Source organism: Thalassobaculum litoreum DSM 18839 (assembly GCF_900102465.1).
Lineage (GTDB): Bacteria > Pseudomonadota > Alphaproteobacteria > Thalassobaculales > Thalassobaculaceae > Thalassobaculum > Thalassobaculum litoreum.
The window spans coordinates 1-56,178 of the sequence record NZ_FNBW01000008.1; the positions used below are offsets into that span (position 1 = coordinate 1).

General features: G+C 68.4%; 51 protein-coding genes and 1 pseudogene (1 of these 52 only partly in view). 25 read left to right on the forward strand and 27 right to left on the reverse strand.

Annotation, left to right across the window (positions count from 1 at the left end; translation table 11 throughout):
• Window positions 1-286, reverse strand: a pseudogene (locus tag BLS34_RS13570) (transposase); the annotation flags it as partial.
• 167 nt (window positions 287-453) lie between these two features.
• Here BLS34_RS13570 and BLS34_RS26205 point away from each other — a divergent pair.
• Entirely contained in the window at window positions 454-813 is a 360-nt protein-coding gene (locus BLS34_RS26205) for a terminase large subunit domain-containing protein (protein ID WP_245701984.1), read from the forward strand.
• Here the strand turns inward: BLS34_RS26205 and BLS34_RS13580 are convergent.
• The 14 genes from BLS34_RS13580 to BLS34_RS13645 all read right to left on the reverse strand — a co-directional run bounded on the left by BLS34_RS13580 (window position 783) and on the right by BLS34_RS13645 (window position 15,241).
• Window positions 783-2,489 carry a hydantoinase B/oxoprolinase family protein gene (locus BLS34_RS13580; RefSeq protein ID WP_093151070.1) on the reverse strand — a complete coding sequence of 569 codons (1,707 nt, stop codon included), beginning with the start codon at window positions 2,487-2,489 and terminating at the stop codon, window positions 783-785. The two genes, BLS34_RS26205 and BLS34_RS13580, sit on opposite strands and share 31 nt — an antisense overlap.
• Entirely contained in the window at window positions 2,486-4,537 is a 2,052-nt protein-coding gene (locus BLS34_RS13585) for a hydantoinase/oxoprolinase family protein (protein WP_093151071.1), read from the reverse strand. The genes BLS34_RS13580 and BLS34_RS13585 overlap by 4 nt, the downstream gene beginning before the upstream one ends.
• A 10-nt stretch (window positions 4,538-4,547) precedes the next feature.
• The gene (locus BLS34_RS13590) at window positions 4,548-5,234 is read right to left on the reverse strand and encodes a DUF4286 family protein (protein ID WP_093151072.1); all 687 of its coding nucleotides are present in this window, start codon (window positions 5,232-5,234) and stop codon (window positions 4,548-4,550) included.
• Between the two features lie 170 nt (window positions 5,235-5,404).
• Window positions 5,405-6,214, reverse strand: coding sequence for a hypothetical protein (locus BLS34_RS13595; RefSeq protein WP_093151074.1), 810 nt, complete (start codon window positions 6,212-6,214; stop codon window positions 5,405-5,407).
• A gap of 76 nt (window positions 6,215-6,290) precedes the next feature.
• The gene (locus BLS34_RS13600; RefSeq protein ID WP_093151076.1) at window positions 6,291-6,692 is read right to left on the reverse strand and encodes a PAS domain-containing protein; all 402 of its coding nucleotides are present in this window, start codon (window positions 6,690-6,692) and stop codon (window positions 6,291-6,293) included.
• 235 nt (window positions 6,693-6,927) lie between these two features.
• Window positions 6,928-7,395, reverse strand: a complete 468-nt coding sequence (gene queF, locus BLS34_RS13605) for a preQ(1) synthase (protein WP_093151077.1) — start codon at window positions 7,393-7,395, stop codon at window positions 6,928-6,930.
• A complete protein-coding gene (gene queG / locus BLS34_RS13610) occupies window positions 7,392-8,519 on the reverse strand; it encodes a tRNA epoxyqueuosine(34) reductase QueG (RefSeq protein ID WP_093151079.1) in 1,128 nt (375 codons plus the stop codon). Before queG ends, queF begins: the two co-directional genes overlap by 4 nt.
• Window positions 8,520-8,671: 152 nt before the next feature.
• Window positions 8,672-9,796, reverse strand: a complete 1,125-nt coding sequence (tgt, locus tag BLS34_RS13615; protein ID WP_028793487.1) for a tRNA guanosine(34) transglycosylase Tgt — start codon at window positions 9,794-9,796, stop codon at window positions 8,672-8,674.
• A complete protein-coding gene (queA, locus tag BLS34_RS13620; RefSeq protein ID WP_093151081.1) occupies window positions 9,793-10,830 on the reverse strand; it encodes a tRNA preQ1(34) S-adenosylmethionine ribosyltransferase-isomerase QueA in 1,038 nt (345 codons plus the stop codon). Before queA ends, tgt begins: the two co-directional genes overlap by 4 nt.
• Before the next feature lie 13 nt (window positions 10,831-10,843).
• Window positions 10,844-11,413, reverse strand: coding sequence for a queuosine precursor transporter (locus BLS34_RS13625; RefSeq protein ID WP_028793489.1), 570 nt, complete (start codon window positions 11,411-11,413; stop codon window positions 10,844-10,846).
• A gap of 245 nt (window positions 11,414-11,658) precedes the next feature.
• Entirely contained in the window at window positions 11,659-12,069 is a 411-nt protein-coding gene (locus tag BLS34_RS13630) for a hypothetical protein (protein ID WP_028793490.1), read from the reverse strand.
• A gap of 93 nt (window positions 12,070-12,162) precedes the next feature.
• Window positions 12,163-13,011 carry a sugar phosphate isomerase/epimerase family protein gene (locus tag BLS34_RS13635; protein WP_093151084.1) on the reverse strand — a complete coding sequence of 283 codons (849 nt, stop codon included), beginning with the start codon at window positions 13,009-13,011 and terminating at the stop codon, window positions 12,163-12,165.
• A gap of 5 nt (window positions 13,012-13,016) precedes the next feature.
• Window positions 13,017-13,610: a 2-hydroxychromene-2-carboxylate isomerase gene (locus BLS34_RS13640; protein ID WP_028793492.1), complete on the reverse strand. Its 594-nt coding sequence runs from the start codon at window positions 13,608-13,610 to the stop codon at window positions 13,017-13,019.
• Complete coding sequence (locus tag BLS34_RS13645; protein ID WP_093151087.1) at window positions 13,607-15,241, reverse strand: acyl-CoA synthetase; 1,635 nt, start codon at window positions 15,239-15,241, stop codon at window positions 13,607-13,609. Before BLS34_RS13645 ends, BLS34_RS13640 begins: the two co-directional genes overlap by 4 nt.
• A 197-nt stretch (window positions 15,242-15,438) precedes the next feature.
• Between BLS34_RS13645 and BLS34_RS13650 the strand changes: the two genes are divergently transcribed.
• Window positions 15,439-16,191: a HesA/MoeB/ThiF family protein gene (locus tag BLS34_RS13650; protein WP_093151089.1), complete on the forward strand. Its 753-nt coding sequence runs from the start codon at window positions 15,439-15,441 to the stop codon at window positions 16,189-16,191.
• 196 nt (window positions 16,192-16,387) lie between these two features.
• Here BLS34_RS13650 and BLS34_RS13655 read toward each other — a convergent pair whose 3' ends face one another.
• The 3 genes from BLS34_RS13655 to BLS34_RS13665 all read right to left on the reverse strand — a co-directional run bounded on the left by BLS34_RS13655 (window position 16,388) and on the right by BLS34_RS13665 (window position 18,142).
• Window positions 16,388-16,933, reverse strand: coding sequence for an NUDIX hydrolase (locus tag BLS34_RS13655; protein ID WP_093151091.1), 546 nt, complete (start codon window positions 16,931-16,933; stop codon window positions 16,388-16,390).
• Window positions 16,934-17,049: 116 nt separating this feature from the next.
• Entirely contained in the window at window positions 17,050-17,310 is a 261-nt protein-coding gene (locus tag BLS34_RS13660) for a hypothetical protein (protein WP_093151092.1), read from the reverse strand.
• A gap of 70 nt (window positions 17,311-17,380) precedes the next feature.
• Window positions 17,381-18,142 (reverse strand): HugZ family pyridoxamine 5'-phosphate oxidase, encoded by a 762-nt coding sequence (locus BLS34_RS13665; protein ID WP_175474227.1) that lies wholly within the window; start codon window positions 18,140-18,142, stop codon window positions 17,381-17,383.
• A 152-nt stretch (window positions 18,143-18,294) separates the two neighbouring features.
• On the opposite strand from BLS34_RS13665, the gene BLS34_RS13670 reads away from it, so the two are divergent.
• Window positions 18,295-18,990: a response regulator transcription factor gene (locus tag BLS34_RS13670; RefSeq protein WP_028793497.1), complete on the forward strand. Its 696-nt coding sequence runs from the start codon at window positions 18,295-18,297 to the stop codon at window positions 18,988-18,990.
• Between the two features lie 47 nt (window positions 18,991-19,037).
• The gene (locus BLS34_RS13675) at window positions 19,038-20,780 is read left to right on the forward strand and encodes a sensor histidine kinase (RefSeq protein ID WP_093151097.1); all 1,743 of its coding nucleotides are present in this window, start codon (window positions 19,038-19,040) and stop codon (window positions 20,778-20,780) included.
• 65 nt (window positions 20,781-20,845) lie between these two features.
• Here the strand turns inward: BLS34_RS13675 and BLS34_RS25935 are convergent, their stop codons facing one another.
• From BLS34_RS25935 to BLS34_RS13695, 5 genes are all read right to left on the reverse strand, one after another.
• On the reverse strand, window positions 20,846-21,013 hold the full coding sequence (locus BLS34_RS25935) for a hypothetical protein (RefSeq protein ID WP_156907223.1): 168 nt from the start codon (window positions 21,011-21,013) through the stop codon (window positions 20,846-20,848).
• 11 nt (window positions 21,014-21,024) lie between these two features.
• Window positions 21,025-22,167 (reverse strand): 2OG-Fe(II) oxygenase, encoded by a 1,143-nt coding sequence (locus BLS34_RS13680; protein WP_093151099.1) that lies wholly within the window; start codon window positions 22,165-22,167, stop codon window positions 21,025-21,027.
• Between the two features lie 5 nt (window positions 22,168-22,172).
• The gene (locus BLS34_RS13685) at window positions 22,173-23,009 is read right to left on the reverse strand and encodes an anti-sigma factor family protein (RefSeq protein ID WP_093151100.1); all 837 of its coding nucleotides are present in this window, start codon (window positions 23,007-23,009) and stop codon (window positions 22,173-22,175) included.
• Window positions 22,999-23,526: an RNA polymerase sigma factor gene (locus BLS34_RS13690; RefSeq protein ID WP_093151102.1), complete on the reverse strand. Its 528-nt coding sequence runs from the start codon at window positions 23,524-23,526 to the stop codon at window positions 22,999-23,001. The genes BLS34_RS13685 and BLS34_RS13690 overlap by 11 nt, the downstream gene beginning before the upstream one ends.
• 82 nt (window positions 23,527-23,608) lie before the next feature.
• Complete coding sequence (locus BLS34_RS13695; RefSeq protein WP_215906109.1) at window positions 23,609-24,361, reverse strand: alpha/beta fold hydrolase; 753 nt, start codon at window positions 24,359-24,361, stop codon at window positions 23,609-23,611.
• Window positions 24,362-24,666: 305 nt separating this feature from the next.
• On the opposite strand from BLS34_RS13695, the gene BLS34_RS13700 reads away from it, so the two are divergent.
• The 7 genes from BLS34_RS13700 (at window position 24,667) to BLS34_RS13730 (ending at window position 33,079) form a co-directional block, all read left to right on the forward strand.
• Window positions 24,667-26,595: an AMP-binding protein gene (locus BLS34_RS13700; protein WP_093151107.1), complete on the forward strand. Its 1,929-nt coding sequence runs from the start codon at window positions 24,667-24,669 to the stop codon at window positions 26,593-26,595.
• 11 nt (window positions 26,596-26,606) lie between these two features.
• Window positions 26,607-27,440, forward strand: a complete 834-nt coding sequence (locus tag BLS34_RS13705) for an ABC transporter ATP-binding protein (RefSeq protein ID WP_051244139.1) — start codon at window positions 26,607-26,609, stop codon at window positions 27,438-27,440.
• Between the two features lie 14 nt (window positions 27,441-27,454).
• Complete coding sequence (locus BLS34_RS13710; protein ID WP_028793505.1) at window positions 27,455-28,354, forward strand: branched-chain amino acid ABC transporter permease; 900 nt, start codon at window positions 27,455-27,457, stop codon at window positions 28,352-28,354.
• Between the two features lie 2 nt (window positions 28,355-28,356).
• Window positions 28,357-29,433 (forward strand): branched-chain amino acid ABC transporter permease, encoded by a 1,077-nt coding sequence (locus tag BLS34_RS13715; protein ID WP_028793506.1) that lies wholly within the window; start codon window positions 28,357-28,359, stop codon window positions 29,431-29,433.
• Between the two features lie 123 nt (window positions 29,434-29,556).
• A complete protein-coding gene (locus tag BLS34_RS13720; protein ID WP_028793507.1) occupies window positions 29,557-30,870 on the forward strand; it encodes an ABC transporter substrate-binding protein in 1,314 nt (437 codons plus the stop codon).
• Between the two features lie 96 nt (window positions 30,871-30,966).
• Complete coding sequence (locus BLS34_RS13725) at window positions 30,967-31,800, forward strand: ABC transporter ATP-binding protein (RefSeq protein ID WP_028793508.1); 834 nt, start codon at window positions 30,967-30,969, stop codon at window positions 31,798-31,800.
• 43 nt (window positions 31,801-31,843) lie between these two features.
• A complete protein-coding gene (locus BLS34_RS13730; protein WP_093151109.1) occupies window positions 31,844-33,079 on the forward strand; it encodes a phenylacetate--CoA ligase family protein in 1,236 nt (411 codons plus the stop codon).
• A gap of 9 nt (window positions 33,080-33,088) precedes the next feature.
• On the opposite strand, the gene ubiG is transcribed toward BLS34_RS13730, so the two are convergent.
• Complete coding sequence (ubiG, locus tag BLS34_RS13735) at window positions 33,089-33,892, reverse strand: bifunctional 2-polyprenyl-6-hydroxyphenol methylase/3-demethylubiquinol 3-O-methyltransferase UbiG (protein WP_093151112.1); 804 nt, start codon at window positions 33,890-33,892, stop codon at window positions 33,089-33,091.
• A gap of 164 nt (window positions 33,893-34,056) precedes the next feature.
• Between ubiG and BLS34_RS13740 the strand changes: the two genes are divergently transcribed.
• The 8 genes from BLS34_RS13740 (at window position 34,057) to BLS34_RS26715 (ending at window position 45,045) form a co-directional block, all read left to right on the forward strand.
• Window positions 34,057-35,286 carry an aspartate kinase gene (locus tag BLS34_RS13740; RefSeq protein ID WP_028793510.1) on the forward strand — a complete coding sequence of 410 codons (1,230 nt, stop codon included), beginning with the start codon at window positions 34,057-34,059 and terminating at the stop codon, window positions 35,284-35,286.
• Window positions 35,287-35,345: 59 nt separating this feature from the next.
• Window positions 35,346-37,556 (forward strand): phosphoenolpyruvate--protein phosphotransferase, encoded by a 2,211-nt coding sequence (gene ptsP, locus BLS34_RS13745; RefSeq protein WP_093151113.1) that lies wholly within the window; start codon window positions 35,346-35,348, stop codon window positions 37,554-37,556.
• Window positions 37,557-37,931: 375 nt separating this feature from the next.
• Entirely contained in the window at window positions 37,932-39,266 is a 1,335-nt protein-coding gene (locus BLS34_RS13750) for a helix-turn-helix domain-containing protein (RefSeq protein ID WP_175474228.1), read from the forward strand.
• Window positions 39,267-39,420: 154 nt separating this feature from the next.
• A complete protein-coding gene (ispG, locus tag BLS34_RS13755; protein ID WP_093151117.1) occupies window positions 39,421-40,551 on the forward strand; it encodes a flavodoxin-dependent (E)-4-hydroxy-3-methylbut-2-enyl-diphosphate synthase in 1,131 nt (376 codons plus the stop codon).
• 138 nt (window positions 40,552-40,689) lie between these two features.
• A complete protein-coding gene (gene hemA, locus BLS34_RS13760; RefSeq protein ID WP_093151119.1) occupies window positions 40,690-41,946 on the forward strand; it encodes a glutamyl-tRNA reductase in 1,257 nt (418 codons plus the stop codon).
• Window positions 41,943-43,013: a peptide chain release factor 1 gene (gene prfA / locus BLS34_RS13765; RefSeq protein WP_028793515.1), complete on the forward strand. Its 1,071-nt coding sequence runs from the start codon at window positions 41,943-41,945 to the stop codon at window positions 43,011-43,013. Before hemA ends, prfA begins: the two co-directional genes overlap by 4 nt.
• Window positions 43,014-43,023: 10 nt before the next feature.
• Window positions 43,024-43,887 carry a peptide chain release factor N(5)-glutamine methyltransferase gene (gene prmC / locus BLS34_RS13770; protein WP_093151121.1) on the forward strand — a complete coding sequence of 288 codons (864 nt, stop codon included), beginning with the start codon at window positions 43,024-43,026 and terminating at the stop codon, window positions 43,885-43,887.
• A 213-nt stretch (window positions 43,888-44,100) separates the two neighbouring features.
• On the forward strand, window positions 44,101-45,045 hold the full coding sequence (locus BLS34_RS26715; protein ID WP_215906110.1) for a DUF4167 domain-containing protein: 945 nt from the start codon (window positions 44,101-44,103) through the stop codon (window positions 45,043-45,045).
• 301 nt (window positions 45,046-45,346) lie between these two features.
• Here the strand turns inward: BLS34_RS26715 and BLS34_RS13780 are convergent, their stop codons facing one another.
• Window positions 45,347-46,105: an MOSC domain-containing protein gene (locus BLS34_RS13780; RefSeq protein WP_028793517.1), complete on the reverse strand. Its 759-nt coding sequence runs from the start codon at window positions 46,103-46,105 to the stop codon at window positions 45,347-45,349.
• Window positions 46,106-46,352: 247 nt separating this feature from the next.
• On the opposite strand from BLS34_RS13780, the gene clpB reads away from it, so the two are divergent.
• Entirely contained in the window at window positions 46,353-48,968 is a 2,616-nt protein-coding gene (gene clpB, locus BLS34_RS13785; protein WP_028793518.1) for an ATP-dependent chaperone ClpB, read from the forward strand.
• A gap of 216 nt (window positions 48,969-49,184) precedes the next feature.
• Here the strand turns inward: clpB and BLS34_RS13790 are convergent, their stop codons facing one another.
• The gene (locus tag BLS34_RS13790; protein WP_093151123.1) at window positions 49,185-49,586 is read right to left on the reverse strand and encodes a GIY-YIG nuclease family protein; all 402 of its coding nucleotides are present in this window, start codon (window positions 49,584-49,586) and stop codon (window positions 49,185-49,187) included.
• A 328-nt stretch (window positions 49,587-49,914) separates the two neighbouring features.
• On the opposite strand from BLS34_RS13790, the gene trpB reads away from it, so the two are divergent.
• The 4 genes from trpB to BLS34_RS13810 are packed head-to-tail and all read left to right on the forward strand — an operon-like array spanning window position 49,915 to window position 54,315.
• Window positions 49,915-51,141, forward strand: a complete 1,227-nt coding sequence (gene trpB / locus BLS34_RS13795; protein ID WP_093151125.1) for a tryptophan synthase subunit beta — start codon at window positions 49,915-49,917, stop codon at window positions 51,139-51,141.
• Window positions 51,141-51,977: a tryptophan synthase subunit alpha gene (trpA, locus tag BLS34_RS13800; RefSeq protein ID WP_028793520.1), complete on the forward strand. Its 837-nt coding sequence runs from the start codon at window positions 51,141-51,143 to the stop codon at window positions 51,975-51,977. Before trpB ends, trpA begins: the two co-directional genes overlap by 1 nt.
• Before the next feature lie 27 nt (window positions 51,978-52,004).
• Entirely contained in the window at window positions 52,005-52,955 is a 951-nt protein-coding gene (gene accD / locus BLS34_RS13805) for an acetyl-CoA carboxylase, carboxyltransferase subunit beta (protein ID WP_028793521.1), read from the forward strand.
• Window positions 52,924-54,315 carry a bifunctional folylpolyglutamate synthase/dihydrofolate synthase gene (locus BLS34_RS13810; RefSeq protein WP_093151127.1) on the forward strand — a complete coding sequence of 464 codons (1,392 nt, stop codon included), beginning with the start codon at window positions 52,924-52,926 and terminating at the stop codon, window positions 54,313-54,315. The genes accD and BLS34_RS13810 overlap by 32 nt, the downstream gene beginning before the upstream one ends.
• 29 nt (window positions 54,316-54,344) lie before the next feature.
• On the opposite strand, the gene BLS34_RS13815 is transcribed toward BLS34_RS13810, so the two are convergent.
• Window positions 54,345-55,244, reverse strand: coding sequence for a TauD/TfdA dioxygenase family protein (locus BLS34_RS13815; protein WP_093151130.1), 900 nt, complete (start codon window positions 55,242-55,244; stop codon window positions 54,345-54,347).
• 104 nt (window positions 55,245-55,348) lie between these two features.
• Here BLS34_RS13815 and BLS34_RS13820 point away from each other — a divergent pair, with 104 nt between their 5' ends.
• On the forward strand, window positions 55,349-56,178 hold the 5' portion of the coding sequence (locus BLS34_RS13820; RefSeq protein WP_093151134.1) for a LysR family transcriptional regulator. 97 nt of this gene lie beyond the right edge of the window; the window shows 830 of its 927 coding nt (coding positions 1-830); its start codon is at window positions 55,349-55,351; the stop codon falls past the right edge of the window.

The following is a 56,178-nucleotide window of genomic DNA, read 5'->3' on the forward strand; positions in this document are numbered from 1 at the left end:
GTTCTCCTCGACCCGGGCGTCAGAAGTTTTTTCCGAGCATCTCGCGTAACGTCGAGACATCCATTACCGATTCCGCCAGCAGCTTCTTCAGCCGCGCGTTCTCGTCCTCGAGCTGCTTCAGGCGCTTGGCCTCCGACACCTCAAGGCCACCGTACTTCGAGCGCCACTTGTAGAAGGTCGCATCGCTGATCCCGTGCTTGCGACACAGATCCGACGCCGACAGGCCTGCCTGATGCTCCTTCAGAATGCCGATAATCTGCTCTTCGCTGAACCGACTGCGCTTCATCGTCCATCTCCTCGTCAGAGGAACAGACTAACCTCACAATGCGGAGCTTTCAGGGGAGCAGGTCACAAGACCCGCACCAGTGCCGAGTGGGTCCGCGCCCTGGCCGAGAGCCAGCGCGCCGGCCGCATCGCCCTGGTCGGCGAAACGCGAGCGACGCCCGCGACGTGATGGTGGAGGGGGAGAGCGGGCTTCTGGCCTGCTGCCCGCCCTGGGCGCGGCCGCTCTACGAGCCGTCGAAGCGGCGGGTGACCTGGCCGAACGGGGCGATGGCGACCTGCTTCTCGGCGGACGATCCGGACCAGCTCCGCGGCCCGCAATTCGACGCGGCCTGGGCCGACGAGATCGCCAAATGGCGCTACGAGGCGGCCTGGACCTGGAACGCCGCCTATCCGGAAACGCCGATGCCGGCGGAGGTGGCGGCCGTGGTCGGGGCCGTTATCTCGCCGGTCTTCGACATTGTCGTCGCGGTCCGCGATGCAGTCGTCGGCCGGATCTCTCAGTCGCTCGGCGGCGCTTCCCAACCATAATGCTCGCGCATGAATCCGGCTGAGAACTTGCCGGAATTCCAGTCCTCCGCCAGGGTTTCGGCCGGCCGTTGCTCCGGCGGGCCGTAACCGCCGGAGCCTGGCGTCTCTACGATGGCGCTGTCGCCCTGGCGCAGCGGAGCGTCGCCGAACTTGGTCGGCATGTCCTTGGTCTCGCCTTCCTTGGTGCGAACCGAGAAATGGCCCGAGCGTCCGGGCTTGCCGCCGAACACGCCCCAGGGCTGGTGGCGGAAGCGCTCGCCGATGCCGGTGAAAACGCAGTCGTGTCCCACCGGCGTCACGACCCGGCGCAGGCCGGCCCCGCCGCGCCAGGTACCGGCCCCACCGGAATCCTCGATCAGGCCATAGGCCTCCACCAGCAGCGGATACTCCATCTCGATCGCTTCCACCGGCAGGTTGGAGGTGTTGGTGATGTGGACCTGCACCCCATCCTTCCCGTCGCGGTCGTTCCGGCCGCCGAACCCTCCCCCGAGTGTCTCCAGATAGACATAGGGCCGGCCAGAGCGCGGATCGGTCCCGGCGAAGATCGCCATCGAGTTGGCGCCGTTGGCCGCCCCCACCACCTTGTCCGGCAGCGCGTCGGCCAACGCACCGATCACCACGTCGACGATGCGTTGCGAGGTATGCGCCCGCGACGCGACCGAAGCAGGCTCCACACAGCTCACCACCGTGCCCGGCGGTGCCGTCACCGTCACCGCATCGATGACGCCGTGGTTGTTCGGGATCTCCGGATCCAGCATCGCCTTGAGCACGTAGCACACCGCCGCGATCGTCCCATTCAACGGGATGTTCACGTTGCCAGGCACCTGTTCTTGCGTGCCGGTGAAGTCGAAGACCGCGCTGTCGCCGTCGATGGTGATGGTCACGGCGATCTTGATGTCGTCGAGGCCCGCCCCGTCATTGTCCATGAAGTCTTCAAAGCTGTAGATGCCGTCCGGGATGGCGGCGATGCTCTCCTTCATGCGGGCGTGGGTCCGGCTGATGATGCCGTCGAACACCGCTTCGACCGTCTCGCGCCCGTTGCGCCCGACGATTTCCAGTAGCCGCCGATGCGCCAGGCGCAGGGCCGCGAACTGGGCGTTGTAGTCGCCCCGCCGCTCCTCCACGACGCGCACGTTCAGCAGGATCAGGTCGAACAGGTCCTGGTCCAGCACGCCCCGGCGGAACAGCTTGATGAGGGGAATGCGCAATCCCTCCTGATAGATCGAGGTCATGCCGCCGGCCATGGAGCCGGGCGACATCCCGCCGACATCGGCATGGTGCGCGATGTTGCACACGAAGCCGACCAACTCCCCGTCCGAGAACACCGGCATGGCCAGGTTCACGTCCGGCAGGTGCGTGCCCCCGCCGACATGCGGGTCGTTGGCGCAGAACACGTCGCCTTCGTGGATCTCCGAGACCGGATACTTCTCCAGCAGTTTCTGCATCAGCCCCAGCATCGAGGCGAGATGGATCGGGATCGATCCCGACGCCTGCACCACCAGTCGGCCGTTGCGGTCGACGATCGCGGTGGAGTGGTCGTGGCGCTCCTTGATGTTGGTGGAATAGGCGCTCTTCATCAGGGCGACGAAACTCTCGTCGGCCACGGACTGCAGCGCGTTGAAGACGATCTCGGTGGTGATCGGATCGGGCCCGGTTGTCTTGGTCTCGGCGCTCATCGCGACACCTCGATGATCAGGTTGAGGGCGGCGTCCACCGTCACGGTGTCGCCGGGATGGACCACGGTGGTGGCGTCGAGCTGGTCGACGATGGCGGGCCCCTTGAAGGACTGCGCCGGGGCCAGCTTGGCGCGGTCGTAGACCGGGGTGTCGTGCTCCTTGCCGTCGAACCAGACCGGCCGGTGTGCTGTCGGCGCGGGGGGCTTGCCGGCATCGCCCGCGACCATCGGCGGGGGAATGCGTTCCGCCTCGCCGATGGCGGTCAGGCGCAGGTTCACCGTCTCGATCGGATCGTCGGCCGTATAGTGGCCGTAGGTCTTCTCGTGCGCGGCGAAGAACCGGCGCTTCATCTCCGCGATATCCGGCAGCGACGGCACCGAGCCGTCGGTCTCGTCCGTCGCGACCAGCAGCTCGAAGTTCTGCCCGACATAGCGCAGGTCGATGGCCAGTCGCAGGCGGCGACGGGCCGGCGTGATCTCCTCGGTCTCGAACCAGGCCTGGGCCGCCGCCGCCATGGGCGCGATGGCCGCGTCGATATCGGCGCGGCTCGTTTCCGCCAGGGGCAGTCGGGCGGTGGCGACGAAATCTTCCTTCAGATCGGAGACGACCAGGCCCTGAGCGCAGAGAATGCCCGGCGCGGGTGGCACCACGATCTCTGCCATGTCCAGGGCCCGGGCCACCTCGCCGGCATGCAGGGCGCCGGCGCCGCCGAACGGCATCAGCACGAAGTGGCGCGGGTCGTGACCGCGCTCCACCGAGACCGTGCGGATGGCGCGGACCATGTTGGCGGTGACGATCCCGAGAATGCCTTCGGCCGTCTTCTCGATGGAGAAGCCGAGCCTGTCGGCGATCGGTTGGATCGCCTGCTTCGCCAGATCGAGATCCAGGGTCATCGCCCCGCCGATCAGGCTGCCGGACAGCCGGCCGAGCACCAGGTTGGCGTCGGAGACGGTGGCCTCGGTGCCGCCGCGGCGGTAGCAGGCCGGACCCGGTACCGCACCGGCCGAGGCCGGACCCACCTTCAGCAGCCCGTCGCGATCGAACCAGGCGATGGAGCCGCCGCCGGCACCCACCGTATCCACATCGACGATCGGCAGGCGGACCGGGAAGCCCGCAACCTCGCGGCCGAAGCCGATCTCCGCTTCGAAGTCGCGGATCAGCGCCACGTCGGCGCTGGTGCCGCCCATGTCCAGGGTGATCACGTTCGGCTTGCCGGCCAGCCGCGCCACATGGGCGGCGCCAACGGCACCGGCCGCGGGACCCGACAGGGCGGTGCGGACCGGGAAGTCCGCGGCCCGCTCCACCGACATCAGCCCGCCGCTCGACTGGTTGATGCCGAGACGCGCCTTCGGCGCCCTCTCCTCGAGCTCCTTCCCCAGATGCCGCATATAGCGGCCGATCAGCGGCTGCAGATAGGCGTTCAGCGCCGCAGTGGAGAACCGTTCGTACTCCCGGAATTCGGGCTGCACCGCGCTCGACAGCGACACCGCCACGTTCGGCAGCCGTTCCGCCAGTCGCTTGCCGATCTTCTGTTCATGTTTCGGGTTCAGGAAGGCGAACAGCAGGCAGACCGCGACCGCTTCCGCGCCGGAGGCCTCCACCTGATCGATTGCCGCGTCGATGGCTGCGTCCTCCAGGGCGATGCGCGGCGTACCGTCGGCCATCATCCGTTCGCGCACCTCGAAGCGGTGTTTGCGCGGAATCAGCGGCGGCGGCGCGTCGGCCTTCAGGTCGTACATCTTCGGGCGGATCTGCCGGCCGATCTCCAGCAAGTCGCGGAAGCCTTCCGTGGTGATCAGCGCCAGCGCCGCACCCTTACGCTGGATCAGCGCGTTGGTCGCGACGGTCGTGCCGTGAGCGAGGCGGGTGATCGAGTCGGCCGGGATGCCGTTGGCCTTCGACAGGGCGTCGAGCCCTTCCAGAATCGCTTCCGCCGGGTTGTGCGGCGTGGACGGGGTCTTGTGCACGACGACCTGGGCGCTGTCGCGGTCGACCGCATAGAAGTCAGTGAAGGTGCCGCCAACGTCGACACCGATGAACCAGGACATGCGAACTCCGTCAGCGCTGATTGCCGAAAGTCATGTAGTAGGACGAAGCTTCCACCGACGAGGTCGGTAGGTCGTAGGGCTGCAGCACGTCGTTGCCGAACGCCGCCTCCAGGGCCAGGGTGGCCGTCGCCGGAGTATCGGTGTCGAGGATCACCAGCCATTCCTGCTTCATGTCGGCCGGCACCGGCTTGCCCTGGGCCTTGATGCCTTCGGCCACCACGTCCAGGTCGTTCTCCAGCACGCAGGCGCCGAGCACGCCCGGGCGCTTGATCACTTCCGGCAGGATCTGCTCGGCCAGGGCCTTGCGGAGATCGGCCTTCTGAGCATCGGCCGGGAAAAAGCGGGCGAGGCCGGCGGCACCGGTGAAGCCGTGTGTCAGGTCGACCGTGCATTCCACGGTGAGCCGGTCGAAATGGGTGAACAGCGCCATCACCTTCTTCGACCAGGGCGACTGGTCGCCCAGCAGCTTCATGTATTCCGGTGCGCAGAGGTCGCGGACGGTGTCGGTCTCATAGGTGGCGAAATACTTAACCTTCGCGCGGTCGTCGGCCGCCAGATAGCGGCGCGCCCGTTTGAAGCCGGGCATGAACACCCGCTCGTCCACATGCTCGCGGTTGTACCACTCGTTGAACTCTTCCTCGTGCTCGCCGGCGACCTCGGTAAAGGTGACCAGCATGCCCTTGCCATATAGCGGCATCGTTCTCTCCGTCGGTGGTCTGTGTCGCGGCGGGTGATCCCACGGACCGCTGTCGCGCGGGCGCAGATCTCACCGCGTATGATGGGGTGCTGCCAAGGGTGTTTCTTAGATCCCGCCGACACATATTTCCATGGCCGCGCCATATCCGCTTATGACGGCGGCGCCGGTACTCAGGCGATCAGCCGCTGGGCGAAGTCCTTCAGCGCCATGCCTTCCGCACCGCCCAGCCGTTTCGCCGTCTCGTTCACCCGACTCAGCACACCGTCCTCATAGGTCGAGCGTCCGTCGCCGATGCGGGCACTCATCGCCGCGACCGTGCCGGCGGCGATGCCCCGATCATCCAGGGCGGGCAGGCGGGAGAAGCCGGCGCCGTCCGCCCCGCCGCCGGCGTCGTTGTAGAAGGCTGCATAGCCGTCGACCTTCAGCGCCGTCATCGGGTCGGTGCCGAGCATGCCGCCATGGCTGCCGCAGACGATGACCTGGCCGACATCCTGCGGTCCGATCAGCGACGCGGAATCCGCCAGGACGACGTGCCGGCCGCTCGGCCCCGGCGGCAGCTCCGTGCGGGCCTCCTCATAGACCGGGATCTCGGCCGTGACCGTCGGCGCGAGGGTCAACAGCTGGGCCGCCTCCATGACCGGCTGCCCGACGGCCACGCCGACGGTCCGCGCCACCTCGTTGACGGTGGAGATCGCGCCCCGCGCCGCCATGTCCTCGGCGTTGCCGATCCGAGCCGACATGGTGTCGATCGCCGCATAGGCCAGCCCCAGCGCGTCGCACCAGGCCGCGCCCCCGACGCCGGCATCGTCCTTCCCCCGCCCCGCGTCGTTCAGGATCATCGCCCGCACCCCGGCCTTAGCGGCGCAATAGGCGGCATAGACTCCGCCATGGGACGCCGAGACCAGCACCGCGCCGATCCAGGCTCCGGTCGGCTTGGTGACGCTGTCGGCGAGGATGATGGCGGCGGGCGGTTCGGACATGGTCGGATACCCTGCGGTTCGATCCGGCCATGGTGGCCGCAGTCCCGCCCAGGGTCCAGGCTCCGTCATCCGCCCGTCAGCCCGGCTGGAAATCGAAGACGCAGAGCACGCGGCTCACCGGCTCGTCGATGCGGCCGAAGGGCAGGCTGAGAACGCTGAACGCCGTCCAGGGCCTGGCGGAAAAGCTGAACGGCCCCTGGTACCAGTAGGGTTGGCTGGCCTCGACGATCCAGTGCAGCCGCTCGGCCGCGGCGTGCCCGCCCGGCGTTTCGTCGGTGCGCCGGTTTGTGCTCTCGTATCCGACCGCGTCGCGATAGGCGGTACCGGTCAGACGGGTCCGGAACCGCCTGGTGTCCCGCTCGTATTCCTCGAGCACGAGAAACGGCAGGGCCGCCGTCGGAAACGCCAGAGGATCGATGCAGTCCGGACTCGGCAGGCCGCCACCCAAGTGCGAGTCCTGCCAGTATCTGAAGAGCATCCTCTGATTTTGATCAGTCAACGCGTCGATATCATGGAATGGTCGAACCCAGACGCCAGACATTGAATTAAATTCGGACCGACTTTCGCTCACCAGGCCCCCACCTGAATTCACGGCGATACCAGATACTTGGCTAATGGTGAGATCCATGCCAGTGAAATATTCCAAACATACCTATACTTGTCTTCATGCATTGGGTTCGGGAATACGGTTGTATGGTCCGCGTCTGCGGGTCTCACGGGCGACCGCGATAGACCGGCACGTCCTGGCTCGGGATCCACAGCCCCTTGGGCGGCTCGCCGGTCTGGTAGAACACGTCGATCGGCATGCCGCCGCGCGGGTACCAGTAGCCGCCGATGCGCAGCCATTTGGGGGCCAGCAGGTCCGTCACGCGCTTGGCGATGTCGATGGTGCAGCCCTCGTGGAAGGCGCCGTGGTTGCGGAACGATCCCAGATAGAGCTTCAACGACTTGCTCTCCACCAGCCAGTCGGTCGGCACGTAGTCGATGATCAGGAAGGCGAAATCCGGCTGGCCGGTCACCGGGCAGAGCGAGGTGAACTCCGGCTGGGTGAACCGCACCACGTAATCGGTGCCGCGATGTGGGTTCTCCACCTTTTCCAGCACCGCCTCCTCGGGCGAGGCGGGCAGGGCGGTGGCACCGCCGAGCTGGTTCAGGCCGCCGTAGATCGTCTGGTCGCTCATCGTCTCAATCCTCGTTCATCCGGTCCGGCCGCCCATTCCGCCAGGACCTCCCGGTCGTTCTCCCGCGCCGGCCGGTCGCCGGGCGCACCCCCCAGCCGCAGATATGCCCAGACGGCGGCGCCGCGCACCAGCGCACTGTCGTCGTCGAGCAGCGACGCCACACTGGGCAGGGCATCGGCCGTGCCGGAGTTCCCGAGCGCGATCAGGACGTTGCGCACGAAGCGGTCGCGGCCGGTCCGCTTGATCGGCGAGCCGGAGAACCGGGCCCGGAACGCTGCGTCGTCCAGACCCGCCAGCTCGCTCAGCAGCGGCAGGGTGAGGTCCTCGCGGGCGACGAAGGCGGCCTCGCGGGCGGTCTCGGCGAACTTGTTCCAGGGGCACACGGCGAGGCAGTCGTCGCAGCCGTAGATCCGGTTGCCCATGGCGGCGCGGAATTCCCGCGGGACCGGCCCCTTGTGCTCGATGGTCAGGTAGCTGATGCACCGACGCGCATCGAGCGTGTAGGGGGCTGGGAAGGCGTCGGTCGGACAGATGTCCAGGCAGCGTCGGCAGGAGCCGCAATGGTCGGTCTCCGCCGCGTCCGGGGTCAGGTCCAGGGTGGTGAAGATCTCGCCCAGGAACAGCCAGGACCCGTGCTCGCGACTGACCAGGTTGGAGTGCTTGCCCTGCCAGCCCACCCCGGCGCTGGCGGCGAGCGGCTTCTCCAGCACCGGGGCGGTGTCGACGAAGACCTTCACCTCGCAGTCCAGTTCCGCATGCATCCAGCGGGCCACCCGCTTCAGCCGCTTCTTCACCAGGTCGTGGTAGTCCCGGTTTCGGGCATAGGCGGCGATCACGCCCCGATCGGTGCGCCGCAGGTCGTCCAGCGGGTCGTGCTCCGGTCCGTAGTTCATGGCGCAGACGACCACGCTGCGCGCCTCCGGCCAGAGCGTCTTCGGATCGCGTCGGCGGTCGTGGGTGTCGGCCATCCAGGCCATTTCGCCGTGCTGCCCTGCGGCGACGAAGGCATCCAGCCGCGCCTGCTCCCGCGCGCCCACCTCGGCGCGGGTGATGCCGACCGCGTCGAACCCGGCGGCCCGTGCTTTGGCCTCGATGCGCTCGGCGAGGGTGGGGGCGTCCGTCATGTTCAAATCTTATCTTACCTCGTCATCCCGGACGGACCCGGATTTGATCCCGGACCGGGCCGGGACCCAGCGATGCCGCCAGGGTCCCGGTCTCGCCCCGGGTCGGGCCCGGGGACGAACCGGGCTGACGGTGTCGGAAGAAAAAGGCCGCGTCAAAGCGCCGGGATGTCCCCCGCCGCCTGCTGCTCGGCGAAGGCGGCGGCGAAATCCGCCAGCGTGCCCGCCTCCACGGCGCCGCGCAGACCGGCCATCAGCTCCTGATAGTAATGCAGGTTGTGCCAGGTCAGCAGCATCGGGCCGAGGATCTCGTCGGCCTTCTGCAGATGGTGCAGATAGGCTCGGCTGTAGCCGGTGCAGGCCGGGCAGGCGCAGTCGGCGTCGAGCGGCCGCGGATCGGCGGCGTGCCGGGCGTTGCGCAGGTTCACCGGTCCGCGTCGGGTCTGCGCCTGGCCGGTGCGGCCCGAGCGGCTCGGCAGCACGCAGTCGAACATGTCGATCCCGCGCGTGACCGCTCCCACCAGATCCCCCGGCTTGCCCACCCCCATCAGATAGCGCGGTGCGTCGTCGGGCAGGTGCGGAGTGGTCGCCTCCAGCACCCGGAACATCTCCTCCTGTCCCTCGCCGACCGCCAGCCCGCCGACGGCATAGCCCTCGAAGCCGATTCCGGTCAGAGCCTCCACGGATTCCCGCCGCAGGTCGTCATAGACGCTGCCCTGCACGATCCCGAAGAGCGTATGCCCCGGCCGGTCGGTGAACGCCTCCTTCGACCGTGCCGCCCATTTCATGCTCAGGCGCATGGAGTCCGCCGCCTGTTCGTGGGTCGCAGGATGCGGGGTGCATTCGTCGAAGGCCATGGTGATGTCGGAGCCCAGCAGGTGCTGGATCTCGATGGAGCGCTCCGGGGTCAGCCGGTGTTTGCTGCCGTCGATATGGCTCTGGAAGGTCACCCCGTCCTTGTCGAGCTTGCGCCGGCCGGCCAGCGACATGACCTGGAAGCCGCCGCTGTCGGTCAGGATTGGCTTGTTCCAGTTCATGAACCGGTGCAGCCCGCCCAGCTCGGCAATGCGCTCGGCGGTGGGACGCAGCATCAGGTGATAGGTGTTGCCGAGCAGGATCTCGGCACCCGTTTCGGCTACGGACTCGGGCCGCATCGCTTTCACCGTCGCCGCCGTGCCCACGGGCATGAAGGCGGGGGTCTCTATGGTGCCGTGAGCCAGCGTGAGGCGGCCGCGCCGGGCGGCGCCGTCCTTGGCCCAGGTCTCGAAGCCGATGGTCATGGCGTGGTCCTCTCCAGCAGACAGGCATCCCCGTACGAGAAGAAGCGGTAGCCTTGCGCGATCGCGTGATCGTAGGCCGCCAGGATCCGCTCCCGCCCGGCGAAGGCGCTGACCAGCATCAGCAGGGTCGATTTCGGCAGGTGGAAATTGGTCAGCAGCATGTCGACCGCCTTGAACCGGTAGCCGGGCGTGATGAACAGGTCGGTGTCGCCGGACCAGGCCGGAACGGTGCCGTCGTCATTGGCCGCGGCCTCCAGTACCCGCAGGGTCGTGGTGCCGGTGGCGACGATCCGACCGCCGGTGGCGCGGGTCTCGGCGATGGCCCGTGCGGTCTCGGCGGAGACCTCACCCCATTCGGTGTGCATCACGTGGTCGTCGGTGTCGTCCGCCTTCACCGGCAGGAAGGTGCCGGCCCCCACATGCAGGGTGACCAGCGCCCGCTTCACGCCCTTCGCTTCCACCGCCTGCAGCAGTGCCGGGGTGAAGTGGAGCCCGGCGGTCGGCGCCGCGACAGCGCCGTCGCGGGCAGCGAAAACCGTCTGATAGTCCTGGGAATCTTCCGCACCCTCGCCGGCGGCGCGCTTGATATAGGGCGGCAGTGGCATGGAGCCGTGGGCTTCCAGCGCGGCCATCAGCGCCGGCCCGCCGCAGGAGAAAGCGAGGGTGACCTCGCCGGCCTCGCCCTTGTCGGTGACGTCGGCGGCAAGGTCTTCCGCGAAGACGATCCGGTCGCCGGGGCGCAGTTTCTTGGCCGGCCGGGCGAAGGCGCGCCACACGGCATCGCCGTCGCGCTTGTGCAGGGTGACCTCCACCCCGGCCGCGCCGCGCCTGCCCTTCAGGCGGGCGGGAATGACGCGGGTGTCGTTGGAGAGCAGCAGGTCGCCCGGCCGCAGCAGGTCGGGCAGGTCGCGCACCACCCGGTCCGCCATTCGGCCGCCGGTCAGGTCCAGCAGCCGGGCGGATTCCCGCGGGCGGGCCGGGAAGCGGGCGATCCGCTCCTCCGGCAGGGTGTAGTCGAACAGATCGACGCGCATCCGGCGCCCGTCCTCAGATCGGCCGGACCGGGGCCTCCTGCCACTCCGCCGGCAGCAGGCGGATCAGCGCGCGGAACGGCACCAGCAGCAGCGCCGCCATGGCCAGCTTGGCGGCATAGTCGCCGAGCGCGAGCTGCACCCACGGCACCTGGGTCATGGCGAAGGCGCCGGCGAAGAAGATCGCGGTGTCCAGGGCCGAGGCGAAAAGCGAGGAGACCAGCGGCGCGCGCCACCAGGTGCCCTGGCGCAGCCTGTTGAAGATCCACACGTCGAGGAGCTGGGCGGTCAGGAAGGCGGCGCCGCTGGCCACGGCGATGCGCTGACCGAAGGCGTCGGTGGCGGCCATGAAGGACAGCACCACGCCGACCGCGAAACCGGCATAGACCACGCGACGCGCCGAGGCGGCGCCGAGGATCCGGTTCGACAGGTCGGTGACCAGGAAGGCGAGAGGATAGGTGAACGCGCCCCAGGTGAGCCAGTCGCCGATCGGATACTGGACGGCGATGTTGGAGACCAGGACGACGAGGCCGATGGCCACCATGGCGGCGACCAGGGCCGAACGTTCGGCGGCGTGCGTGCGCATGAGCGGCACCTCAACGGCAAGAGCGCGGAAAGCGCGGGGTTCTAACGCCGAAGCGGCGGAATGTCGAGGGTGTGTGCCGTCCGTTGCAAGCCATCAACCTTCATCCGTCATCCCGGCGACCTCCGGACCCGATCCGGAGGGCGGCCGGGACCGTGTCCCCAACGTCGGTTCCGGGTCCCGGCCGACCCTCGGTTCAAGCCCGGGGCTCGCCGGGATGACGGAGCATGGGAAATAGCGGCCACACCCTATTCCGGGAACTTGCCGTCCAGCACGCCCCAGATCTCGTGGGATTTCAGGTCGCGCACGGTGACGATGCGCTGGTCGCCGCGTTCCAGGATCTCCAGCAGCGTGCCGCAGGTCTGCTGGCCCAGCACCACGTCGTACCAGCCGGCCCGGCGGATGGCGCCGTCGGTGGTGAGAAGCTGCGGCGGGCCGAGCTCCTCTCGGGCCTCGTCGATGCTCCAATCCTCCACGTCGCCGTCCAGGTCCTCAAGCGACACGCCGCGCGAGGTCTCGCCGCAGCTCTCCCGCGGCTCGGCGCCATAGGGGGCGAGCTTGGCCAACTCCTCGCGGTCGGACCCGCAGCCCGCCAGCAACCCGCCGCAGAGCAACAGCAGGGCGGCGGAGCGGGTGAGGGAAAGTGCGGTCGTCGTCATGATCGTTCTCCGAACGTGGCGGGCCCCTACCGATGACGACTCAACCCCGTCCCGGTTTCCCGATCAAGTCTCCTGGCGCCTCCGTCCGGCGCGTCAGGCGTCCTCGCAGATCTTCGCGAGCATAGCCCGCACCGCCTTCAGCGAGGCGGCGGTCGCCGCCGGGCCGTCATGCGGCATGTGGGTCTCGATGACGATCGGCAACGCGCCGCCCGGGGCCGCGTTCAGGATCGTGGCGAGGCTGCCCGCGTGGTCGATCACGCCCTGGCCGACCGGCACATAGGTCTTGTCCGGGGCGAGATCCTTCACATGCACGGTGCCGCCCAGCCGGGCGGCGTGGACGAGTTCGTCCTCGCTCGGCGGCGGATGACCGGCGGACATCTGGTTGGCGAGGTCGATCGCCGCCTTCAGGCGTGGGTGCGGATGGTGGTCGGCGACGGCGATGATACCGGCCAGCGTGGCCACGTTGCAGACATGCTCGTTCTCCAGCACCAGATCCACCCCGTGGGCCTCCGCCAGGTCGAGCAGGAGCCCCAGGTCGTCGTCCAGATCCGCCGGGGTGAAGCCGGGATAGGCGAGGTAGGAGAAGACCCGGATCTGCCGGGCACCGAGCACGTTCGCGACCTCGAAGGCGTGCACCATGGCGGTCTCGTTGCTCATGGCGTCCGGGTCGAAGCCGTGGAAGTTGGTCCCCTCGGGCACCGGCATGCCCGGCCTGGTCCATTTCAGCAGGGGCGAGCAGTAGCAGCCCACCGTCAGCCCCGCGTCGGCCAGCCGTGCGGCCAGCGCCCCCAGTTCGTCATTGTCGAACAGAATGACGTTGCGCTCGTCGACGGCGCGGATATCGACCTGGGTGACATCGTGCTCGGCCGTGAAGGCCAGGACCTCGTCCAGGTCCTGGCTCACCTCGTCGGTGATCAGGGCGACGGTGGGGATGGCGGGCATGGGCGTCAGAGTCCGAGTCGCCAGCGGAGCAGGTCGATGCGGTCCTGGCCCCAGAAGATCTCGCCGTCCGGCAGGACATAGCTGGGCGCGCCGAACACCCCCGAATTGATCGCCTTCTGGGTGTCGGCGGTGAGCTGGTCGTTGTAGGTCGGCGCCGCCTCGATGATCGCCGCCCCGTCCAGTCCGGTCTCGTCGGCGATCGTCTTCACCACTTCGGTGTCGCCGGTGTCGCGGTTGTCGCGCCACAGGGCGGTCAGCAGCGCGTCGCTCAGCGCCAGGGCGTCGGCACCGCTCTCCCGCGCGGCGATGATGGCCAGCGAGGAGATCGGCGTGGTGATCGGGAAGGCCTTGGGCTCCAGCACCAGGGGGATGCCGAGATTATCGCGCCAGCGCTTCATCTCCATCATGCGGTAGGCTTGGCGCTGCGGCGCGCGCTTGGGCAGCGGCAGGCCACCGGAGACGGCGAAGACCGCGCCGAAATCGACCGCGTGCACGCCGACCGTCGCGCCGGTCTGCTTGACGATCTCCATGAACCGGCCGGATCCGAGATAGCTCCACGGGCTGGAGGTCGAGATGTAGTAATCGATGTGCAGGCTCACGGGTGGTCTCCCTCGGGTTCGGCATGGCGCTCGCGCAGCACGCGACGCATGATCTTGCCGGTTGTTGTCATGGGCAGGGCGTCGACGAACTCGACGATCCGGGGATATTCATGGGCGGCGAGCCGGGTCTTCACGTGGCTCTGGATCGCCCGCTTCAGCTCGTCGCTCGGTGCGTGGCCCTCGGCCAGGACGATGCAGGCCTTCACCGCCTGGGTGCGCAGCGGGTCCGGCACGCCGATCGCCGCCGCCAGGGCCACCGCCGGATGGGTCATCAGGCAGTCCTCGATCTCGCCCGGGCCGATGCGGTAGCCGGCCGAGGTGATGACGTCGTCGTCGCGGCCCACGTAGTGCAGGTAACCGTCGTCGTCGACGCGGCCGAGATCGCCGGTCAGCATCCAGTCGCCCACGTATTTTTCTTCCGTCGCCTCCGGCTTGTTCCAGTATTTCAGGAACATCACGGGGTCGCCGCGCCGCACGGCGATGGCGCCGGGCTCGCCGGGGGGCATGAAATTGCCGTCGCCGTCGACGATGGCGACCTCGTGGCCAGGTATCGGCTTGCCCATGGAGCCCGGGCGGACCTCCATGATGGACGCGCAGTTGCCGACCACCAGGTTGCACTCGGTCTGGCCGTAGAACTCGTTGATGGTGAAGCCGAAGGTGCGCCGGCCCCAGTCCAGCAGTTCCGCGCCGAGGCTTTCGCCGCCGGAGCCGATGGAGCGCATGGTGGGGCAGCGCGCGTCGGGCACCTGGCGCATCATCTTCAGCGCGGTCGGCGGCAGGAAGGCGTTGCGCACCCCGTGTCGGGCGATGAAGTCGAAGGCGGCCTCCGGCTCGAACTTGGCGAAGCGGTGGGCGACGACCGGCACGCCGTGGTGCAGGGACGGTAGCAGCACGTCGATCAGCCCGCCGATCCAGGCCCAGTCGGCCGGCGTCCAGAACCGGTCGCCCGGCTTGGGGAAGAACTCCTGGGGAAACTCCACCCCCGGCAGATGTCCCAGCAGCACCCGGTGGGCGTGCAACGCGCCCTTCGGCGGGCCGGTGGTGCCCGAGGTGTAGATGATGATCGCCGGATCGTCGGCCAGTGTATCGACCGGCGTGAAGCGGTCCGACGCGGCGGCGAGCGCCGGGGCGAAGGCCTCCCAGTCCGGTCCGTCGCGGCTCTCGTCGGCCACCAGCACCAGCTTCAGGTCCGGCAGCCGGTCGCGGATCGTCATGATCTTCGGCAGGCTGTCACGGTCGGTGACCAGGGCGGCGGCCCCGCTGTCCGACAGCCGGTACTGCAGCGCATCCTCGCCGAACAGGGTGAACAGCGGCACCGAGACCATGCCGGCCTTGTGGGCGGCGATGTGGGCGATGGCGGTCTCCGGGCGCTGGGGCAGCAGGATCGCCACCCGGTCGCCGCGGACCAGCCGCGCACCCGCCAGCACATTGGCCAGCCGGTTCGACGCCCGTTTCAACTCGGTGAAGGAGACCTCGCGGACCTGGCCGTCGCCCTGCACGTAGATCAGCGCCGTTCCGGCACCCGCCTCCGCATGGCGGTCGCAGATGTCCACGCCGATGTTGTAGCGCTCCGGTACCCGCCATCGAAAGCGGGCACGCGCCTCCTCATAGCTGGCGGCGGGCTCGAGCATGCATCCTCCCTTCGGAGATCAAAGCGCGCCGACAGGTTGTGGGCAAGGGCGCTGGTGTCCAGGGTTGATCGTGGACGGACGCGGGACGGGTGGGACGGCGATCTGAAGACCGGAACAAATGAGAGCTTATTCCGCTCCACGCCGGAAGCTGGCGGTGAGTGTGGCGTGGGGCGGGGCGGTTGGGCTACATTTTTCCCATGCGAGAGTTGAGCGAAGCCGAATTCCACCGTTACGCCCGCCACCTGATCCTCGACGAGGTCGGCGAGGAAGGGCAGGCGCGGCTGCTGGACGCCCGGGTCGTGGTGATCGGCGCCGGGGGGCTCGGCGCGCCGGTGTCGCTGTATCTGGCGGCGGCCGGGGTCGGCACCCTGGTGCTGGTGGACGACGACGCGGTCGACCTGACCAACCTGCAGCGCCAGGTCGTCCACATGACCGACGCGGTCGGCCGGCCCAAGGTCGACTCCGCCGCCGAGACCCTGGCCAGGATCAATCCCGGCATCGCGGTCGAGCGGGTGGCCGAGCGGCTGACGCCGGACAATGCCGGGCGGATCGTCGCCGGCGCCGATGTGGTGGTCGACGGCTCGGACAATTTCGCCACGCGCTATGCCCTGAACGACGCCTGCCGGGCGGCGGGCGTGCCGCTGGTCGCCGGCGCCCTGTCGCGCTTCGAGGGCCAGCTCACCACGGTGATGCCGGACGCGGACGCGCCCTGCTACCGCTGCCTGTTCCCCGAGACGCCGGATCCGGAGCTCACCCCGCGCTGCGAGGAGGCCGGGATTCTCGGTGCCGTCGCCGGGGTGATCGGCACGCTGCAGGCGACCGAGACCCTGAAGCTGATCCTCGGCCTGGGCGAGCCCATGAAGGGCCGGCTGATGCTGTGGGACGCGCTCGACATGTCGGTGCAGGAGATCCGGTACAAGAAGCGTCCGGGGTGCCGGGCCTGCGGGTGAGCGGTTCGTTTCCCGCTCCAATCCAACCTACCTCCGTCCCCAATTCCAGCCCCTCTCCGTCGTCCTGACGAAAGTCAGGATCAAGCACCGGCGCTGCGGAAGGGCAGGCGGCTCGGAAGGGCAGGTGGCAGGATCCTGATTTGCATCAGGATGACGGGGGAGGGAGTGGGGGGCGGCAGAGAGGGCGTGGAAGGGGCTACAACCCCTGCACCGGTTCCGGGAACGCCGGGAAATTGCTCTGGCCCTGGGTGCGGCGCCAGTGGTCCAGCGCCCAGTGCACGCTGGGGAAGGCCAGGTCGTCCCAGGGGATCTCGTCCCAGGTGAACAGGCCGACCTCCCGCGTCTCGTCGCCGGCCTTCACATCCGGGTCGAGCAGGCGGGCGCGGTAGATCATCTGTACCTGACTGATCCGCGGGATGTTGTAGATGCCGAGCAGGGCGTCGATCTCGATCTTGGCATAGGCCTCTTCCCAGGCCTCGCGCATCGCCCCCTCCACCGTGGTCTCCCGCTCCTCCATGTAGCCTGCCGGGATCGTCCAGTAGCCGTCGCGCGGATCGATCGCCCGGCGGCACAGCAGGAACTTGTCGCCCAGGGTGACCACCGAACCGACGACGATCTTGGGGTTGATGTAGTTGATGAAGCCGCAATCGTCGCAGACCAGCCGCTCGCGGTTGTCGCCGTGCGGCACGCGGCGGACGACGGGACCCTGCGGGCCGGAACGGGGAGGGGTGGCGTCGGACATGAGGGGAGTGTGGCGGCGCCGCGCGCCGCCCGCAACCGGGACGCGGCGATTTGGCGGGATGCCAGGCACAAAAAAAGCGGCCCAAAGCCGCCGTCATGTCCCGCAACCGGACCCGGTCAGACGAAGATGTCGAGATTTCCCCCGCGGCCGCTGCCCCGGCTGAACGCGAAGGCGGCCCGGTTGCCGTCCACCCGCTGCTCGCGATCCTGCTCGCTGTCGGGCCCGACGTCGTCGGCCTCGGAGTTCTGGCGAACCGGGTTGGAGGTCAGGTTGCGGGTGGAACTGGAGGACTGCTCCTGCTGCACGGGACGCGGTACCACCAGCCCGGCATTGGGCAGCGCGTTGGTCGGCGTCGATGTCAGAACGGGTTGAAGCATTTTCTGTCTCCACCCGTGAATATAGACCTTAACGCATCGGAATTCAAGGAACCGCGGAGTTCCGCGATTCTTACGACTCCGACGCGGCGGCGGCCCGTGCTCTCTTAACCAGTCTGACCAACTCCACCCGGGCGCCGTCGGCATCGGCCACCGGCGTGTCGAAGGGCAGGCGGGCGACCCTGCCGGCGCGCCGCAGGTCGGCGCCCTCGGCATCCACGCCGGTCATCGCCCAGCCCTCGCCCTCCAGGCCGAGCAGCACCTTGGCGTAGAGGGCGACGGCATCGGCATGGTCGTCGTTCATGTGGCCGACCACATCGGCTTCCCGCTCGGCCAGGGTGGGGTGGGCCTCGCCGAGGACCTCGCCGCCGTCGACCCAGTGGATCCGGCCGAAGCCGGCGACGATATGGGCGCGCTCCACCGACATCCGCCACACCGCGAAATCGCCAAACCCGGCATACATGTCGGCGGAGGGGTGGCGGGCCAGGTAGCGGGCGCGGTGCCGCGGGTCGTCGGTCTTCTCCAGGCGGCCCATCACCGTCGCCCGGGCGCCGGTCAGCGGCTCGTCGAGCCCGGCGGTGCCGTCGACCAGCAGGCTGGCGCGGGGATCGGCCAGGAGATTCCGGGTGTGATCCGCCAGGGTGGAGATCAGCAGGAGAGGCGACGCGTCCTGGTCGACCGCCATCATCACCAGCGAGGCATAGGGCCAGCCGGTCGGCGCTTCGGACTCGGCGCGCTGTACCGTCGCCAGCACCGCCCGGTCGCAGGAGCGCAGCAGATCGCGCACCGACCGGGCGGGAGAGGGTGTGGAAGACTTGGCGTCTGGATCGGTCATACCCATGCTATACATCGGGACGGGCGGCGATCGAAATGCGGCGCATTCGGGGCGCCGCCTGCATTCTTCGCCCCATTGCGGCCAAGCCCTTGCCGGAATGGGGGGGCAAACCCGAACTCTGGCAACGACGTGTTGCGGGAAAGGGGCGGATCATGACGAACACCATCGCGCTGGTCGACGACGACCAGAACATCCTGACATCGGTTTCCATGGCGCTGGAGTCGGAAGGCTTCCAGGTGCGCACCTACAAGGACGGCGAGGAGGCCCTGCGCGGCCTGAACCAGCGGCCGGTCGATCTGGCGGTGCTCGACATCAAGATGCCGCGCCTGGACGGGATGGAACTGCTGCAGCGCCTGCGCAAGACCTCCACCCTGCCGGTGATCTTCCTGACCTCCAAGGACGACGAGGTGGACGAGGTGCTCGGCCTGCGCATGGGCGCCGACGACTACATCCGCAAGCCGTTCTCCCAGCGCCTGCTGATCGAGCGCATCCGCGCGCTGCTGCGGCGCCAGGACCTGGCCCAGGACGAGTTCAATCCACAGTCGGAGGCGCCGCTGGTGCGCGGCGAGCTGGTGCTCGACGGCGCCCGGCACATCTGCTCCTGGGCCGGCAAGCCGGTGCCGCTGACGGTGACCGAGTTCCTGATCCTGCGAGCGCTGGCGGTGCGGCCGGGCCACGTGAAGAGCCGCGACCAGCTCATGGATGCGGCCTATGGCGACAACATCTATGTCGACGACCGCACGATCGACAGCCACATCAAGCGGATACGCAAGAAATTCAAGTCGGCCGACGACCAGTTCTCCAAGATAGAAACCCTCTACGGCGTGGGTTACCGGTACCGGGAGTGACCCGGGCCGGGCGACGGGCCGGGGATGACGGGGACTAAGGGGAACCGATGGCGGCGACGGGCCGAAATGACGGTAGCCGACACGGCTTGCGGGCCGATCCGAACGATCAGCCGCAATCGACAGGCCATGGGCGCGGCGCGTCCGATGCGGGGCGGACCCGGCGGGCGACCCCCAGGCGACGCAAGGTCTTCGCTCTGCGCTGGCCGTCGGTATCGGGACTGACCGCGCGCATCCTGGCGATCAACCTAGTGTCGATCGCCATCCTCTTCGTCGGCGTACTCTATCTCGACCGCTACCAGAACGCCCTGATCCGCGGCGAGCTGGACGCGCTGACCCGTCAGGCGGAGGTGATCGCCCGGGCGATCGGCGAACTCGGCATAGAGCCGAACGTGATCCAGGACGAGGGCCTCGATCCGGTGCGGGTGCAGCGCATCGTGCGACGCCTGTCGGTCGTCACCTCTTCGCGCATCCGGGTCTATCACCCCACCGGCGCGATGCTGGCCGACAGCCGACGGCTCGCCGGGCCGGCCGGCACCGTGCGCATCGTACCGCTGCCCCCGCCCATGGAGAACGAGCCCCTGGCCCGGCTCGCCATCGATCTCTACAACGCCATGGTCAACTGGCTGCCGCGCCGCGGCCAGCTCCCGATCTGGCGCGAGCAGCCGTCGGACGGCGGCGTGCTGAAGGAAGTCACCGCCGCGCTCGCCGGCACCACCGAACGGGCCGTCCGCAAGACCGAGCAGGGCGGGCTGATCCTGTCCACCGCGGTGCCGGTGCAGCGTTACAAGCAGGTGCTCGGCGCGCTGATGCTGTCGCTGGACGGCGACGAGATCGACACCGCCGTGCGCGAGGTCCGGTTCGAGATCCTGTCGATCTTCGCCTTCACCCTGCTGGTCACCATCCTGCTGTCACTGTACCTGGCGGGCACCATCACCCGGCCGATCCAGCGCCTCGCCCATGCCGCCGTGCTGGTGCGCAACAGCCGGCACCGACGGATCCAGATTCCCGATTTCGGCGGCCGGAAGGACGAGATCGGCGACCTGTCGCGCTCGATCCGCTCGATGACCGAGGAACTGTGGCGCCGGCTCGACGCCATCGAGGGTTTTGCCGCCGACGTCGCCCACGAGATCAAGAACCCGCTGACCTCCCTGCGCAGCGCGGTGGAGACGGCGGCGCGGATCGACGATCCGGAGCGTCAGCGCCGTCTGCTGGCCGTCGTCGTCGACGACGTGGAGCGGCTGAACCGGCTGATCACCGACATCTCCTCGGCCTCCCGCATTGCCGCCGAGATCAGCCGGGAAGAGGAGGAGCGGGTCGATGTCGGCGGGCTGCTGGGCGCCCTGGCGGAAGTCTACAAGGCGGCCCAGGAGGATCACGGCGGCCCGCCGGTCCGCGCCGAACTGACCGATCCGGAGAAGCTGTTCGTCAACGGCCACGAGGGCCGGCTGGTGCAGGTGCTGCGCAACCTGATCGAGAACGCGGTCAGCTTCTCGCCGTCGGAGGGCTCGGTGCGGCTGCGCGCCTATCGCGAGAACGGCGAGGTGGTGATCGTGGTCGAGGATGACGGCCCCGGCCTGCCGGAGGGCAAGCTCGACGCGGTGTTCGATCGGTTCTATTCGGAGCGGCCCGAGGGCGAGAAGTTCGGAACCCATTCCGGCCTTGGCCTGTCGATCTCGCGCCAGATCATCGAGGCCCACGAGGGCACGGTGCGCGCCGAGAACCGCAAGAGCCCGGACGGCAGGACGCTGGGCGCGCGCTTCCTCATCCGGCTGCCGGCGGCGGACGACTGAGGCAGCGGCTTCGGCGGAACAAATGAGGTGGGGCGGAGCGGGCCTCTCCGCCCCACCTCTGCGGCTCACCCTGCTTCCGACACTGCCCGCTTCAGGATCAGGAGCAGCATCAGAAGCTGGGTCAGGTCTGCCCGGGACCGGGGGGACAGTCTGGGCAGCCTCAGGATGACCCGGAGATCCCCGATCTGCCGGTCGAGCTGATCGGCATCCAGGGACAGGGTGAGCACGGTCATGGAACCAGGCGTCAGGCCGCCGAGTGTTTCACCTGGACCGGCGGGACCTGGCTCAGGAACCCTCGGTTGGCGTCGCGGATCGCCGCCGCCTTGGCGTCGAACAGGAACGGCAGGAAGGCGTAGCGGCGGCCGGCGGTGACCTTGCGGGCCTCGTGCAGCATCGAGCAGGAGAACACCACCGCGCCCCCGGTCGCCGGCTTGTAGAGATGCGGCCCGTATTCCGGAAACCACAGCTCCCCGCCCTCGAACTGCTCGGCGTTCAGGTTGATCGACACGGCGAAGCGGCGATGGGCGGTTCCGGATCCGCCGTTGTCGCGGTGGGCGCTGAAGAACCCGCTGTCGCCGCTGTCGTAACAGCCGACCATGAAGCGTTCGATATGGGTGGCGTCGAAGTTGTAGACCTTCTTGATCTCGCCGGTGAGCCGGTTGATCAGATTGCGCCGGATCCACGCCAGGGTGTCCCGGTTGCGGATCGGGGCATCGCGCCGGCGCTTGACGGAGTCGTCGAAGAAGCCGGTGGTGACTCCGTTCACGTCGCGCATCACGCCGCTGGGGCCGCCGCCGTTCTCCTCGTATTCGTCGATGAGCCGTCGGCACAGATCGCGCTCGAACACGTCCGGGACGTAGAGCACGGGGGCGTGGCCGCCGACCTGCGCCACCGGCGGGGCGGCGGGGATCCTGGACACCGCTGCCGCCAGCCGGTCCAGGAAGGTGTCGAGCGGGGCGAAGCTCAGGAAATCGGTCATGCGCAGATTGCGGCCGACCACGAAGCAGCCGTTGCGGACGACGCGATAGGTCTGGTCCGGCGTGCGGGCGTCCTCGACCATGCCGTAGGCGCGATGGATCTTCAGGTCCGTGTCCCAGAACGGCAGCGTCCGCCGGTCGTCGGACATCAGCGTGTCGGCCTGGCGGTCCTGCGGATGGGCGGTCACCAGATAGATCAGGATCCCGGCCCGATGCAGGGTCTTCTCCATGGAGCGCAAGAGGTTCACCGCCTCGGCGGCCTTGCCCCTGGTGCCGCTGCCGAGGAAACAGAGCAGCACAGTGCGGCCGGCCACCGCGTCGAACTCGAAGCGCGGATTGATCGGCGTGTCGGCGATGAAGGTCGGCAGGAAGTCGCCGGGGCGGAAGGTTGGATGCTGGTGCGCGGTCATGGGTCTCAGAATCCGGCGGAGGCGACGAGCTGGCGGGCGATCTCGCCGACCCGCCGCTCGGGCAGAGCGGCGGTGACGACGAAGGCGATGGAGTCGCGTCGCCCGAAGGCGACGGCGAAGTCGTTGTAGCTGGTGACGACCATCTCCCCGTCCGGCACGCCGACCGAATGCAGGCTGGCGCTGTTGACCGACAGGAGCAGCGAAACCGGGCGGGCCTCGCGGTCGAAGAACAGGAACTGGACGGCCGGGCCCTGATCGGTCGAGGCCATGTCGACCTTGGACAGGATCAGTCCGTTGGCCCTCAGACCCGCCGGGTCGATCCCCTCGGAGAACATCTCCGACAGCTTGGCGAAATCGACCGAGCCCACATCGGTGGCGAACATCGGCGCCAGGGCGAGGGTCCGGTGCGCCTCGGTCGCCTCGTCGATGAAGGCCAGCGGCCCGTCGGTGGCGTTGCCGGGACGGGGGGCGAGGATCTCCTGCGCCGTCCAGCCGACCACCGCGCCGATCACCAGCACGGCGGCGATCCGGGCCTGGGCGACCATGACCTGACGGCCCCGCCGCATCCAGCCATGGACCGTGGTGGCCCGGCTGAGCCGGGTCGCGGCGGCGCGCATCTGCTCGGGGATCTCATCGTCGACCGGCCTGCTTGCCAGGCCCGCGAGCAGGGACTTGTGTCGGGTATAGACCTCGATCCTGGCGGCCAGTTCCGGCGAAGCCCCGGCAGCCGCGGCGATCTCGCGGCGCCGCTGCGGGGACAGCTCGTCATCGACATAGGCGCCGACTTCCCAGTCTTCGATGCTGCCGGAGCCGTTCGTACCGTTGCCGTTCCTAGTGGACATCGCGTCCTCCAACCACGGTGAAGGGGGTGACAGATGAGTCGTCGTCTTCGAGCAGCCGGCGCAGCGCCTCGCGGCCGCGCGCCAGGCGCGAGCGGACGGTGCCGACCGGAATGTCCATGGCCAGCGCGATCTCGTCGGTGCCGAAGCCTTCCACCGAGACCAGCAGCAGCACCTCGCGCTGCTGCGGCGGAAGCTGGGCGATCGCGCCGAGCACGCGGCTCAGCTCCACGCTCGCCTCCTGGCCTCCGGCGACGGTGCTGGCCGCGTGCGCGAACCAGGAGGTTTCGCGGTCGCGCCGCGACCGGCTCTCGCGGATCGTCGAGCGGAAGGTGTTGTGCATGATGGAGAACAGCCAGACCCGCAGGTTCCGCCCGTCGACGAACCGGCCGGCATTGCGTACGGCCTTCTCCAGGGTCGCCTGGACCAGGTCGTCGGCGCCGACCGGGCTGCCGCAGAGCAGCCGCGCGTATCGCCGAAGCTGATGGACGTGATCGAGGATCTCGGAACTGGTGACCATCGCGGCCTTCTCCAGAAGGTAACGAAGGGTATACGCCGCCGCGTTCCGTGTTTATCCCGGCACCATCGAAATAAATTTCTGCTCAGAGCGCTGCGGCGAACGTTCGCACGGCATCGATGACCGCGTCCTGGCTGTCGAGATGCGGGGCGTGACCGCTGTTCTCGATCAGCAGGGGCTCGGAGCGGCCGGCGACCTGGTCGACGATGGCCCGGACCTGGGCCGGGGTGCCGTACTCGTCGTCCAGTCCCTGGATCGCCAGCACCGGGCACCGGACCTCCGGCAAACGGTGCTCCATGTTCCACGCGGCGAAGGGCGGCGACAGCCAGGCGTCGGCCCAGCGGTAGAACACTTTGTCCGCGCGCTCGGCTCCGTGGTGGCGCAGCAGGGCCGCCTTCAGTCGGCTGTCCGGCGCCTCGTAGGCGGTGACCGCGTCTCGAATGCCGGCGAGCGTGACCTCCTCCACGAAGACATGGGCCGCCTCGGTGACGCAGCCGGCGATCCGGTCCGGGGCCAGGGCCGCGGCGAGCAGGGCAATGGTCCCGCCATCGGAATGGCCGAACAGAATCGGACGGACGATTCGCTCCCGTTCCAGCAGGGCGATCAGCGCCTCGGCCTCGCGCTCGTGATAGTCGAGCCGGTGCCCGCCGCGCACCGGATCGTCGAAGGGTGGGGCGGTGCCGTGGCCCCGCCGGTCGGGCAGGATTCCGCCCTGGCCGAGGGCCGCGCACAGGGCGTCGGGAAACCCCCGCCACATGGTCGCGGCACCCAGTCCTTCGTGCAGAAACACGATCTCCGGTGCGGGGCCGTCGATGCGGGCGAGAGGTCGTTCGCTCATGCTTACCATTCCTGGAGATGCCGTCGTTGTTGCAGCGCAGCAAGGGTTGTCTAGTGCGGATTTGGCAATGGCTTGTGTCTTGCGGGGAAACAGGAATTCGCGTATCCAAATCACGACCCTGCTTCGGCGGGTCGAAAAAATAAAGCCACCGATCCGGCCATCCGCGCAAAGCGGAGGACAAAAGGGCGGGGCAAGGTCAGGGATGGATCCGGGAACGCGTCCGCTTGCGACTGCCGAACAGGGAGTCGTGCGTGCGGAGTGACAGGCCGTTAGTCCCTGCGTGCGACGTGGAGGACGAAGGGCTGATGTCTTATCCCGATCCGGCGGTCTACGACACGCTTCCGAAGCTGCTGCGGTACAACGTCGATCACCACGGCTCCGACATCGCGGTGCGCGAGAAGGATCTGGGCATTTGGCATGAGTGCACCTGGGCCGAGTATGGCGCCAAGGTGAAGCACATCGCTCTGGCGATCCGCGATCTCGGGGTGACGCGCGGCGACGTGGTCGCGATGATCGGCGACAACGACAGCGACTGGACGGCGTTCGAGATCGCGGCGCATACGGCCGGTGCCATGACCATGGGCATCTACCGCGACGCGCTCGAGGAGGAGGTCGGCTACCTGGCCGAATACGCCGAGGCCGCCCTGGTCTACGCCGAGAACCAGGAGCAGGTGGACAAGTTCCTGGCCCTAGGCGACCGGCTGCCGACGCTGAAGCACATCGTCTATGCCGACGACCGCGGCATGCGCAAACGCTCCGACCCGCGGCTGGTCTATCTCGAGACGCTGATCGCCGCCGGGATCGAGGCCGACCGCAAGGCGCCGGGCGCCTTCGACCAGATGGTCACCGCCACCAAGGCCGAGGATGTGGCGATCCTGTGCACGACCTCGGGCACCACCTCCAATCCGAAGCTGGCGATGCTGCCCCACGGCCGGTTCGTGCGGCACATCCACACCTACCTGGCCGCCGATCCGAAGGGCCCGCACGACGAGTATGTCTCGGTGCTGCCGCTGCCCTGGATCATGGAGCAGGTCTATGTCTTCGGCTTCGGGCTGGTCTCGCGCATGAAGGTGAACTTTCCGGAGAGCGAGGAGACCAGCTTCGCCGACCTGCGGGAGATCGGTCCGACCTTCCTGCTGCTGGCCCCGCGGGTGCTGGAACAGATCGCCGCCGACATGCGCGCCCGGATGATGGATGCCTCGTCCCTGAACCAGTGGCTGTTCGACAAGGGGCTGAAGATCGCGGTCGACGCGGTCGAGCACGGCCGGCATTCGACCCTGGCCAACATGATGGTGATGGGCGCCCTGCGCGACCGGCTCGGCTTCGGCAACGTCACGTCGGCGGCAACCGGCGGTGCCGCGATGGGGCCGGACACCTTCAAGCTGTTCCTGGCCATGGGGGTTCCGCTGAAGCAGCTCTACGGCCAGACCGAGACCCTGGGCGCCTATACCCTGCAGGACGGCAAGGAGCTCGACGTCGACACGGTCGGCATCCCGTTCGAGGGCTGCGAGGTGAAGATCGAGAACCCGGATCCCGAGGGCGTGGGCGAGATTGTCACCCGCCATCCCAACATGTTCACCGGCTACTACAACAACCCGGAGGCGACGGCCTCGGACCTCCGCGACGGCTGGATGCATACCGGCGACGCTGGCTACTTCGACGCCAAGGGCCGTCTGACGGTGATCGACCGGGTGAAGGACATGGCCGAGACCTCCACCGGAGTGAAATTCTCGCCGCAATACATCGAGAACAAGCTGAAATTCTCGCCCTATGTGGGCGAGGCGGTGATCCTGGGATCCGGCCATCCGTACCTGACCGCGATCATCTGCGTGCGGTTCTCCACCGTGTCCAAATGGGCGGAGAAGAACCGGGTCGGCTTCACCTCCTATACCGGCCTGTCTGCCGACGAGCGGATCTATGAGCTGATCCGCGGCGAGGTGGAGCAAGTCAATGCCGGTCTGCCGGAGCATCAGCGGATCCGCCGCTTCCTGCTGCTCTACAAGGAGCTGGACGCCGATGACGGCGAGCTGACCCGCACCCGCAAGGTGCGCCGCGGCGTGGTCTCCGAGCGTTACGGCCAGCTCATCGACGCGCTGTACGGCGACGCGGGTACCGCGCGTCTCGATACCGAGGTGATGTTCGAGGACGGCCGGCGCACGCGGGTCCAGGCGGACATGACGATCATGGAAGTCGGCGGCGATGCGCCGTCCGGCGACCTCAGAAAGGCGGGCTGACCGTGGCTGCAGTGCAAGGGTTCGAACCGGAGACGGTCTCCGACGAGGCGGAGCTGCCGGACCGGGAGGTGGGTGAGGTCGTCCTGAAGCTGGAGAATATCGAGCTGGGCTTCGGCGGCGTGAAGGCCATCAACGATGTGAGCTTCGAGGTCCGCAAGGGCGAGATCCGCGCGATCATCGGGCCGAACGGCGCCGGCAAGTCGTCGATGCTCAACTGCATCAACGGCTTCTACAAGCCGCAGAAGGGCACGATCACCTTCGCCGGCAAGACCATGTCCGCCATGGATCCGCATTTCGCCGCATCCAACGGCATCGCCCGCACCTTTCAGAACATCGCCCTGTTCCGCGGCATGTCGACCCTCGACAACCTGATGACCGGCCGGGTGCTGAAGATGAACCGCGGGTTCTTCTGGCAGGCGCTGCGCTGGGGCCCGGCACAGCGCGAAGAGATCGAACACCGCGCTTTCGTCGAGACCGTCATCGACTTCCTGGAGATCCAGTCGATCCGCCGGACGCCGGTCGGCCGACTGCCCTACGGCCTGCAGAAGCGGGTGGAACTCGGCCGCGCGCTCGCGATGCAGCCGAGCATTCTGCTGCTCGACGAGCCGATGGCCGGCATGAACGTGGAGGAGAAGCAGGACATGTCCCGTTTCATCCTCGATGTGAACGAGGAGTTCGGCACCACGATCGTGCTGATCGAGCACGACATGGGTGTGGTCATGGACATCTCCGACCGGGTCGTCGTTCTCGACTACGGCCGCAAGATCGCCGACGGCACCCCGGACGAGGTGCGCAGAAACCAGAACGTGATCGACGCCTATCTCGGCGTTCCCCACGAAGACTGACGGGCGGAGACGGCATGCTGGAGTTCTGGTTCTTCATCGAGGTCGTGCTGAACGGGATGTTCGCCGGCACGATGTATTCGCTCATCGCCCTCGGCTTCGTGCTGATCTTCAAGGCGTCGGGGGTGTTCAACTTCGCCCAGGGATTCATGGTGCTGTTCGCGGCCCTGTGCTTCGTCGGCTTCCTGGAGATGGGCGTGCCCCTGATTCTGGCCCTGGTGATCGCCGCCGCGATCATGGTGGCCTGGGCCTTCGCGGTGGAACGCTTCGTCCTGCGCCATCTGGTCAACCAGGAGCCGATCATCCTGTTCATGGCGACGATCGGCATCGCCTTCTTCCTGGAAGGCTTCGGCGAGCTGTTATGGGGCGCCGACGTGCATCCGCTGGATATCGGTATCCCCGACGGCGCGTGGTTCGTCGGTCCCGACGGCGTGATGATGGTGCAGCAGTTCGACGTCGCCGCCGCCGTGATCGCCGGCGGCCTGGTCGCGGTGCTGGCCCTGTTCTTCACCTATACCCGGATCGGCCGGGCGCTGCGCGCGGTGGCCGACGACCACCAGGCGGCGCTGTCGGTGGGCATCCCGCTGAACCAGATCTGGATCATCGTCTGGGCGGTCGCCGGGCTGGTGGCGCTGGTCGCCGGCATCATCTGGGGCTCGCGCCTCGGCGTGCAGTTCTCGCTGTCGATCCTGGCGCTCAAGGCGCTGCCGGTGCTGATCCTCGGCGGCTTCACCTCGGTGCCGGGCGCCATCGTCGGCGGGCTGATCATCGGCGTCGGGGAGAAGGTCGCCGAGATCTATCTCGGCCCGTATATCGGCGGCGGAATCGAGGAATGGTTCGCCTACGTGGTGGCAATGCTGTTCCTGCTGTACCGGCCCCAGGGCCTGTTCGGCGACAAGATCATCGAGAGGGTCTGAGGATGTTCTATCGCGAAGCCGGCATCTACAAGACGAGCTACGCGGCCGACCAGGCCCTGTTCCGCATCCCGCTGGACCGCATCTTCGTGATCTCCGTGGTGCTGTTCGCCGCCCTGGTGATCCCGGTCATCGGCAACGAGTACTGGCTCGGCTCGATCCTGATTCCGACCCTGATCATGGCGATCGCCACGATCGGACTGAACATCCTGCTCGGCTATTGCGGCCAGCTCAGCCTCGGCACCGGGGCCTTCATGGCCGCCGGCGCCTTCCTCGGCTACAAGATCGCGACCGCCTTCCCGTGGATGCCGATCTGGGCGGTGGTCATCCTCGGCGGCCTGTCCGCGGCACTGATCGGCGTCGCCTTCGGCCTGCCGAGCCTGCGCATCAAGGGCTTCTACCTGGCGGTCACCACGCTGGCGGCGCAGTTCTTCCTGCTCTGGCTGTTCCAGAAGGTGCCGTGGTTCGTGAACTACTCGATCGCCGGAGTGCCGACGGCGCCGCCGCGCGAGATGTTCGGCTATCTGGTCACCGGGGCCGAGGCCACGGTCGAGGCACGCTACCTGTTCATCCTCGCCTTCACCGTGGTGCTGGCGCTGATCGCCGCCAACCTGGTGCGCGGGCGGATCGGGCGGACCTGGATGGCGATCCGCGACATGGACATCGCCGCCGAGCTGATCGGCATCAAGCCGCTGCCGACCAAGCTCTCGGCCTTCGCCGTCAGCTCGTTCTACTGCGGCGTCGCCGGCGTGCTCTGGTCGTTCTGCTACATCAACACCGTCGAGGCGACCGCGTTCGACATCTTCCGGTCGTTCTCCGTGCTGTTCATGGTGATCATCGGCGGGCTCGGCAGCATCCTGGGATGCTTCCTGGGCGCCTTCTTCATTTTCCTACTGCCGATCTTTCTGAACAGCGCGCCTGGGTGGGTCGGTCTGGAAGTGCCCACCGAACTCATCAGCCACCTGGAGTTCATGGTGTTCGGTGCGCTCATCGTCTTCTTTCTGATCGTCGAGCCCCACGGCCTGGCCCGGCTCTGGGCGATCACGAAGGAGAAACTGCGCCTGTGGCCGTTCCCGTACTAGGCCAACTGGTAGGGAAAACGCGCGGGCGTGTCGTTTCGGCGACGGCAAAGGGCGGGAGACACCGCTCCGGCCGCCGCCAACAGAAGCAAAGCACCGCTTTGCAAACAGGGAGGACATAGGAAGATGAACTTCCGTTCCGTTACCATGACCATGGCAGCCGCCGCGGTCGGCCTCTTCGGGCTGACCGGCGCCGCGCAGGCCGAAGGCCAGTTCATCCCGAACCTGGTCTACAAGACCGGCCCCTACGCGCCGAGCGGCACCCCGACGGCTCACGGCTTCGCCGACTACCTGGCGATGGTCAACCACCGCGATGGCGGCATCAACGGTGTCGAGATCATCTACGAGGAGTGCGAGACCGGCTACAAGACCGACCGCGGCGTGGAGTGCTACGACCGCGTGAAGAACCAACACGGCGGCGCCACGGTCATCAACCCGTGGTCGACCGGCATCACCTACGCCCTGATCGAAAAGGCGACGGCGGACAAGATCCCGCTGCTGTCCATGGGCTATGGCCGCACCTCGGCGGCCGACGGCCGGGTCTTCCCCTACGTCTTCAACTTCCCCTCGACCTACTGGAACCAGATGACGGCGGTGATCAAGTACATCGCCGAGCAGGAGGGCGGATACGACAAGCTGAAGGGCCAGAATCTCGGCTTCATCTATCTCGACCATCCCTATGGCAAGGAGCCGATCCCGACCCTGGATATCCTGGCCGAGAAGTACGGCTTCACCTACGACAAGTACCCGGTCCCGCCGGCGGCGATGACCGAGCAGAAGTCGATCTGGCTGCAGGTCCGCCGCGCCCGTCCGGCCTACATGATCATGTGGGGCTGGGGGGCGATGAACTCGACCGCCATCAACGAGGCCTCGAACGTGAAGTATCCGATGGAGAAGTTCATCGGCAACTGGTGGGCGGCGGCCGAGCCGGACGTCATCCCGGCCGGTGACGGCGCGATCGGCTACAAGGGCGCCACGTTCAACGGCGTCGGCACCGACTTCAAGGTCTACGAGGACATCAACGCCCTCTACGACGCGGGCAAGGGGTCCTGGAACCGCGAGGAGATCGGCGGCGTGCTGTATTCCCGCGGCATGGCGGCGGCGGCCTATGTGGTCGAGGCGATCCGCACGGCCCAGGCGGAGTACGGCAACCGGGTGATCACCGGCGAGGAGATGCGCTGGGGCATGGAGAACCTGGACGTCACCGACGCGCGGATCGAGGAGCTCGGCATGACCGGCCTGATGCCGCCGGTGAGCATCACCTGCGACAACCACGAGGGTCAGAATCCGGCGATCAAGATCCAGCAGTGGAACGGCAAGGAATGGGAGATCAAGACCGACTGGATCAAGGCCGACACCGCCCTGACCCGTCCGCTGATCGAGCAGGACGCCGAGCAGTACGCCAAGGAGAGCAGCATCACCCCGCGCAGCTGCTCGTAAGCGGCTGACGACGCACACGAACCGAGAGGCGCCGGCACCGCCCGGCGCCTCTCCCAAGCCCGACTCCGAGCCGGCCCGAACCCAGGACGAGAAGCCATGAGCGTAGTTTCCGAGGCCCCCGGCGCGGCCCAGCCGCTGCTCAAGGTCAACAACATCGAGGTCATCTACGACCACGTGATCCTGGTGCTGCGCGGCATCTCGCTGGAGGTGCCCAAGGGCGGCATCGTCGCCATCCTCGGCGCCAACGGGGCCGGCAAGACCACCACCCTGAAGGCGATCTCCAACCTGCTCGGCACCGAGCGCGGCGAGGTCACCAAGGGCAGCATCGAATTCGACGGGGTGTCGGTGGAATCCTCCAGCCCGAACGCGCTGGTCAAGCGCGGCTGCATCCAGGTGATGGAGGGCCGGCACTGCTTCGAGCACCTGACGGTGGAGGAGAACCTGCTGACCGGGGCCTTCACCCGCGGCGGCGACCGCCAGGGCATCCAGCGCGACCTGGAGATGGTCTACAACTACTTCCCGCGCCTGCGCGAGCGGCGCACCAGCCAGGCCGGCTACACCTCCGGCGGCGAGCAGCAGATGGTCGCCATCGGCCGGGCGCTGATGAGCCGGCCGAAGATGATCCTGCTGGACGAGCCGTCCATGGGCCTCGCCCCGCAGCTGGTCGAGCAGATCTTCGAGATCGTCAAGCAGATCAACGAGCAGGAGGGGGTGACCATCCTGTTGGCCGAACAGAACACCAACATCGCCCTGCGCTACGCCAAGTTCGGCTACATCCTGGAGAGCGGCCGGGTGGTCATGGAGGGCGAGGCCGAGCAGCTTCGTAACAATGAGGACGTCAAGGAGTTCTATCTCGGCCTCGGTGGCGAGGGCCGCAAGAGCTTCCGCGACGTGAAGCATTACCGCCGCCGCAAGCGCTGGATCGGCTGATCCGGGTTTCGCCCGTCGCCATACTCAATCCGTCGGAGGACACATGGCCGACCATTACGACGCGCTGGAGACCCGCAGCGCCGACGAACGGGCGGCGTCGCTGGCGCAATGCCTGCCGGCGCAGATCGCCCATGCCAAGACCAACACCGCCTATTTCGCCCGTGCCCTGGCCGACGTGGACGCCAATACGGTGCGCAGCCGGACGGACCTGGCCCGGCTGCCGGTCCTGCGCAAATCCGATCTGATCGAGCTGCAGCAGAAGATGCCGCCCTTCGGCGGGCTGAACGCGACCCCGCTGTCGGACCTGGCGCGGGTGCTGATCTCGCCGGGGCCGATCTTCGAGCCGGAGGGGCATTCGGCCGACTACTACCGCTTCGCCCGCGCCCTGTTCGGCGCCGGGTTCCGGCGCGGCGACCTGGTGATCAACACCTTCGCCTATCACCTGACCCCGGGCGGCTGGATCGGCCAGTCGGCGGCCGAGGCGCTGGGCTGTCCGGTGATCCCGGCCGGGGTCGGCAATACCGAACAGCAGCTCGACGCCATCGCCGCCCTGAAGCCTGTGGCATATGTCGGCACACCGGCCTTCCTGAAGACCCTGCTGGAGAAGGGGGCCGAGGCGGGCACGGATGTCTCGTCCCTGACCAAGGCGCTGGTCTCCGGCGGGGCGCTGCCGCCGAGCCTGCGCGCCGAGATCGAGGCGCTCGGGGTGAGCTGCGCCCAGGCCTATGCCACCGCCGATCTCGGCCTGATCGCCTATGAGAGCCCGGCGCGCCAGGGGATGATCGCCGACGAGGGTGCGATCATCGAGATCGTGCGCCCCGGCACCGGCGACCCGGTCCCCGACGGCGAGGTCGGCGAGGTGGTGGTGACCGTGCTGAACCCGGACTATCCGCTGGTGCGGTTCGCAACCGGCGACCTGTCGGCGGTGCTGGCGGGCGAGAGCCCGTGCGGGCGCACCAACCTGCGGATCAAGGGCTGGATGGGCCGCGCCGATCAGACCACCAAGGTGAAGGGCATGTTCGTACATCCCTCCCAGGTCGCTGCCATCGCCGCCCGGCACAAGGAGATCGCCCGCGCCCGGCTGACGGTGACGGGGGAGAAGGGTGTGGACGCCATGGCCCTGTCGGTCGAGGTCTCCGGCGGCGGCGAGGCCCTGCGCGTGAGGATCGCCGAGAGCCTGCAGGCGGTCACCAAGATGCGCGGCGGCGTGACATTGGTGGCGCCGGGCAGCCTGCCGAACGATGGCAAGGTGATCGACGACCAGCGGAGTTACGAGTAGGGCGGGCGCCTAAACCTTCCGCGCCACCAGCGCGTAGTTCACCCGCGGATCCGCCGACAGGGCGAAGGTCCCGTCGATCGGGTCGAACACTAGGCCCAGGGCCGGATCCACCTCGAAACCGGCGTCCTGCAGCAAGGCGGTCAGCTCCGCCGGCGTGGGGAACTGGGTCCAGTCGTGGGTGCCGCGCGGGACCCAGCGCAGGATGTATTCCGCCGCCACGATCGCCTGGGCGCGGGACTTGGCGGTGCGGTTGATCGTCGTCAGCACCAGCACCCCGCCCGGCTTCAGCAGCGCCGACAGCGCCGCCACGAAGGCCGGCTTGTCGGCCACATGCTCGACCACCTCGCTCGCCACCACCGCGTCGAAGCGCAGCCCGGCGGCGGCCAGATCCTCCGCCGCGCCGGCGCGGTAGTCGATCTCCAGCCCCATCTCGCCGGCATGGGCGATGGCGGCGGCGATGCCGGCGGCGTCGGCATCCACGCCGGTCACCGTGGCGCCGAGTCGCCTCATCGGCTCCGACAGCAGCCCGCCGCCGCAGCCGATATCCAGCACCGTCAGCCCGGCCAGCACCTGCCGCCCCGTGGTCCCCTTGGCCAGCGGCGCCAGGGCGTCGCGGATCACCTGCATGCGCACCGGCACGAAGCGGTGCAGCGGCCCGTGCGGTCCGTCCGGGTCCCACCAGCGCTCGGCGAGCTGCGCGAAACGGTCGATATCCGCCCGGTCGACAGTGCCCTGTGCCGGGGCCGGTCGACCGGCGCGTGCCGCCCGTTCGGCCCGTGCATCCGCCGTCCGGCGCAACAGAGACCTCAGCATGATAGAATCCTCACATCATTAAGCGGTCCTGCCGCTTGCTCCTTGGGAGACCCCATACTATGGATAGCGCCGCCCTTGTCCGGCAAGGCTTTGCGACCGAAAGGCGCATCGGGCAGGGCACCCTGAAGAGACAGGGCATCCAGACGACTCGGAGCGGACAGACGATGGCGCGCATCGTGATGAAGTTCGGCGGCACGTCCGTCGGCACGACGGACCGGATCAAGAACGTGGCGCGCCGCGTCAAAACCGAGGTCGATGCCGGCAACGAGGTCGCGGTGGTGGTCTCGGCCATGTCGGGCACGACCAACCAGCTCGTCGCCTGGACCAACGAGATCGCGCGCCTGCACGACGCCCGCGAATATGACGTCGTCGTCGCGTCGGGCGAGCAGGTGACGGTCGGCCTGCTGGCGCTGGCGCTGCAGGATCTCGGCGTGAACGCCCGCTCCTGGCTCGGCTGGCAGATCCCGTTCCGCACCGACGGCATCCACGGCAAGGCCCGCATCGGCGAGATCGACACCACCCTCATGCGCGAGCGCTTTACTCAGGGCCAGGTGGCCGTCGTCGCCGGCTTCCAGGGCATCGGCCCGGACAACCGCATCACCACGCTCGGGCGAGGCGGATCGGACACCTCGGCGGTGGCGCTGGCTGCCGCCTTGGACGCCGACAGGTGCGACATATATACGGACGTGGACGGGGTCTACACGACCGATCCGCGTATCACCGCCAAGGCGCGCAAGATCGACCGCATCACCTACGAGGAGATGCTGGAGCTGGCCTCCCAGGGGGCCAAGGTGCTTCAGACCCGGTCGGTCGCCATGGCCATGCAGCACGGCGTGCGCGTGCAGGTCCTCTCCAGCTTCGAGGACAAGCCCGGCACGATGGTCGTCGACGAGGGAGAAATCGTGGAGCAGCAAGTCGTCACCGGTATCGCCTACAGCCCCGATGAAGCGAAGGTCACGCTGGTCGGCGTGCCGGACCGGCCGGGTGTGGCGGGTGCCATCTTCGGGTCGCTGGCCGACAGCGCGGTCAATGTCGACATGATCGTCCAGAACGTCAGCCAGGACGGTAAGTCCACCGACCTGACCTTCACGGTCGGGTCCACCGATCTCGACCGCGCCCACCAGGTGCTCGAGGGTCTGAAGGGCGAACTCGGCTATTCCGACATCGTCTCCGATCCGGGTGTGTGCAAGATCTCGGTCGTCGGCGTCGGCATGCGCAGCCAGCCGGGCGTGGCCAAGACCATGTTCCAGACGCTCGCCGCCAAGGGCATCAACATCCAGGTGATCTCCACCTCCGAGATCAAGGTCAGCGTGCTGATCTCCGCCGACTACACGGAGCTCGCCGTGCGCGCCCTGCACACCGCCTACGGCCTCGACGCCGACGGTGACGGCTAAGTGTCATGAACGCACCCACCGGAGCCCGTGAAACCGGACCGGGGGGTGGTCCCCGTGAGATGTTGCGCCGTCTGCGCGACGTCATGGCGGGGGTCGGCACGCCGCAGCAGCGTCTCGACAGCACCGTCCAGGTGATCGCCCACGAGCTGGGCGCGGAGGTCTGCTCGATCTATGTCCAGCGCCCGGGCCGGGTGCTGGAGCTCTGCGCCACCCAGGGTCTGAATCCGCAGGCGGTCCACCGGCTGTTCTTCCAGCCGGGTGAAGGCCTGGTCGGCCATATCGCCGAGACCCGCCTGCCGCTGACCCTGGCCGAGGCGCAGAAGCATCCGAAATTCGCCTACCGCCCGGAGACTGGGGAGGAGGCGTTCCAGTCCTTCGCCGGCGTGCCGATCCGCCGCTCCGACCGGGTGCTCGGCGTGCTGGTCGTGCAGCACGTGTCGATGCGCGAGCTCGACGAGGAGGAGGTGGAGTCGCTGGAGACCCTGGCCATGGTCCTGGCCGAGGTGCTGACGACCATGAGCCTGCCGGGCGGCGATCCGAGCCGCGACCGCGGGCCGCTGGTGATCCACGGCATCCGTATCCATGACGGGGTGGCGATCGGCAGGGCGCGGCTGCATCAGCCGCGGGTGGTGATCGGCGGCGTCGTGGCCGAGGACTCGGCCGTCGAGCACGAGTTGCTGCGGGCGGCGCTGGCCGACATGCACGAGTCCCTGGACCGGGTGATGGAGTCGGAGGCCTTGTCGGCGGCCGGCGAGCATCGCGACGTGCTGGAGACCTACCGGCTGATCGCACGGGACACCGGCTGGATCGGCCGCATCCGCGACGCCATCGACAGCGGCCTGACCGCGGCGGCCGCCGTGCAGAAGGTGCGCGACGACACCCGGTCGCGCATGGCGGCGGTGAAGGACGAGTACCTGCGCGAGCGGCTGGCCGATTTCGAGGACGTGGCCCTGCGCCTGCTGCGCCGCCTGGCCGCCGGGGAGGCCGCCGAGGAACCGGCGACGCCGGACGAGCCGTTCATCCTGGTTGCCCGCTCCATGGGGCCGGCCGAGCTGCTGGACTATGCCGGCGCCCAGCTCAAGGGGCTGGTGCTGGAAGAGGCCTCCGCCACCGCCCATGTCGGCATCGTGGCCCGCGCCCTCGACATTCCGGTTGTCGGGCGGCTGGCCCATCTGATCGAGGAGGTCGATCCGGGCGACCCGCTGATCGTCGATGGCGACCACGGCCAGGTGCTGGTACGGCCGGGCGACGACGCCCGCGCCCAGTTCCGCGAGAGCCTGTCGGTCCGCGAGGCCACCCGCGCCCGCTACGCCGCATTGCGCGACACCCCGGCGGTCAGCCGCGACGGGGTTCGGCTGTCGCTGCAGATGAATGCCGGCCTGCTTGTGGACGTCTCCCAGCTCGAGGCGGTCGGCGCCGAGGGCATCGGCCTGTACCGCACCGAGATCCCGTTCCTGGTGCGCCGGGAATATCCCGACGTGGACGCCCAGACCGAGCTGTACGGCCGCATTCTCGACAGCGCCGGCGGGCGCGCGGTGACCTTCCGCACCCTGGATGCCGGCGGCGACAAGCGGCTGCATTCCTTCGTCCATGAGGTGGAGGAGAACCCCGCACTCGGATGGCGGGCGTTGCGCATCGGGCTCGACCAGCCGGCGATCCTGCGCCAGCAGGTCCGGGCGATGATCCAGGCGGCCGGCGAGCGGCCGGTGCGGATCATGGTGCCGATGGTCGCCACCGTCGACGAGTTCCGCGCCGCCCGCGCCATCGTCGACCTGGAGATCGCCCGCGCCGCCGCCCGGCCCGAGGCCATGCCCAGCACGATTTCCGTCGGCGCGATGGTGGAGGTGCCGTCCGCCCTGCTGGCGATCGACGAGCTGGCGCGCGAGGCTGATTTCCTGTCCGTGGGCAGCAACGACCTGCTGCAGTTCCTGTTCGCCGCCGACCGAAGCGGGGAGCGGACGGCGAATCGGTATGACCCGCTTTCGGTGTTATTTCTCGATGCCATGCGACGTATCGTGGAGGCCGGAAAGCGGGCCGGCATCGACGTGTCCGTCTGTGGCGAGATGGCGGGCCGGCCGCTCGAGGCGCTCGCCCTGTCGGCACTCGGTTACCGCACACTGTCGATGTCCGCCGTCTCGATCGGTCCGGTAAAGGAGGCCATACTTTCTTCGAATATCAATCAGTTATCAGACTTTATTTTGTATTCGATGAAAAAAAAGACAGGTTCCCTACGAAATCACTTGAAGAGTTACCTGTCGGACCATCGCTGAAACCCGCGGGTTCCGGCCGAGGTTTTCCGTCGCCTTTCTAAGACGTCAAGGCGGCTCTCCTGAATAGGTAATTGAATTACATAAAACATTGAAGTATCGTCGCCCGGTGATGAGAGCGGTTCGCGCGGGGGCGGAGACGCGAGCCGGAAAGTGCCATACCGCTACTTGGCCGAGGCGACCATGACGCTTAAGACGGCACGGACAAAGTTGCGGCTGACCGAGATCGAGTCGCTGACGCAAGCCGGCCGGGCCCGAACCCGGGAGGCCGCGAACGAAGCCGGATCCCGGGGCACGGGCAGTGGGAGTGCCCGTCCGGTGTCCGGCATCGGGTTTGGCCGGCCTGCGGAAGGGTCGTCCGCCCAGGAGGGAGACGCGATGCCTTATCGAGACTCCGGATCGGACCCGACCATCGGGCAGGAACTGATGCAGGCGCGCGAGTCCGCCGGTCTGGGGATCGACGATGTCGCCGCCCAACTCCGCATCCGCAAGGAATTCCTCGCCGCCCTGGAAGAGGGCCGGCCGGACGTGTTGCCCGGCACGACCTACGCCATCGGCTATGTGCGCACCTACGCCGCCTTCCTCGGCCTCGATGTCGAGCGCGCGGTCACCCGCTTCAAGCACGAGGCCGCCGGCCTCGACCAGCGCACCCAGCTCGTGTTCCCGTCGCCGGCACCGGAAGGGCGCGTCCCCGGCGTCGGCCTGATGTTCGCCTCCGTCCTGCTCGCCGGCCTCGCCTATGGCGGCTGGTACTGGCTGTCCGAACGCGGCATGTCGGTCTACGACATGGTTCCGGACGTGCCCGAGCGGCTCGCCGCCCTGATCGAGGGGCAGAACGCGCAGACGACGATGCCGGCACCGCCGCCCGCCACGCCGACGGCGACTTCTTCGGCTGCGACCGACTCTCCGGGGACGTCCTCGGCGGCGCCTGCCGATACCTATACCGCCGCCAACCCGACCAGCGTTCCGGTCACGGCCCGGTCGAGCAGTGGCGAAGCGCCGGCCACGGGACTCGCGCCGATCACGCCCACCGCGCCGGCCGCCGAGACCGCTCAGTCGGCGACGGCACCGGCTTCCGCGATCACCCGGCCGACGACCGACGCGCCGGCGGCGACCCCGGCGCCCGTCGCCCCGGTCACGGTGACCGCCGCTCAGGCGCCGGAAACCACTGCCGCTCCTGCCGACACACCCGCCGCCACGGCGGAGGACACCCAGGCGGCCGATCCGGAGCCGAGTGCGACCGCCCTAGCCTCCGCCGCGCCGGAGCCGACCCAGGCCCTGGCGGCGAGTCAGCCCCTGGCGACCGCCGACACTACCGGCACCGCAGGCCAGCCGTCCAACCCGGTGCCCAGCGCGCCGCGCTTGAGCGGACTGATCGGCGCCTCCGAAGCGGCGGTTCCCGGTGCGGGTGCCGCCGAGCGAACCCCGGCTGCGATCGAACGGGTCGTGGTTCGCGCCACCGGCGAGAGCTGGGTGCAGGTCCGCGCCGGCGACGGCACCACCCTGTTCACCCGCGTTCTGCGCAACGGCGACGTCTATCGGGTGCCGGACCGTCCCGGTCTGACCCTGGCGACCGGCAATGCCGGTGCGCTGGAGATCGTGGTCGACGGCGCGCCGGCCCCGAGCCTGGGCACCTTCGGCGAAGTGGTGCGTAACATTGCCCTCGACCCCTCGCGGCTTGCCGCCGGCACGGCGATCGCCGGACGCAACTAGCCCCGATCCGCAGGGGGCCGCAGAGCGGGTAGCGGCCGGGATCGGCAGCCGGTCGCGACCGCCCGGAGTCGGGCCCGGCTTTCGTGGCGGCCGGTCATCGTCTATAAGGGGGCGCGAAGCAGAACCCCCCACTGCACCGACAGCCGAGGCCACCATGAGTGTCCGACCGTACCGCGACATCCACCGGCGTCCATCCCGCCGCGTCAATGTGGGATCCGTGCCGGTGGGCGACGGGGCGCCGATCACCGTCCAGACCATGACCAATACCCTGACGGCCGACGTCGAGGCGACCGTGGCGCAGATCCAGCGTTGCGAGGCCGCCGGCGCCGACATCGTGCGGGTAAGCTGCCCGGACGAGGACTCCGCCCGGGCGCTGAAGCAGATCACCGCCCAGGTGTCCGTTCCGATCGTCGCCGACATCCACTTCCACTATAAACGGGCCATCGAGGCGGCCGAGAACGGTGCCGCCTGCCTGCGCATCAACCCGGGCAATATCGGTTCGGCGGCGCGGGTGCGCGAGGTGGTGCAGGCGGCCAAGGACCATGGCTGCTCCATGCGGATCGGCGTCAACGCCGGCAGCCTGGAAAAGCACCTGCTGGAGAAATACGGCGAGCCCTGCCCCGAGGCGATGGTCGAGAGCGCACTCGACCACGCCAAAATTCTCGAGGACAACGACTTCCACGACTTCAAGATCAGCGTGAAGGCCTCCGACGTGTTCCTCGCCACTGCCGCCTATCAGGGCCTGGCGGATGCCTGCGACTACCCGCTGCATCTCGGCGTGACCGAGGCCGGGGCCCAGCGCGTCGGCACGGTGAAGTCCTCCATCGGGCTCGGCATGCTGCTGTGGAGCGGCATCGGCGACACCATCCGCGTCTCCCTGTCGGCGGCGCCGGAGGAAGAGGTGAAGGTCGGCTTCGATATCCTGAAGTCGCTGAACCTTCGCCACCGCGGAGTCAACGTGATCTCCTGCCCGTCCTGCGCCCGCCAGCAGTTCGACGTCATCGAGAACGTGCGCGTGCTGGAGGAGCGGCTGGCCCACATCACCACGCCGATGACCGTCTCGGTGATCGGCTGCGTGGTGAACGGCCCCGGCGAGGCGCGCGAGACCGATATCGGCATCACCGGCGGCGGCAACGGGACCCACATGGTCTATATCGCCGGCCAGCCGGACCACCGCCTGAAGAGCAAGGACGTGGTCGACCACATGGTCGAGCTGATCGAGAAGAAGGCGGCGGAGATCGAAGCCGAACAGGCGGCTGCGGACGCGGGCGTCGCGGCAGAGTAGACTCGCCCGAGAAGACTGGACCGGAAGCCGGGCGGCACGCCCGGTCGCGGTGGGAGCCGGAATTTGGCACGACGATTTCTGGAGCGCGGACTCGACCGGACCGACGGGACGCGGACCCCCGCGCTTTAGGGCCGCGCCATGCCCGCCGCCCCTCCGCCGCTCCAGGTGATCGGCGTCGATCATCGTACCTGCCCCGACGGGGTGCGCGAGAAGCTGTTCGTCGACGATGCCGAGATGCCGGCCATGCTCGACGCGCTGAAGGCCCATGGCGCCCGGGAGGCGCTGGTGCTGTCCACCTGCAACCGGGTGGAGGTGATCGGGCGCTTCCAGGACCCGCGGATCTCCCCCGACACCGTTGCCGCCGAACTCGGCCGCCCGGTGGGTCTCGACGGCGCCGTGCTGCGCCCGCTGCTCTATGCCCATGACAGCGACGAGGCGGTGCGCCATGTGTTCCGCGTCGCCTGCTCGCTGGACAGCCAGGTGGTCGGCGAGCCCCAGGTTCTGGGCCAGGTCCGCGCCGCCCACCGGCTGTGCCGCGATCTCGGCGGCACCGGTCCGGTGGTGGAGGACACCATGCGCGCCGCCTACGCGGTGGCCAAGCGGGTGCGCAGCGAGACCAGAATCGGCGAGGGGCCGGTCTCCCTGGCCGCCGCCGCCGTCGCCCGGGTGCGCGACCTGTTTGGCGATCTCGACGGGCGCAGCGGCCTGCTGGCGGGCACCGGGGAGCTCGGCCTGCTGATCGCTGAGCACATGGCGTCGGCCGGCATGGAGGGGATGGAGGTGCTCGACCGCTTCCCCCGGCGCGCGGCCCTGGCGGCGCGCGACCTCGAGGCGCATCACGGCGGGCTCGATCAGCTCGGCGCCGCCCTGGACCGGGCCGATGTGGTGGTCACCACCCTGGGCGAGGGGCAGTACCTGATCACTGCCGAGATGATCGAGGCCGCGTTGCGCCGCCGGCGCCGCCGTCCGTTCTTCCTGCTCGACCTGTCGGTGCCCGGCGATGTAGAGCCTGCGGTCCACCGGCTGGACGAGGCCTACGTCTATGATGTCGGAGACCTGGAGGCGATCACCCGTGCCGGGCTGGCCGACCGCGCCGGCGAGGCCGCCCGGGCGGAGATGATGGTGGAGGAGGCCGTCGCCGCCTTCACCCGCGACAGGTCGGGCCGGGATGCCGCCCCGGATATCGCCGCCCTGCGCGCCCATGTGGAGGCGATGGTGGCCGAGGTCACGGGCGCGGACGAGGATCTCGCCCGGCGCATCGCCGCCCGGCTGGCGCACGCGCCGTCGGTGATGCTGCGCGACCTGGCGGAACAGGGCCGGCTCGACCGGCAGACGAAAGACATGGTGTTCCGGCTGTTCGACATGCCGGACCCGCAGGGAGGAGACGAGACGTGAGCCTTGAGGCGACCCTCGACCGGGTGGTCGATCGCGCGAAGGAGCTGGAATCGCTGATGTCCAGCCCGGAGAAGCTGGACTCCAGCGCGTTCCAGAAGATGTCGCGCGAGCTGTCGGAACTGGCGCCGGTGGTGGCGAAGGTCGAGGCGCTGAAGCGTACCCGGGCCGAGCTGGCCGAGGCCCGGGCCCTGGCCGATGGCGGCGATGCCGAGATGAAGGAGCTGGCCGAAGCCGAAATCTACGAGATCGAATCCCGCCTGCCGGATCTGGAGCGCGAGGTGCAGGTCCTGCTGCTGCCGAAGGACGAGGCGGACGAGAAAAACGTCATCCTGGAAGTCCGCGCCGGGACCGGCGGCGACGAGGCGGCGCTCTTCGCCGCCGACCTGTTCGCCATGTACCAGCGCTATGCCCAGAACCACGGCTGGCGGGTCGAGGTCATGGAGGTCTCCGAGAACGAAGTCGGCGGCTACAAGGAGGCGGTCGCCTCCATCACCGGACGCGGGGTCTATGCCCGGCTGAAGTTCGAGAGCGGCGTGCACCGGGTGCAGCGGGTGCCGGTGACCGAGAGCCAGGGCCGTATCCACACCTCCGCCGCCACGGTGGCCGTGCTGCCGGAGGCCGAGGAGGTGGACATCCATATCGAGGACAAGGACCTGCGGGTCGACGTCTACCGCTCCAGCGGCGCCGGCGGTCAGCACGTCAACACCACCGACAGCGCCGTGCGCATCACCCACATCCCCACCGGCGTGGTCGTCACCCAGCAGGACGAGAAGTCGCAGCACAAGAACCGGGCCAAGGCCATGCGCATCCTGCGCGCCCGGCTGTACGACCTGCAGCGCCAGGCCGCCGACGATGCCCGCGCTGCCGACCGCAAGAGCCAGGTCGGCTCCGGCGACCGCTCGGAGCGCATCCGCACCTACAACTTCCCCCAGGGCCGGGTCACCGACCACCGCATCAACCTGACCCTCTACAAGCTGGACCGGGTGATCACCGGCGAGGCCCTGGACGAGGTGCTGGACGCGCTGATCGCCGAGGACGAGGCCGAGCGTCTGGCGACGCTGACCTGACGGGCGGGCGGTGACCGGCATTCGCGAAGCCCTGAAGGCCGCGGCAGCGGAGCTCTCCCGCGCCGGGATCGAGGGCGGGCGGCTGGACGCAAGGCTGCTGCTCGGCCATGTGCTGGGGCGTGAGGTCTGGCCGCATGAGGAGGTGCCGCTCGACGACGCGGCGCTGGCGCGCTACCGGTCGCTGGTGGCGCGCCGCATCGCCCGCGAGCCGGTGAGCAAGATCATCGGTCGGCGGTCTTTCTGGACGCTGGACCTGGCGGTGACGTCGGACACGCTGGATCCGCGTCCGGACAGCGAGACCGTGATCGAGGCGGCGCTGGACTCGTTCCGCGGCCGCGCCCCGCCCCGGCGCATTCTCGATCTCGGCACCGGCACCGGCTGCCTGCTGCTGGCGGCCCTGTCGGAGTTTCCGGACGCCACCGGCATCGGCATCGACCGCTCGCCGGCGGCGGCCGAGGTGGCGCGGCGCAATGCCGGGGCGACCGGCCTCGCCGGCCGGGTGGAGATCCGCTGCCAGGACTGGGATGAAATCGCCGAGGAGGGCCGGTTCGAGCTGATCCTGTCCAACCCGCCCTATATCGCCGAGGCCGAGGTGCCGACGCTGGCCGAGGAGGTGCGGGATCACGATCCGATCGGCGCGCTGGCCGCCGGCCCGGACGGGCTCGACGCCTACCGCGCGCTCGCGCCGGTGCTGGCCCGCATGCTGGCGGCGGACGGGCTGGCGGTTCTGGAACTGGGGATCGGGCAGGGCGATGCGGTCGCCGCGATCATGGTGGGCGCCGGCCTGGCGGAGGTCGCTCGGAAAGCCGATCTGGCCGGCATTGAAAGAACACTGGTTCTGAAATGGAATGACACCCGTTCGGGTACCCCCTAGCAGTCGGAAAACCGCTTGGAATACATGGGGAAGCAAGATAGTGTGCAGTTCAGGCGGGGGGCTCATTTGGCCCAAGCCGAAGCCACATTCAACATGGTGATCGCAGAGCGCGGTCCACCCGGTGCCCCAGGGGACACTGGCTGAATTGTTTGAACATGTGGCCTGCGAACCGGACACGGGGTCCGCTTCGAAACAACAGGAAATGTGGTTGGCATGAGACAAGGCCCACACCAGAAGCGTGGTCGCGGACGGGGTAACAACCGTCGCCCGAACACGCCGAACCGCAATCAGACCTTCGACAGCAACGGGCCCGACGTCCGCATCCGCGGCAACGCCAATCAGGTCTACGAAAAGTATCTGGCACTCGGCCGGGACGCCACGGCTGCCGGCGACCGGGTGCTTGGGGAAAGCTATTTCCAGCACGCCGATCACTACTACCGGATCGTCAGCGCCTTCGCCGACAACGACGCCGATCGCCAGAACCGCAGCGGCCAGGGCCAGCAGCCCAATGGCGGCCCGCGCGACTGGAACGACGACGATGACGACGGCGACGACTATCGCGCCGGCGGCAACAACGGCGGCAATGGTGGCGGCAACTCCGGCGGCGGCAATCAGGGCGGCAACCGCTCCCAGGACGGTAACCGGTCGAACGATGGCACCCAGGGCGGAGGCCGCGGCGGCGACCAGCGCGAGGACCGTCGAGGCGAGCGCCGGGCGGCGGAGGATCAGTCTTCCGGTTCCGACCGTCACGACAACAGCGCCGACGAGCCGTCCGCCGCGCCGGCGCAGGCTCAGCCCCAGACCCAGCCGCAGACCCAGCCGCAGGCCGAGGAAGAGGCCGCTCCGGCGCGCCGTCCGCGCGGCCGTCCGCGCCGTGCAGCCGCCTCCGACGATGCCGCTCCGGCGGTCGAGGAGGATGGCATCCGCCGCACGCTTCGGGTCGCCAGCAATAAGGACGGTGCCAACAAGGACGGTGCCAACAAGGACGGTGCCAACAAGGACGGCGCCAACAAGGACGGCGGCGAGACTGCCTCCGCCAAGGCGTCCGCTGACGCGTCCGGTGAGGAGGAGCAGCCGCGTCCGCGCCGCCGCCGCCGCGCCGCCAGCGCCGACCAGCCGGCCAATACCGACGACGACGGCGCCGCCGCGGCGAGCTGACCGTCTCCCCCTAAAGCATAAGAAAGGCCCGGTCGCGCGACCGGGCCTTCTTCTTTTCGGGGTGATTCCAGTCCACCGCTCTTCATCATCCCGGACTGGATCCGGGCTCCGAGCGGAACGAGGGCTCCGGCTGGGCACCGGACCTACCGGACGGTTCCGCCGCCCGCGGCTCGATCCTGACGCATGTCAGGACCAAGCCGCCGAACCATCCGCCGGACTCCGGCCCGACTCCGGCCCGACTCCGGTGCAGGTCCGGGCTCGCCCGGGATGGCGGAGCAAGCAGAAGAAGGGTCCGGGACCCTCAATCCACGCTCAGCGCATCACCCGCCGCCACCCGGCCGCCTTCGGTCACCCGGACATAGATACCGCACTGGGTATGGCCGAAGCCGCGCTGCAGGTCATGTGGGATGGTCAGGTCGCGCTGGCCCGTCGCCGGATTGGCGTTGGTGGCCGCACAGCGCCCGGTGATCTCCTCCACCCGCACGCGCGCTGTCCCGATGGTGAGGCTGCTGTCGACCCAGCCCATCTCTTCCCAGGGCTCCAGTCCGTCGACCAGCAGGTTGCCGCGGAACCGCATCGGGTCGACCGGCTTGCCGACCACCCGCTCCAGATCCCGCACCGAGGCCAGGTTGATGATCGACAGGAACGGTGCGTCCACATCCGTGTAGCCGCCTTTGCCCAGGTCCACGACCTTGGGCGCGCCGCGCAGGTCGTTCTTGGCATAGGCGGCGAAGAACTGCTCGATCACCGCGCAGCCGGTGCGGCTCGTCAGGTCACCGCGGGCGATCTGCCGGCCGTTGCGACGGATCTCCAGGGTGGTCGTCGCATCGTCGAACACGGTCTCCAGCGCCGCCAGCTTCGGCACGCTCATCACCTGCAGGAAATGCGCCTTGGAGTGCCAGTCGGGCGCGGCCGGATCGACCGGGGCCGAGCCGTGGGCGATGGCGAAGCGGCGGTCGAACGGGATCAGCCGGTCCGCCGCGAGCTCGACGGAGTCAAGCGCCTGGGGCGACAGGCCTTTCACCGGATAGCGATGGATCGATGTGACGCGCGCGTTCATGACCTGACAGAACGCCCGTCAAAGGTCGCTGTCAACGCGGGCGTGCCGCCGATATCCGCCGGCCGGTCTCTTGTGTTGCCGCAGTGCAACACCTATCTCTGATCCGAGGAGGGGCGGTGCCTCATTGGGCCGCCTTGAAATGCCGATCGGGAGTACTCTTCTCCTGGATCGGACCAGGCCGTCGAGGTCGCCTGATGGGGCGTCGGCGGTCGTACTGGCGAAACGCGGTACTCGTGGAGATTGGGACATGAATTTCGAGAAGCTTTCCGACCGCTGCAAGGGCTTCCTGCAGGCGGCGCAGACCATGGCGCTCGGCCGCGGTCATCAGCGGCTGATGCCGGCACACCTGCTCAAGGTGTTCATCGAGGATTCGGAGGGCCTGGCGGCCACGCTGATCCAGCGCGCCGGCGGCGATTCCAAGGCCGCCCTGGCGCGGGTCGACGAAATCCTGAACAAGATGCCCCAGGTCGAGGGCGGCGGCGCCGGTCAGGTCTACATGTCGCCGGAACTGGCGAAGATCCTGACCCAGGCCGAGGAGGTCGCGAAGAAGGCGGGCGACCAGTACGTCACCGTCGAGCGGCTGCTGCTGGCGATCGCGCTGGCGTCGGGAACCGATGCATCCAAGGCGCTGACCGAGGCGGGGCTGTCGCCGCAGAACCTGGAGAAGGCGATCCAGGACATGCGCAAGGGCCGCACCGCCGACAGTGCCAATGCGGAAGGCAATTTCGACGCCCTGAAGAAGTACACCCGCGACCTCACCGAGGCGGCGCGCGACGGGAAGATCGACCCGGTCATCGGCCGCGACGAGGAGATCCGCCGCACCATCCAGGTCCTGTCCCGGCGCACCAAGAACAACCCGGTGCTGATCGGCGAGCCCGGCGTGGGTAAGACCGCCATCGTCGAGGGCCTGGCCCAGCGCATCGTCAACGGCGACGTGCCGGAGGGCCTGAAGAACCGCCGGCTGCTGGTGCTCGACCTGGGTGCGCTCATCGCCGGCGCGAAGTTCCGCGGCGAATTCGAGGAGCGCCTGAAGGCGGTGCTGAACGAGCTCGGCAACACCGACGGCGAGGTCATCCTGTTCATCGACGAGCTGCACACCCTTGTCGGGGCCGGTGCGGCCGAAGGCTCGATGGACGCCTCCAACATGCTGAAGCCGGCCCTGGCGCGCGGCGAACTGCATTGCGTGGGTGCAACCACCCTCGACGAATACCGCAAGCATATCGAGAAGGACGCCGCCCTGGCCCGGCGCTTCCAGCCGGTGCTGGTGTCCGAGCCGGGCGTGGTGGAGACCGTGTCGATCCTGCGCGGGCTTAAGGAGAAGTACGAGCTGCACCACGGCGTGCGGATCACCGACAGCGCCCTGGTGGCGGCGGCCAACCTGTCCAACCGCTACATCACCGACCGTTTCCTTCCGGACAAGGCCATCGACCTGATGGACGAGGCGGCGAGCCGGCGGCGCATGGAGGTCGACAGCAAGCCCGAGCAGATCGACGAGCTGGACCGCAAGATCATCCAGCTCAAGATCGAGCGCGAGGCCCTGAAGAAGGAAGACGACAAGGCCAGCCGCGATCGTCTGGAGACGCTCGAGGAGGAGCTGGTCGGTCTGGAGGAGCGCTCGGGCGAGCTGACCGCCCGCTGGCAGGGCGAGAAGGAGATGCTGACCGGCGCCCATAAGGTGAAGGAGAAGCTGGACGCGGCCCGCCAGGATCTGGAGGTGGCCAAGCGTGCCGGCGACCTGACCCGGGCCGGCGAGCTGACCTACTCAGTCATTCCGCAGCTGGAACAGACCCTGGCCCATGCCGAGGACGCCTCGTCCAAGCGCATGCTGAAGGAGGAGGTGTCGGACAACGACATCGCCTCGGTGGTGTCGCGCTGGACCGGCATTCCGGTCGACAAGATGCTGGAGGGCGAGCGCGACAAGCTGCTGGCGATGGAGGACAACCTGCACAAGCGGGTGGTCGGCCAGGACGAGGCCATCACGGCGGTCGCCAACGCGGTGCGCCGGGCGCGCGCCGGGTTGCAGGATCCGAACCGGCCGATCGGCTCGTTCCTGTTCCTGGGCCCCACCGGTGTCGGCAAGACCGAGCTGACCAAGGCGCTGGCGGAGTTCCTCTTCGACGACGAGCACGCCATGGTGCGGCTCGACATGTCGGAGTTCATGGAGAAGCACGCCGTCGCCCGTCTGATCGGCGCCCCTCCGGGCTATGTCGGCTACGAAGAGGGCGGCACCCTGACCGAGGCGGTGCGGCGCCGGCCGTACCAGGTCGTGCTGTTCGACGAGGTCGAGAAGGCGCATCCGGACGTGTTCAACGTGCTGCTGCAGGTGCTGGATGACGGCCGCCTGACCGACGGTCAGGGTCGCACCGTCGACTTCCGCAACACCATGATCATCATGACGTCGAACCTCGGCGCCGACGCTCTGGCGGCGATGCCCGACGGCATGGGCGTGGACTCGGTGCGCGAGCAGGTGATGGAGGTGGTGCGGGCGTCGTTCCGGCCGGAATTCCTGAACCGGATCGACGAGGTGCTGTTGTTCACCCGCCTGGCCCGGGAGAGCATGAAGGGCATCGTCGACATCCAGCTCGGCCGCCTGCGCCAGATGCTCGCCGACCGCGACATCAAGCTGGCCCTGGACGACGCGGCTTTGGCCTGGCTGGCGGAGACGGGCTACGACCCGGTCTACGGGGCGCGGCCGCTGAAGCGTGTGATCCAGCGCTCTCTGCAGAACCCGCTCGCCAACCGCATCTTGGAAGGTCGGATCAAGGACGGCGACGTGGTGATCGTGTCGGCTGTCGACGGCGCGCTGGTCATCGACGGCGAGACGGCGGCCAATGGCGACGTGGCGATCGAGGCGGCGGAGTAGAGCTGCCGCCGGGTCTCGCTGATACGCCGCTTCGTTTCGGAAGGGGGACGGTCGATCGCGGCCGTCCCTTTATCCGTTTCGCATGGTTCTCTCTTTCGTGTCGTTCTCTTGCGCCCTGCCGCGAGTTGGGTCCCGGGCCGCCTCCGGATCAAGTCCGGAGCCGCCCGGGATGACGGGCTAAGATACTGAATTTGTTTTTAATATTTCCTTCTTGCGTCATCCCGGACGAGACCGGACTTGATCCGGGCTCGGGCCGGGACCCAGCGCATCCCTCCGGTCGCCCCTGATCGGTGGCGCAGCGAAGGGTGCGAGGTTCAGATCTCCGGTCCTAAGCGACTGATAAAGATCCTCCCACCCGGGATTCACCCCCTCAATCAGCGCCAGCTTCCAGGCCCGGCGCCAGCGCTTCACCCGCTTCTCCCGCAGGATCGCGTCCTCCATCCGGCCGAGGAGTTCGAAATAGACCAGCCGGTGGACGCCGTAGGTTGCGCAGAAGCCCGCCGTCGCCGCGCGATGCAGGGCCACCCGCCGGACCAGATCGCCGGTCACGCCGGTATACAGCGTCCCGTTGCGCCGTGAGGCGAGGATGTAGACGCAGGGTTGGATCGGATCGCGCATACCTTGGCCATGGGAGGGACTGGGCGGTTTTCCGTCCGATGGGTCCCGGCCCGAGTCCGGATCAAGTCCGGTCTCGTCCGGGATGACGGGTGAGGATGTAGAAGAATGGAGCCGTCATCCCGGGAGACCCCGGACCGATCCGGGGGCTGCCCGGGACCGAGCCCCACCCCGACACCGGCAACCCCGAACGCAGTAATCCTCACCTCGGACCACACGCGGCCCGATGGTCCGCACACCCCGGCACTACCGCGGCCCCCGCTCCTCCCTTGCATCCCCCCGCCTGCGGCCTTAAGACCGTGCCTCACCAACGCTTTCACGAGGTTTCGGCATGGCCAGCCCAGCTCCTGCGAACAGCCTGCGATCCGGTCCGGACGCGAACGGGCATTTCGGTATCTTCGGCGGCCGTTACGTTGCCGAAACGCTCATGCCGCTGATCCTGCAGGTCGAAGAGGCCTATACCGCCGCCAAACTGGATCCGGAGTTTCAGCGCGAGTTCGAGTACTACCAGAAGCACTACATCGGCCGGCCGAGCCCTCTGTTCTTCGCCGAGCGGCTGACCAACCACTTCGGCGGCGGCAAGCTGTACTTCAAGCGCGACGAGCTGAACCACACCGGCGCGCACAAGATCAACAACGTGATCGGCCAGGCGCTGCTCGCCAGGCGCATGGGCAAGACCAAGATCATCGCCGAGACCGGCGCCGGCCAGCACGGCGTGGCCACCGCCACCGCCTGCGCCCTGTTCGGCATGGAGTGCGAGGTCTTCATGGGCGCCGTCGATGTCGAGCGCCAGAAGCCGAACGTGGACCGCATGCGCCTGCTCGGCGCCAAGGTCCATCCGGTGACCTCCGGCTCGTCGACCCTGAAGGACGCGATGAACGAGGCCCTGCGCTACTGGGTCTCCAAGCCGGACACCCATTTCTACATCATCGGCACCGTGGCCGGACCGCACCCGTACCCGGCCATGGTCCGCGACTTCCAGTCGGTGATCGGCATCGAGACCAGGGAACAGATGCTGGAGGCCGAGGGACGGCTGCCGGACACGCTGGTGGCCGCCATCGGCGGCGGCTCCAACGCCATGGGCCTGTTCCACCCGTTCCTGGACGACACGGACGTCGCTCTGGTCGGCGTGGAGGCGGGCGGCTACGGCATCGACACCGGCCAGCACGCCGCCTCGCTCACCGGCGGGCGTCCGGGCGTGCTGCACGGCAACCGCACCTACCTGCTGCAGGACGAGGACGGCCAGATCACCGAGGCCCATTCCATTTCCGCCGGCCTCGACTACCCGGGCATCGGGCCGGAGCATTCCTGGCTGCACGAGCTGGGCCGGGTGAACTACGTCTCGGTCACCGACGACGAGGCGCTGGAGGCCTTCGCGCTCTGCACCCGCAAGGAAGGCATCATCCCGGCGCTGGAGCCGTCCCACGCCCTGGCGCATGTGGCCAAGATGATCGGCGACCTGCCGAAGGACCATATCGTGGTCATGAATCTCTGCGGGCGCGGCGACAAGGACGTCGACGCGGTCATTCCGAAGCTCGAGGCGAAGGGTCTGGTCTGATGGGTGCTGGTGTGGGGCGCATCGACGCCAAGTTCGCGTCGCTGAAGGAACAGGGCCGGGCCGGCCTGGGCGTGTTCATCACCGCCGGCGATCCGGACGCGAAGACCAGTGCGGCGCTGCTGAAGGGTCTGCCGGGGGCGGGTGCCGACATGGTCGAGTTCGGCATGCCGTTCACCGATCCGATGGCCGACGGTCCGGCGATCCAGGAGGCGAGCCAGCGCGCGCTGAAGGGCGGCATGACCCTGAAGGGCACCCTCGCCCTGGTGCGGGAGTTCCGCCAGGACAACCAGGACATGCCGATCATCCTGATGGGCTACTACAACCCGATCTATGCCTACGGCGTGGACGCCTTCCTGACCGACGCGCTGGATGCCGGGGCGGACGGGCTGATCGTCGTCGACCTGCCGCCGGAAGAGGACGACGAGCTGTGCATCCCGGCGCTGAAGAAGGACATGGCCTTCATCCGGCTGGCCACGCCGACCACCGACGACAAGCGGCTGCCCAAGGTGCTGACCAACACAGCCGGCTTCGTCTATTACGTCTCCATCGCGGGAATTACCGGCACCGCCTCGGCGTCTAACGATATGATCACCAGCGCGGTCGAGCGGCTGAAGCGCCATACCGACCTGCCGGTCTGCGTCGGTTTCGGCATCAAGACGGCGCAGCAGGCGGCGGACGTGGCGAAGGTCGCGGACGGGGCCATCGTCGGCACCGCGGTGGTCAACGCGATCAAGGACTCCCTCGACGGCGAGGGCCGGGCGACCGACAAGACCGTGCCGACGACCCTGGATTTTGTTAAGACACTGGCCGACGGCGTGCGCGGCGCGCGCACCTGATCCTGGAAGCGGAGTAGAGAGGCGGAAATGAACTGGCTCACCAGCTCGGTCCTGCCGAAGATCAAGGCCTGGGTCGGCGCCCGCGAGGTGCCCGACAACCTGTGGCACAAGTGTCCGTCCTGCGGCCAGATGCTGTTCCACCGGGACCTTGAGGAGAACTTCCAGGTCTGCACCGCCTGCGACCATCACCTGCGGATGAACGCCGTCGACCGGCTCGCCATGCTGTTCGACAAGAGCGAGTACCAGACCATCGAGCTGCCGAAGACGGCCGCCGACCCGTTGAAGTTCCGCGACCGCAAGCGCTATACCGATCGCATGCGCGAGGCCCAGGTGAAGGCCGGGCGCAACGACGCGATCATCGTTGCCCACGGCACGATCGAGAACGCGCCGGCGGTCTGCGCGGTGTTCGACTTCTCCTTCATGGGCGGGTCCATGGGCACCGGCGTCGGCGACGGCCTGGTCCGTGCCGCGCGGCTGGCCGAGACCCAGGACGCCGGCCTTGTCGTGTTCCCGGCCTCCGGCGGCGCGCGCATGCAGGAGGGCATCCTGTCCCTCATGCAGATGCCGCGCACCGTCGCCGCGGTCGAGCGGCTGAAGGAGAAGGGGCTGCCCTTCATCGTCGTGCTGACCGACCCGACCACCGGCGGCGTCACCGCGTCCTTCGCCATGCTGGGCGACCTGCACATCGCCGAGCCGGGCTCGATCATCGGTTTCGCCGGTCAGCGGGTGATCCAGGAGACCATCCGCGAGCAGTTGCCCGAGGGCTTCCAGAAGGCCGAGTATCTGCGCGAGCACGGCATGGTCGACGCGGTGGTCCATCGGCGCGAGCTGAAGGCCATGCTGGGCCGTCTGCTCGGCCTGATGATGTTCCGCGAGCCCTCGGCCGAGGTGGTTGCCCTGCCGCAGCCCGATCTCGACATTCCCGGCCGGGATGACGAGGCCGAAGATGCCGAGATGGCGGACGCCCAGAAGACCTGATCGCCCGCTCCGTTCGGAGGATACGGCCATAACCGCCCCGTCGCCCGTCGCCAGCGCCGACACCCAGGCTCCGGACGCGATCCTTGCGCGCCTGCAGACCCTGCACCCCAAGGCCATCGACCTGTCGCTCGGCCGCCTGCAGACCCTGCTCGACCGCCTCGGCAATCCCGAGCGCGCCGTACCACCGGTCATCCATGTGGCGGGCACCAACGGCAAGGGCTCCACAATCGCCTATCTGCGGGCGATCCTGGAGGCGGCCGGCCATCGGGTCCACGTCTACACGTCGCCCCATCTGGTGCGGTTCAACGAGCGTATCCGCCTGGCCGGCGACCTGATCGACGACGCCGCCTTCTCCGCGGTGCTGGAGGAATGCGAGGCGGCGAACGGCGGCGAGCCGATCACCCTGTTCGAGATCACCACGGCCGCCGCCTTCCTCGCCTTCTCGCGCGTACCGGCCGACGTGCTGCTGCTGGAGGTCGGGCTCGGCGGCCGGTTCGACGCCACCAACGTGATCGACCGGCCGCTGGCCTGCGTCATCACGCCGGTCTCGATCGACCATGTGGCGTTCCTCGGCGACACCATCGAGAAGATCGCATTCGAGAAGGCCGGGATCGTCAAGCCGGGCGTCCCGGTGATCGTCGGGCCGCAGGATCCGCGCGCGTTCGGGGTGATCGCCGACCGGGCGGCCGCGCTGGAGGCGCCGATGACCGTATTCGCGCGGGACTATTCCGTCCGGCGCGAAGGCGAGGGGCTGGTGGTCGAGGCCGGGGGCGTGACCGAGGCCCTGCCGCTGCCGTCCCTGCCGGGGGCGCATCAGATCGACAATGCGGCCGTGGCGGTGGCCGTCGCGACAGCGGTGTCCGGCTCGCTCGCCAATACCGCCGTGCACCGGGCCGAGGGGGTGCGTACCGCCTCCTGGCCGGCCCGGATGCAGCGCCTGACGCGCGGTCCGCTGGTGGAGTTGTTGGCGGCGGGCTGGAGCCTGTGGCTGGACGGCGGGCACAACGCCGATGCCGGCCGCGCGGTCGCCGCCCAGGTCGCGGCCTGGCGCCGGGAGCGGCCGGACGAGCCGGTGCACCTGATCGTCGGCATGCTGAACACCAAGGCGGCGGACGACTACCTGCGCCCCTTCGCCGGCCTGCCCGCCAGCGTGTCCACGGTGGCCATTCCCGGCGAGACGGCCAGCCTGTCAGCCGAGGCGGTGGCGGCGATGGCCGGCACCGCGGGCGTCGCAGCGGCGGCGCGGGAGAGTGTCGCCGAGGCGCTGTCCGGCATCGTCGCCGGCGGCGGGGGGGCGGGCCGCGTGCTGATTGCCGGCTCGCTGTACCTCGCCGGCCGGGTGCTGGCGGAGAACGGGTAGGGGACCGTTCCCCGCAGCGTCGGTTCGGCTCAAGCCGGGGTCGGTGCGTCCTCGCCGACCAGCGTCACACGATGCATGATCCGGCGGGTCGTCCGGTTGTCGAACGGCTCGACCGAATGCATGGTGCAGCGGTTGTCCCACATGATGACGTCGTGCGGCTCCCAGACATGGCGATAGACGAAGGCGGCGTCGGTCGCATGGGTGGTGAGGTCGTCCAGCAGCGCCCGCGCCGCGTTCTCCTCCATGCCTTCGATCGTGACCATGGTGTGCGGGGACAGGAACAGGCTCTTGCGGCCCGTGACCGGATGGCGTTTGACCAGCGGGTGGCGGACCGGCGGCAGGTCGTCGTACGTGCCCTGATCGACCTTGCCGGCGAGCTCGGGAGCGGTGCGGAGGATGTAGTCGTGGGCGTGGATCACCCAGAGGCCCTCGATCCGGGCCTTCATGGCCTCCGACAGCGCGTCATAGGCGGCGTACATGTTGGCGAACAGGGTGCTGCCGCCCTCGCGGGTGATCTCGATGCCGTGCAGGATCGAGCCTTTGCTCGGGATCTCGCGGAACGAGCTGTCGGTGTGCCAGCGCCAGGACTGGTTCAGGTACTGCCAGGCCGTATCCGTCGGCGGCACGATGTTTCCGCTCTCGTCCACGTTCGACACCCGGTAGATCGCCTTGTTGCGCGACGACCGGTGGGCGACCGAGGGATGGATCTCGAGCCGGCCGAACCGCTCGCCGAAGGCGATATGCTGCTCGTCGGTGATCCGCTGGTCGGGAAAGACGAGCAGCAGGTGCTCCATCCAGAGCGCATGGATGGCCTCGACCGTGCTGCCGTCGAGCGGCTGCGAGAGGTCGACGCCCCGGACGGTGGCGCCGATATGCGGATGGCGCTTTTCGGCGGTGATGCTGTCGGTATGCGCGTGAGCGACGGACATGGCGGCGGTCTCCCTGGTTCTGTGTCCTTCAGGGAAGCTTGCTTGGCACCGGATAGAATTTGAAATTATACTAATTTCTAATCTTCATTATATTTGGTGATGTGATGCTGTCCATCGATCGGATGCGCGTCTTTGCCGCCGTCTTCGAGGAGGGGTCTTTCACCGCGGCGGCGGAGCGGTTGAACGCCACCCAGTCCGGCGTGTCGCAGCAGATCGCCCGACTGGAACGGGCGCTCGGCACGCAGCTGCTCGAACGCGGCGCGCGCGGCGCCGTCGCCACGCCGGCGGGCAGGCAGCTCTATGCCCGATCGATCGCGCTACTCCGGGAGATCTCGACCGTCGAGCGCGGGATCGTCGATCTCGGGCGCGGGGCGACCGGCAGCGTCACGCTCGGCGTCATGCCGGCCCTGACCCGCTCGGAGGCCGGTCCCGTCCTGAGGCGCTATCTCGCCGAGAACCCGAACGTCACGATCAACCTCGTGGAGCGGGCGAGTTCAGAGCTCATCGACGAGGTGGTGGGCGACAGGCTGGATGCCGCCATCGTCCCGGTCTTCGACGCCCCGCCGTCGCTTCGCTGCCGCCTGCTCGGCCGATCGCGGGAGGCCCTGATCGCCCGACCGGCGGGCGATGGCCTCCACATGCGTCCGGTCGACGTCCGGGCGGTGTCGCCGATGCGGCTGATTCTGCAGTCGGAAGGAAGCATCCGCCGCCGCCGGGTGCTGGCCTATCTGCGGTCCCGGGGGGTAGAACTGGACGCGCTGATGGACATGGACAGCATGTTCGGCACCCTCGAGTTCGTTCAGAACAGCGATTTCGTGACCATCGTTCCGGCGGTCATGGTGGCGCCGGAGATCGACAGCGCGGCGATGTGCGTGCGGCCGCTCGACCTTGACGGACTGGCGCTGGAGGTCATGGCGGTGTCTGCCGCGCGGCG

Excerpts from the sequence above, each read along its gene's own strand:
- BLS34_RS13695 (WP_215906109.1), bottom strand. The coding sequence starts at position 24,361 with ATGAGCGAACGACCTCTCGCCCGCATCGACGGCCCCGCACCGGAGATC.
- BLS34_RS13780 (WP_028793517.1), bottom strand. The coding sequence starts at position 46,105 with ATGAACGCGCGCGTCACATCGATCCATCGCTATCCGGTGAAAGGCCTG.
- BLS34_RS13635 (WP_093151084.1), bottom strand. The coding sequence starts at position 13,011 with ATGCCCGCCATCCCCACCGTCGCCCTGATCACCGACGAGGTGAGCCAG.
- clpB (WP_028793518.1), top strand. The coding sequence starts at position 46,353 with ATGAATTTCGAGAAGCTTTCCGACCGCTGCAAGGGCTTCCTGCAGGCG.
- queG (WP_093151079.1), bottom strand. The coding sequence starts at position 8,519 with ATGACGGACGCCCCCACCCTCGCCGAGCGCATCGAGGCCAAAGCACGG.
- BLS34_RS13815 (WP_093151130.1), bottom strand. The coding sequence starts at position 55,244 with ATGTCCGTCGCTCACGCGCATACCGACAGCATCACCGCCGAAAAGCGC.
- BLS34_RS13580 (WP_093151070.1), bottom strand. The coding sequence starts at position 2,489 with ATGAGCGCCGAGACCAAGACAACCGGGCCCGATCCGATCACCACCGAG.
- BLS34_RS13740 (WP_028793510.1), top strand. The coding sequence starts at position 34,057 with ATGGCGCGCATCGTGATGAAGTTCGGCGGCACGTCCGTCGGCACGACG.
- BLS34_RS13725 (WP_028793508.1), top strand. The coding sequence starts at position 30,967 with ATGAGCGTAGTTTCCGAGGCCCCCGGCGCGGCCCAGCCGCTGCTCAAG.
- BLS34_RS13700 (WP_093151107.1), top strand. The coding sequence starts at position 24,667 with ATGTCTTATCCCGATCCGGCGGTCTACGACACGCTTCCGAAGCTGCTG.
- BLS34_RS13810 (WP_093151127.1), top strand. The coding sequence starts at position 52,924 with ATGCCGAGATGGCGGACGCCCAGAAGACCTGATCGCCCGCTCCGTTCG.
- BLS34_RS13665 (WP_175474227.1), bottom strand. The coding sequence starts at position 18,142 with ATGACCGATCCAGACGCCAAGTCTTCCACACCCTCTCCCGCCCGGTCG.
- ispG (WP_093151117.1), top strand. The coding sequence starts at position 39,421 with ATGAGTGTCCGACCGTACCGCGACATCCACCGGCGTCCATCCCGCCGC.
- accD (WP_028793521.1), top strand. The coding sequence starts at position 52,005 with ATGAACTGGCTCACCAGCTCGGTCCTGCCGAAGATCAAGGCCTGGGTC.
- ubiG (WP_093151112.1), bottom strand. The coding sequence starts at position 33,892 with ATGCTGAGGTCTCTGTTGCGCCGGACGGCGGATGCACGGGCCGAACGG.
- BLS34_RS13590 (WP_093151072.1), bottom strand. The coding sequence starts at position 5,234 with ATGCCGCTATATGGCAAGGGCATGCTGGTCACCTTTACCGAGGTCGCC.
- BLS34_RS13730 (WP_093151109.1), top strand. The coding sequence starts at position 31,844 with ATGGCCGACCATTACGACGCGCTGGAGACCCGCAGCGCCGACGAACGG.
- BLS34_RS26205 (WP_245701984.1), top strand. The coding sequence starts at position 454 with ATGGTGGAGGGGGAGAGCGGGCTTCTGGCCTGCTGCCCGCCCTGGGCG.
- BLS34_RS13670 (WP_028793497.1), top strand. The coding sequence starts at position 18,295 with ATGACGAACACCATCGCGCTGGTCGACGACGACCAGAACATCCTGACA.
- trpB (WP_093151125.1), top strand. The coding sequence starts at position 49,915 with ATGGCCAGCCCAGCTCCTGCGAACAGCCTGCGATCCGGTCCGGACGCG.
- BLS34_RS13715 (WP_028793506.1), top strand. The coding sequence starts at position 28,357 with ATGTTCTATCGCGAAGCCGGCATCTACAAGACGAGCTACGCGGCCGAC.
- trpA (WP_028793520.1), top strand. The coding sequence starts at position 51,141 with ATGGGTGCTGGTGTGGGGCGCATCGACGCCAAGTTCGCGTCGCTGAAG.
- queA (WP_093151081.1), bottom strand. The coding sequence starts at position 10,830 with ATGCGCGTCGATCTGTTCGACTACACCCTGCCGGAGGAGCGGATCGCC.
- BLS34_RS25935 (WP_156907223.1), bottom strand. The coding sequence starts at position 21,013 with ATGACCGTGCTCACCCTGTCCCTGGATGCCGATCAGCTCGACCGGCAG.
- BLS34_RS13685 (WP_093151100.1), bottom strand. The coding sequence starts at position 23,009 with ATGTCCACTAGGAACGGCAACGGTACGAACGGCTCCGGCAGCATCGAA.
- BLS34_RS13690 (WP_093151102.1), bottom strand. The coding sequence starts at position 23,526 with ATGGTCACCAGTTCCGAGATCCTCGATCACGTCCATCAGCTTCGGCGA.
- BLS34_RS13625 (WP_028793489.1), bottom strand. The coding sequence starts at position 11,413 with ATGCGCACGCACGCCGCCGAACGTTCGGCCCTGGTCGCCGCCATGGTG.
- BLS34_RS13660 (WP_093151092.1), bottom strand. The coding sequence starts at position 17,310 with ATGCTTCAACCCGTTCTGACATCGACGCCGACCAACGCGCTGCCCAAT.
- BLS34_RS13750 (WP_175474228.1), top strand. The coding sequence starts at position 37,932 with ATGCCTTATCGAGACTCCGGATCGGACCCGACCATCGGGCAGGAACTG.
- BLS34_RS13600 (WP_093151076.1), bottom strand. The coding sequence starts at position 6,692 with ATGCTCTTCAGATACTGGCAGGACTCGCACTTGGGTGGCGGCCTGCCG.
- BLS34_RS13645 (WP_093151087.1), bottom strand. The coding sequence starts at position 15,241 with ATGCTCGAGCCCGCCGCCAGCTATGAGGAGGCGCGTGCCCGCTTTCGA.
- BLS34_RS13675 (WP_093151097.1), top strand. The coding sequence starts at position 19,038 with ATGGCGGCGACGGGCCGAAATGACGGTAGCCGACACGGCTTGCGGGCC.
- BLS34_RS13710 (WP_028793505.1), top strand. The coding sequence starts at position 27,455 with ATGCTGGAGTTCTGGTTCTTCATCGAGGTCGTGCTGAACGGGATGTTC.
- BLS34_RS13655 (WP_093151091.1), bottom strand. The coding sequence starts at position 16,933 with ATGTCCGACGCCACCCCTCCCCGTTCCGGCCCGCAGGGTCCCGTCGTC.
- hemA (WP_093151119.1), top strand. The coding sequence starts at position 40,690 with ATGCCCGCCGCCCCTCCGCCGCTCCAGGTGATCGGCGTCGATCATCGT.
- BLS34_RS13790 (WP_093151123.1), bottom strand. The coding sequence starts at position 49,586 with ATGCGCGATCCGATCCAACCCTGCGTCTACATCCTCGCCTCACGGCGC.
- BLS34_RS13595 (WP_093151074.1), bottom strand. The coding sequence starts at position 6,214 with ATGTCCGAACCGCCCGCCGCCATCATCCTCGCCGACAGCGTCACCAAG.
- BLS34_RS13585 (WP_093151071.1), bottom strand. The coding sequence starts at position 4,537 with ATGTCCTGGTTCATCGGTGTCGACGTTGGCGGCACCTTCACTGACTTC.
- tgt (WP_028793487.1), bottom strand. The coding sequence starts at position 9,796 with ATGACCATCGGCTTCGAGACCTGGGCCAAGGACGGCGCCGCCCGGCGC.
- BLS34_RS13650 (WP_093151089.1), top strand. The coding sequence starts at position 15,439 with ATGCGAGAGTTGAGCGAAGCCGAATTCCACCGTTACGCCCGCCACCTG.
- ptsP (WP_093151113.1), top strand. The coding sequence starts at position 35,346 with ATGTTGCGCCGTCTGCGCGACGTCATGGCGGGGGTCGGCACGCCGCAG.
- BLS34_RS13680 (WP_093151099.1), bottom strand. The coding sequence starts at position 22,167 with ATGACCGCGCACCAGCATCCAACCTTCCGCCCCGGCGACTTCCTGCCG.
- BLS34_RS26715 (WP_215906110.1), top strand. The coding sequence starts at position 44,101 with ATGAGACAAGGCCCACACCAGAAGCGTGGTCGCGGACGGGGTAACAAC.
- BLS34_RS13720 (WP_028793507.1), top strand. The coding sequence starts at position 29,557 with ATGAACTTCCGTTCCGTTACCATGACCATGGCAGCCGCCGCGGTCGGC.
- queF (WP_093151077.1), bottom strand. The coding sequence starts at position 7,395 with ATGAGCGACCAGACGATCTACGGCGGCCTGAACCAGCTCGGCGGTGCC.
- BLS34_RS13630 (WP_028793490.1), bottom strand. The coding sequence starts at position 12,069 with ATGACGACGACCGCACTTTCCCTCACCCGCTCCGCCGCCCTGCTGTTG.